Source organism: Amycolatopsis vastitatis (genome assembly GCF_002234595.1).
GTDB lineage: Bacteria > Actinomycetota > Actinomycetes > Mycobacteriales > Pseudonocardiaceae > Amycolatopsis > Amycolatopsis vastitatis.
On record NZ_NMUL01000004.1, the window covers coordinates 57,672 to 112,610 of the forward strand.

The following is a 54,939-nucleotide window of genomic DNA, read 5'->3' on the forward strand; positions in this document are numbered from 1 at the left end:
GACGCCGTGGCGCAGCATCTCGACCGAGCCGAGCAGCATGCCGGTGCGGACGTCCTCCGGCCGCAGCTTCGCCTCGGCCGGCCAGATGATCTCGTTGAGCCAGGGCAGCAGCGGCAGGTCGCCGCCCATGCCGCGCAGCAGCGTCATCGGGCTGTGCGCGTGCGTGTTGACCAGGCCGGGCAGCAGGATGCCGGTCAGGGTGGTGACCGGTGCGGCGGACCCGGGGGCGGTGGCCGCCGGTCCGCAGTACGAAATGCGCCCATCGGCGTCGACATCGACGACCGCGTCACGGAGGAGCGAACAGGACGGGTCGGCAGGGAGAACGACAGGGGCGTGGAAACGGCGTTGCATCTCTGGATACTACGCACACGGAATTACGAGACGACCCCGTTCCGCCACGCCCACGCCGCGGTCTCCACCCGGTTCCGCGCACCGATCTTCCCCTGCACCGACGCCAGGTGCGTCTTCACCGTCGACAACGACAGGAACAGCTCCGCGCCGATCTCGGTGTTCGTCAGCCCGCGCGCCACCGCCTTGACGACGTCCATCTCCCGCGGAGTCAGCGGCTCCGCGGGCGGCGCCGCCTGCGACCGCGCGGTACCGCCGTTGAAGTGCTTGAGCAGCCGGACGGTGATCTGCGGCGAGACGAGCGCGTCACCGCGGTCGGCCGCGCGCACGGCCTCGATCAGCAGCGCCGGGCCCGCATCCTTCAGCAGGAAGCCGGACGCGCCGTTGCGCAACGCCGTGTGGACGTACTCGTCGAGGTCGAACGTCGTGACCACGACCACCTTCAGCGGGTCGGCCACGTCCGGCCCGGCCAGCTGCCGGGTGACCTCCAGCCCGTCGAGGCCGGGCATGCGGATGTCGAGCAGGCAGACGTCCGGGCGCAGTTCGCGGGCCTTCGCGACCGCCGAGACGCCGTCCGGGACGTCGGCGACGACTTCGATGTCGTCGTGGGACTCCAGGATCATGCGGAAACCCATCCGCACCATCTCCTGGTCGTCGGCGATCAGTACCCGGATCACTCGTCCCCTTCCCCGGCGGCCAGCGGCAGCCACGCCTCGACCCGCCAGCCGCCGTCCGGGCCGCGCCCGGCCGACAGTCGTCCCTTGAGCAGCGCGACGCGTTCGCGCATCCCGATCAGACCGTAGCCGCCCGATCCGCCGGCCGGACGGCGTACCGTCTCGCGTCCGTTGTCCGTCACCCGCAGGTGCAGCTCGTCGCCCCCCACTTCGGCGACGACGAACGCCTCGGTCGCGCCGGAGGCGTGCTTGCCGACGTTCGTCAGCGACTCCTGCACCAGGCGCAGCGCCGAGCGGCCGACCTCGTGCGGGAGATCCGGCGGCAGGTCGAGGTGCATTGACGTCGGCACACCGTGGTTGGCGCTCTCGACGAGCTTTCGCAGGTCGGCGCCGAGATCGGTGGTGGCCTGCTCGCTGAACTCGCTCGACCCGGCCGGTGCGTCGCCGCGCATCGAGCGGACCAGCCGCCGCATCGCCGCGAGCGCTTCGACGCCCGCGTTCTCGATGCGGCCCATCGCCTCGACCGCCACCTGCGGGTTCCTCTCGGCCATCAGCCGCGCGGCCTGCGCCTGCACCACGATCCCGGTGACGTGGTGGGCGACGACGTCGTGCAGCTCGCGGGCCAGCGCCATCCGCTCGGCGGTCTGCGCGTCGCTCACCGCCGATTGCACGGCCTGGGTGCGCTGGGCGTCCCGTGACCGCAGCAGCAGGCCGACGGCGATCGAGATGCCCAGCATCAGCGCCGCGGCGAAGGCCAGGACCGACAGCGCCTCGGGGTCGGTCTGCAGGCGGCTGCGCCCGTCCGAGTTGAGGATCGCGCCGAGCGCGACGACGCTCGACAGCACCGCGACCCTCGGCCAGGACTGGCTCAGCCCCCGGGCGCGGGTCAGGGTCACCACCACGCCCATGCCGGCGATGATCTGCGTGGCCGGCACGCCGCCCAGCACCGGGTAGTCGGAAGAACGCAGGTTCAGGAACGGCATGACGAGGGCGGACAGCAGCATGATCCCGGCGAGGCCGAGGAGCGCGTCCGCGGGGCGCCGCGGGGAGAGCACCGCGATCACGGCCGCGACGATCGAGCAGAACAGGATCGGGGAGCCGCGGGCGGTGTTCGAGTACGTGTAGCCGAACTCGAAGAGCAGCGCGAAGGCGAGCAGCCCCATCAGCGGCCACTGCCCCATCGCCAGCTCGTTGATCCGGAGGAGCCGCCGGGTCCGCGGATCGGCGCGCGGGCTGCGGTCGCGCGCCGCGATGGCGGGCACGAGCGGGGCGACGAGCAGGAGCAGGCCGAACAGCAGCGCCTGGGTACCAGTGCCGCCGTCGATGTCGGCGACACTCCCGTACCGGCCGAAGACAGCGACGAGACCCGTGACGACCAGGAAACCGATCACGCAGAACGCCACGCCCGCCCGTGCCCGGCGGGCCACGAAGTAGACCATCAGCACCCCGGCCACGACCTCGGTGATGGTCACCTTCGGCAGCACGCTGGAGTACGGCGGGATGCGGGAGACGTGGATGAAGAGGGTGGAGACGATCAGCACCCCGCCGCCGGCCACCCCGGCGACCGCCGCCCGCTTCTGGGCCCAGAGCCCGCAGGCGGCCATCGCGAAGATGCCGGGGAGGAGCCCGAAGTCGACGAAGCGCGGGCCGGCGTCGTCGAGCGCCGCCTGCGTTGTGTAGATGAGGTCGAACAACAGCGCGGCGTACAGGACGGCCGAGGGCACGCCGACGCGCCGCACGAGTTCGGTGGCACGGGTGGAGAGCGTCTTCGACGAGGGCGCGGCGGGCACAACGTGACGTTACGTGATTCCCCGTTGCCCGCACCTTGGCCGTGTGGCCCGCGCTCCCTCGGCCGATCGGCCGATGCGGGCCGTGCCGTGACTGGCCTTCTGCCCGAAGTGGACATCCCCTGATCTCGGCGAAGCTCATCGGCACCAAGATCCGAACCGACAGGGAGAACCTCGTGGACCCGAACACTCCACAAGCGACGAACGGCTCGGTGCTGTCCGGCCGCGGGCTGGTGAAGCGCTACGGCGCGCAGTACGCCTTGGCCGGCATCGACATCGACATCCAGCCGCGGGACGCCGTCGCCATCGTCGGGCCGTCCGGCTCGGGCAAGACGTCGCTGCTGCACGTCCTGGCCGGCATCCTCCGTGCCGACGACGGGCAGATCTTCCTGGCCGGGCAGCGGATCGACCACCTCGGCGAGAAGAAGCGCAGCGAGCTGCGGCGCACCGAGTTCGGGTTCGTCTTCCAGTCGGGGATGCTCGTCGCGGAGCTCTCGGCCGAGGAGAACGTCGCGCTGCCGTCGCTGCTGGCCGGGTTGGGCCGCAAGGAGGCCATCGAGGCCGGCCGCGTCTGGCTTTCGCGCCTCGGCCTGGCCGGCAAGGAACGCCGCCGTCCCGGCGAGCTGTCCGGCGGCGAGGCCCAGCGCGTCGCGATCGCGCGGGCGCTGACCCACCGGCCGAAGGTGATCTTCGCCGACGAGCCGACCGGCGCGCTCGACACGCGCACCGGACGCGACACGATGGACGCCCTGCTCGGCGCCGCCCACGAAACCGGCGCCGCGGTGATCGTGGTGACCCACGACCGCGAGCTGGCCGAGTCGATGCCGAAGACCGTCGCCATCCGGGACGGCCTGATCGCGACGAGGCTGGCGGCGTGAACTCCCTCCAGATCGCCCTGCGGGTGCTGCGGGTCGACCGGCGGACCCGGACGTCGGCGATCCTCACCGCGATCGGCGTGGCCGTCGCGACCGGGCTGGTGCTGCTGCTGGCGACGCTGCCGTTCGCCACGCAGAACCGCGAGCAGCGCGCCCTCTGGCAGGGCGCGGACTTCTACAGCCGCGCCGACGGTCCGGCCAAGCTGGTCTATGCCAGCTCGAAGGACTTCTTCGACGGTCAGCAGATCATCCGGGTCGACGTCGCGCTGACGCCCGGCACGACGGCGGCCGGGATCGCGCTGCCCGCCGGTGTCCCGCAACTGCCGGGGCCGGGCGAGACCGTCGTGTCGCCCGCGCTGGGCCGGCTGCTGCAGGCCCACCCGGCCGGAGAGCTCGGCGACCGGTTCGGCAAGCCCGTCGGCGCCATCGCCGAGGACGGCCTGCGCTTCCCGGAGCAGCTCGTCGCGCTGACCGGGCACACGCCGGACGCCATGCCGGAGAACTCCTCCCAGGTGGCAGCCTTCCCGAGCGGGAAGGCGAGCCCGGACGGGCTGCTCATGCTGCTGTCCTGGGTCGGGATCATCGTGCTGCTGGTGCCGAGCCTGGTGCTGGTCGCGTCGTCGGCGCGGCTGACCGCGGCCCGGCGGGAACGGCGGCTCGCCGCGATCCGCCTGGCCGGGGCGACGCCGGGGCAGGTCACGAACATGGTGGGCGCCGAGACGACGTTGTCGGCCGGTATCGGTGCCCTCCTCGGCCTGCTGATCAGTCCGGCGCTGCACGGCCTGGCGTCGTTCGTGCCGTGGGCCGGCGGCACCTGGCTCGCGTCCGACTTCGCGCTGCCGACCGGCCTGACGGTGTTCATCGTCCTGGCCATCCCGGTGCTCGTGGTGCTGGCCGGGGTGCTCGGCCTGCGCCGCGTGCTCAAGAACCCGCTGTTCGCGACCGGCGGCCACACGAAGAAGCCGTTGCACTGGTGGCGGCTGCTGGCGTTGCCCGCGGCCGGGGTGTTCTTCCTCGTCGCGGTGACGACGGCGAAGGCGGCAGGCAGCATCGGAATGGTCATGGTGGGCCTGTGCCTGCTGGTCGGCTCGGCCGCGATCGTCGGGCCGTGGGTGACGTCGGCGGTCGGCGGCACGTTCGTCCGGATCTGGCGACGCCCGTCCGCGCTGCTCGCCGGCCGCCGCCTGCGTGACGACCCGAAGGGCGCCTACCGGGCGTCCGCCGGGATCGTGCTCGCGGTGTTCACCGGGTCGATGGCGCTGACGCTGCTGCCGACGTTCGAATCGATGGCCGGTGGCGGACGGTCCTTCGCCGACTCCGTGCTCTACGTCGACTCCGACGCACAGCACGCGACCACGATCGTCGACCAGGCCAACGCGGCCCTGCGGAAGTACGGCCAGTCCGAGAAGGCGGTCGCGGTCGGCGAGGTCTACCTGGTGCGGGGCACGGCCACCAACCGGTACGGCCAGCGCGCGCTGGTGATGACCTGCGCCGACGCGGTCAAGCTGACCCGCTTCGGGCTCACACCGGAGAACTGCACGGGCGGCCCGGCGGTCTTCGGCGACTCGGCAATCGACCTGGCGCAGTACAAGCTCGCCACCAACGGGCAGGGCGAGGCGGTGGCCGCGAAGTCGGGGACACGCGTGGAAGCCGTCCACTACCCCGACGCCGACCTGTCCGGCACGTTCATCATCGACCCGGCCGCCCTGCCGGACGGGTTCGCGCTGAAGGACATCACCGTCGTCGCGCCGACCACCGACGCGAACCGCGAGATCGTCCGGACGGCCTTGGCCGGACCGGCGGCGGGCGCGGAGGTCGGGAGCCGGGACCAGCACCTGGACGACCAGCAGGGCGAACTCGGCGACCTGCGCCGGGTCACGGTGATCGGGCTGATCGCGGCGGGGATCCTGGCCGGCTGCAGTGCCGCGGTCGCGACCGCCGGTTCGGTGATGGACCGCCGTCGCACCTTCGGGGCGCTGATGGCCGCGGGCACGCCGGTCCGGGTGCTGGCGAGGGCGTTGCGGATGGAGGCCGCGCTGCCCGCATTGGTCGCCACCATCGGGGCGGGAATTGTCGGGGTACTGGTCGGCGTTGGGCTCTACAGCTTGATCGACCCGCGGGGCATCGTGCTCAGCCCGTGGCTCCTCGCGCCGGTGGTGCTCGGGGTCGGGGTGGCCCTGCTCGGCGCGTCGGTCTGCACGCCCGCGCTCAAGCGGGTCCAGGCCGAACCACTGGCCGACGAATAGGCGTTCGCCCCTCTGGTCGGGGGAGGGGCGAACACCGGGGGTAGTGAGTTGAGGGGACTTTCTCCGCAGGGATCCGGAGGAAGTCCCCTCAGCGCTTCTCGAAGATCAGGTCGTGCGAGACGCGGCCTTCGACGTCCGCGCGCTGCTCGAACTTGGTCACCGGCCGCCACTTGGGCCGCGGCGCCCAGCCGTCGTACCGGTTGCGCAGGGCGGGCTCCGCGGAACAGACCTCGAGCATCTGCTCGGCGTAGTTCTCCCAGTCGGTCGCCAGGTGGAAGGTGCCGCCCGGCGCGAGCCGCGACGCCACCAGCGCCGCGAACGACGGCGACACGATCCGCCGCTTGTGGTGCTTCTTCTTCGGCCACGGGTCGGGGAAGAACAGGCGGACGCCGTGCAGCGAGTCCGGCTCGACGTGCTCGGTCAGCAGCACGACGGCGTCGCCGTGCAGCAGGCGCAGGTTCTCGACGCCCAGCTTTTCGGCGCGCAGCATCAGCTGGCCGAGGCCCGGGTCGTAGACCTCGACCGCGACGTAGTTCAGCTCCGGCGCCGCGGCGGCCAGCTGCGACGTCGTTTCGCCCATGCCGGAGCCGATCTCGACCATGACCGGTGCCTCGCGGCCGAACCACGCGGCGAAGTCGAGCGGCCCCTCGGGCAGCTCGCCCACCGTGCGGCCCAGCCGCGGCCAGTGTTCTTCCCACGCCCGCTGCTGCCCGACGGTCATCCGGCCACCGCGCTTGACGTAACTGACCACGCTGCGCAGCCGACGTCCGTCTTCGTTTTGCACCAGGGGAATGTAGCCGGGTGCGAAGCACCTCCGTTGAGGGTGGTGGCGGGGGCATGGATGGATCAACGAACGGCTTCGAACACCCCGAGACGAGATCGCAGCCCGGCCAGCCCGGCGACCGGGATGGGATCCGGCGTCGGCCCGGTGTGCGCGGGCAGGACGTCGATCCAGCCCGGGTGCCGGTCGGTGTTCATGACCGTCGTGGGAATCGCGTGCCCCGATTTCCCTCGTTCGGAAGGCATGAACTCCCAGTACCCGGATTCGCCGTCCGCGGCCCACGGGACGAATTCCCAGCCCGGGCGTCTGCCGAGCAGTTGCGCGATCCGGTCCTCGACGCGGAAACCCTGTTCCCGCGAATCGAGCTTGCCGTCCGCCATCGCGCGCAGCCACCACGGCGCGGGGATCGGTCCCGACATCCCGGCCGAAGCACGGAACAGGGCCAGGACGCTGTCTTGCGGCGCGCGGTGCACCCACGCCCGGCGGAGTTCGGCCGGCGTCGCCGCCGTCATGGCGGCCTGCGGGAGTTCGATCGCCCGCGACCACTCGAGGTCCAACATCGGTTCGAGCCGGGGGGCGTCGTCTTCGACGCGGGCTCGGGGAATCGTGCCACCCAATTCTTGCCCGGTGTCCACCGTCAAGGATCACCTCCAGGGGGAGTTCAGACGGTTCCGGTGCGCTCTCTTATGAATCTTGCCTGGTCATAGCAGTATGTCCGGCGGCTGTGAGGGAAGCCACAGGTGTTTCACCTTTTGTTAACACAGTTTCTTGGGGTATTGAGACGGCGGTCACGCTCAGGCGTCACGCCGTGCCGTGACGAGTACGCCGGCCACGAACAGGGCAACGCAGATGGCCGCGAAGTAACCGAGGTAGCCCCACGGCCCGAGCGGCGCCGGTGGCAGTCCCAGCGCGCCCGCGCCGAAGCCGGCCGCGCCGACGAACTGGTCCGCCGCGTGGAACGGCATCCACTGGTAGATGTGCTTGCCGATGCCCGGGATGAAGACCAGCACGCCTTCCAGCACCTGCGTCCACACCAGGACGATCGTCAGCGCGAAGGCGACGCTGCGCAGCAGGAGCGCGACGCCGACCCCGGCCACCGCGGTGAACAGGAACACCAGGCTCTGCCCGAGCACCGAGCGCCAAGCCTCGGCCGAGTGCAGCGCGAGGTCGGCGTCCGGCTGCACCAGCGACGCCAGGCCCCACGAGCCGAAGCCGACGACCAGGCCGAGCACGGTGCCGACCGCGCTGACGACCAGCACCTTCGCCACCAGCGCGGGCACCCGGCTCGGCACCGCCTGGAACGTCAGCCGCATGGTGCCCCAGTTGAACTCCGACGCGGTCGCGAGCACCGCGAGGACGAGCAGCACGGTCCGGCCGTTGCCGCTGGCGAGCTGGGTGTTGCCGACGGTCGGCGGGATCTCCGGCCCGGCCAGCACGAAGAACAGCGCGGTGAAGCCGAGCGGCGCGACGAGCGCGATGACCAGGCACCACCACGGTGCGCGGGTGCTGAACAGCTTGATGCGCTCCGCACGGAGGAGGTTGGTGATCATCGGGCAACCTCCGGGGAAGACGCGGTGGGGAACTCGACGGCGTCGCGCGTGAGATCGAGGTAGGCCTGCTCGAGCGAGCCGGTGATCGGGCTCAGCTCGTGCAGCGTCGCGCCGGCGTCGAAGGCGAGCTGCCCGATCCGGTCACTGTCCAATCCGGACACGATGAAGGCGCCGTCGGTTTCGCGGAACTCGGCCTGCCCGGTCAGCGCGGCACGCAGCTCGGCCGAGTGGGGCGTGCGCACGCGAACGCCGTGTTCGCTCGTCCGCGCGATGAATTCGTCCATCGTGCCCTGGTAGATCAGCCTGCCCCGGCCGATGACGACGAGGTCCTGCGCGGTCTGCGCCATCTCCGGCAGCAGGTGGCTGGAGACGAACACGGTCCGGCCCTCGGCGGCCAGCGTGTGCAGGAGCTGCCGGATCCAGGCCATGCCCTCGGGGTCGAGGCCGTTGACCGGTTCGTCGAACAGCAGCACGCGCGGGTCGCCCAGCATCGCCGCGGCGATCCCGAGCCGTTGCTGCATGCCGAGCGAGTACTGCAGGACGCGGTTCTTGGCGACGCTCGTCAGGCCGACCAGGGCCAGCACCTCTTCGACGCGCTTGTCCGGGATGCCGTTGGTCGCGGCCAGCCAGCGCAGGTGGTCGCGCCCGCTGCGGCCGGGGTGGCGCCAGGTGGCGTCCAGCATCGCGCCGACCGTCCTGAGTGGATCTTTCAGCTGCCGGTACGGGACGCCGTCGACGAGGACCGTGCCCGCGTCGGGCGTGTCGAGGCCGAGGATCAGCCGCATCGTCGTGGACTTGCCGGCGCCGTTCGGGCCGAGGAACCCGGTGACGCGCCCCGACCGCGCGGTGAACGTCAGCTCGTTGACCGCGGTCGTGGCGCCGTACCTCTTGGTCAGTGCGGTCGCTTCGATCATGGGGCTCCCCCGTCCGTCGAAGGGGAGCCTACTGCGAAACACCGAATCCGGGTCGCCCCCCGACAGCGCGACCCGGACTCGGTGTTTTCCCTATTTCCCCTGTTCCCCCTATTAGGCGTCCCGCTTCTTCGCCACCCCGAGTGCGACGAGCAGGAACACGATGGCGATGCCGGCGAAGTACGCCAGCGCCCAGCCCGGGCTCAGCGGCGAGTCCGACGGCGGCGGGCCGTCGACGACCGCCGAGCCGCGCAGGAACTTGTTCGCCACGTTGAACGGCAGCCACTCGTGGATGTGGTGCCCGATCTTCGGGATCAACTGCACCAGCTCCTCGACGGCCAAGTAGTAGATGAGCAGCAGGGCGATCGCGCCGGCGCTGTGCCGGATGAGGATCCCGAGCGCGACGGCGAGCACGGCGGCGATCGCGAACACCGGCCCGAGCCCGGCGACGTTCAGCCAGTCCTGCGTGGTGTGCAGGCCGAGGCCGTCGTTCGGCCGCATCAGCATGCCGAGGCCGAGTGCGCCGAACGCGGCGATCTCGCCGATGACCAGCCCCACCAGCGCGACGACGACCGCCTTGGCGATCAGGGCCGGCGAGCGGTGCGGCACGGCCTGGAAGGTCGTGCGGATGGTGTTGAAGCGGTATTCGGTGGTCACCGCGAGCGCGGCGAGCACCATGACGACGGCGATGCCGAACTGGGTGCCGCCGAACAGGGTGGCGGAGGTCGTGAGCTGGGAGCCGGCGTCCGTCGCGCCGGCGATGATGGCGGCGAAGCCGATGGCCAGTGCCAGGGTGATGAGCGCGCACCACCACGGCGAGCGGGTGCTGAACAGTTTGATGCGTTCGACCGCGAGCAGATTCATGATCTTGGTTTCCCCGGTTACTTGGCGGACTCGAGCACGTGCTGCGCCTCGGCGTCGAGGCCTGTGTGGTACTCGACGGAGTCGCCGGTGATCTGCATGAAGGCCTGCTCGAGCGAGCCGGTCTGCGGGCTCAGCTCGTGCAGCACGATCCGGTTGGCGGCGGCGATCTCGCCGATCTTGTCGCTGTCCATCCCGGACACCACGAGCGCGTTCGCCTCCTCGGTGACCCCGGCACTGGCGCGCTGCAGGGCGTCACGGAGCTCGGCCAGCTGCGGAGAACGCACCTTCACCGTGTTTTCGGCCGCGCGGGAGACGAAGTCTTCGGTGGACGACTGCGAAATCAGCTGTCCCCGGCCGATCACCACGAGGTTGCTCGCGGTCAGCGCCATCTCCGAAAGCAGGTGGCTCGACACGAAAACGGTGCGGCCTTCCTCGGCCAGCCGGTGCATGAACTTCCGGATCCAGAGGATGCCCTCGGGGTCGAGGCCGTTCACCGGCTCGTCGAACAGCAGCACTTCGGGGTCGCCGAGCAGGGCGGCGGCGATGCCGAGGCGCTGCGACATGCCGAGCGAGAACCCGCCGGCGCGCTTGTTCGCGACGCTGGTCAGGCCGACGACGTCGAGCACCTCGTCGACCCGGGCCGCCGGGATGCGGTTGGACTTCGCCATCCACTGCAGGTGGGCCCGCGCCGAGCGGTTCGGGTGCACCCACTTCGCGTCGAGCAGCGCGCCGACGGTGCGCAGCGGTTCCTTGAGGTCGTGGTACTTCTTGCCCCCGATGGTGACCTGGCCACCCGTCGGGTTGTCCAGGCCCAGGATCATGCGCATGGTGGTGGACTTGCCCGCCCCGTTCGGGCCGAGGAAGCCGGTGACCTGACCCGCGGCCACGGAGAACGACAGGTTGTTCACCGCCAGCGTTTTTCCGTACCGTTTGGTGAGGCCGGTTGCCTCGATCATGACTGCTCCTCTTCCGCCCCTCGCTTACGACGCGTTCATCGTCGCGGGTCGGAGGCGGTTCGCGCGTCACCCTGGAGGCCGAACCCTTCCCCCTACCTGAGTAGTACCTTGCTGGCTCTTCGGACGATGCGCGATCCGTGATGACCCTGAGTCGACCCTGATTCGACGTCATTAATGAACTGTGGTTCAATAACTGGGTGGCCCGGCCGAGGAGCATCACCGACGAACGGCTGCTGGGTGCGGCGGAAACCGTGATCGGCCGCTGCGGCCCCGGTTTCACGCTGGCGCAGGTGGCCTCGGAAGCGGGTGTCTCGGTCGGCACGGTGGCGCAGCGGTTCGGTTCGAAGAGCGGTCTGCTGCAGGCGATGAGCCGGCGGGCCACTCGGCGGGCGGTCGAGCAGATGCGGGAGTGCGCCGAGCGGGCGGACGACCCGGTCGACGGCCTGCGCGCCGCGGCGGTGTCGGTCTACGCGGTGCTCGGTGACGCCGAAGAGGCGGCGAACCACCTGGGCCAGTTCGGCGTGGACATCGGCGACCCGGTGCTGCGGGCGCTGCTGGGCGAGCACTTCACGGCGGTCGAGGAGGAACTGCGGCGGCTCGTGCGGGCCGCGGCGCCGTCGTTGCCGCACGCGCCGAGCGTGCCGCGGGCGGCCCGCGCGGTGCTCGCCGTGATCAACGGGGTGTCGATCGACTGGTCGATCCGGCCGCACGGGCGGCTGGCCGACCGGCTGGCGGAGGACGTCGACGCGGTGCTGGCCGCGTGGCGGGGACGGGAGGACGCATGAGTTTGAAGGGCAAGGTCGCGGTGGTCACCGGTGCGACCCGGGGCTGCGGGCGGGCGATCGCGGTGGAGCTGGGCCGCGCGGGCGCGACGGTGTACGTCACCGGCCGCACGACGCGCGAGACGGTGTCGCCGATGAAGCGCCCGGAGACGATCGAAGAGACGGGCGAGCTGGTCGAGGCGGCGGGCGGCAAGGCTGTCGTCGTCCGCTGCGACTTCACCTCGGTGTCCGATGTGGACACTCTGAAGGCGCGCGTCGAGTCCGAAGTGGACGGAATCGACATCCTGGTCGACGACGTCTGGGGCGGCGACATGTACTTCCACTTCGACGCGCCCTTCTGGGAGACGCCGCTGGAAGACGCGCTCACCCTGACGCACAACGCGCTCGACACGCACCTCATCGCGCTGCACAAGCTCCTGCCGCTCGTGGTCGCCCGTCGCGGGCTCGTCCTGGAGGTCACTGACGGCGACAACGACGACTACGTCGGCGCGGGCCTCCCCTATTACCTGGCGAAGTGCGGTATCCGCGCGCTCGGCCGTGCCCTCGGCGTCGAGCTGAAGAAGAACGACTGCGTCGGCCTCGCCGTCACGCCGGGGTTCCTGCGCTCGGAGTCGATGCTGGACCACTTCGAGGTCACCGAGGACAACTGGCGCGACGCGGTCGGCAAGCTCGCCCCGGTCGACTTCAAGATCTCCGAGACGCCGTACCTGCTGGCCCGCGGCGTCGCGGCGCTGGCGCAGGACCCGGAGGTCGCGCGCTTCGCCGGGCGGACGCTGGCGTCGTGGACGCTGATGAAGGAGTACGGCTACACCGACGTCGACGGCGACCGCCCGGACTTCGGCCGCTGGCTCACCGAAGTCCGGAACGCGGGCAAGGACCCGGCGACGACCCCGCCGGACGGCTTCCGCTGATTCAGGAGATGCCGGGGCGGGCGAGACCGGTTTCGTAGGCCAGCACCACGGCCTGCACCCGGTCTCGCAGCTCCAGCTTCGCCAGGATCCGCCCGACGTGCGTCTTCACCGTCGCTTCGGACAGGAACAGCGCCTCCGCGATCTCCAGGTTCGACATGCCCTTGGCGATCAGCACGAGCACCTCGCGCTCGCGATCGGTGAGCACGTCCAGCTCGGCGGTGTCCCGCATCGGTGAGCCGCCGGTGCCGACGAACCGGTCGAGGAGCCGCCGGGTGACCGACGGCGACACGACCGCGTCGCCCGAGGCGACCGCGCGCAGCGCCGACACCAGGTGGTCGGGCTGGGTGTCCTTGAGCAGGAACCCGCTGGCCCCGCCCTGCAGCGCCGCGTAGACGTACTCGTCGAGGTCGAACGTCGTCATCACGAGCACGCGCGCGGTGCCGTCGGCGACGATCCGCTTGGTCGCCTCCACGCCGTCGAGCACCGGCATCCGGACGTCCATCAGCACGACGTCGGGGCGCAGCTCCCCGGCCAGCTTGATCGCCTGCGCACCGTCGCCCGCTTCGCCGACGACATCGATGTCGGCTTGGGCGCCCAGCACCATCCGGAAGCCGACGCGCATCAGTTCCTGGTCGTCGACGACCACCACACGGATCACTTGTCCAACCTAACCGGCAGGGCCGCGCGGACCTGCCATCCACCACCGGGAGCCGGGCCCACGTCGAGGGTCCCGCCGTACACGTGCGCGCGTTCGCGCATGCCGATCAGGCCGTTCCCGCCCGGCACCGAGAGCCGCGGGTCACGCCGTCCGCCGGCCGGGGTCAGCTGCGGGACGCGGCCGGCGCCGTCGTCGGACACCAGCACCTCCACCAGGTCGCCGGTGCGGTGCACCCGCACCGCCGCGGTCGCGCCGCGCCCGGCGTGCTTGAGCGTGTTGGTCAGCGACTCCTGCACGATCCGGTACACGCCGAGGGAGACACCGGCGGGCAGTTCGCCGAGGTCGCCGATCTCCAGCTCCACCGGCACCCCGGCCGTGCGCATCCGGTCGGCCAGCTCGGCGAGGGCGTGCGCGTCCGGCTGCGGGACGCGGGGCTCGCCGTCGGCGTCGTCGCTGCGGAGCACGTCCAGCAGTCGCCGGAGTTCGCCGAGCGCGCCCCGGCCGGTCTCGGAAATCGTTTGCAGGGCCCGCTGAGCGAGTTCGGGGTTGCTCTGCATCGCGTACGACGCGCCGTCGGCCTGCACGACCATGACGCTCACCGCGTGCGCGACGACGTCGTGCAGCTCGCGCGCGATCCGCCCGCGCTCCTCGGCCACGGCGATCCGCGTGGCCTGGTCCCGTTCGGTTTCGAGCAGGTGCAACCTGGCCTCCACTTCCACGTCGTAGGCGCGCCGGGCCCCGACGAACTCGCCGAGCGTCCAGCACAGGGCGATGCCGAACGCGAGGAACAGCGCCGAGATGACGACCTCGTTCGCCGGGCCCAGCGCCAGCTGCACGGCGGACCCGATGGCGACGGCACCGACGTACACCAGCCCCTGCCGCCGCCCGGCGTAGACGACGACCGAGTAGATGCTCATCGCCAGGCCGGCGACGCTGGAGATGCCGAGCTGGAGCGTCCCGTGCACGACGCTGATCACCAGCACGACGTACGCCGACCACAGCGGCGACTTCCGCCGGAACACCAGCGGCACCACCATCACGATGTCCAAGGGCACGGCGATGTACCAGGGCGGCATTTCGGCGATTTCGTCGAAGCCGTCGGCGGTGAACAGCAGGAGGTCGATCAGGCCGAGCAGGACGGCCAGCACCGTGTCGCCCGCCATGGGGTGGGCACGCATCCAGAGGCTCAGCCGTCGCACCACACAACACTAGGTCGCGCCGCGAATCCCGCGCGTCGGTCGGCGGTACCACCTTCGGTGCGACCTGGGGATGAGCCGCATGGCACGATTCAGGGGTTGTCCGTACGACGGGGAGGGCTGGGGGCCGTGACGTCACCGGAGCAGGGCCGGCTCGCGGGTCCGCTGTCGATGTCGGTGGCCAACCTGTGTCACCGCCTGCAGCCGCAGGTCTCCGCGCGCACCGCCGCCGGTTTCGCGGAGGTGCTGCGCCGGCTCGGCGCGCCGCTGCAGGTGGCCGTCGCCGGCCGGATCAAGTCGGGCAAGTCCACCCTGGTCAACGCGCTGATCGGACGCCGGGTCGCGCCGACCGACATCGGCGAGTGCACCCGGCTGGTGACCCGGTTCCAGTACGGCACGGTCGACCGCGTCGAGATCGTCTTCACCGACGGCCGCAAGCAGGTGCTCCCCTTCGCCTCCGACGGCATGATCCCCGCCGAGCTGGGTGTCGACATCGAAAAGGTGTCGCACATCGAGGCGTACCTGACCAACGCCGTCCTCCAGGGCATGACGGTGATCGACACCCCGGGCCTCGGCTCGCTCGACGCCGCGTCGGTGTCCCGCACGGAGCAGCTGCTGGGCGCGGCGAAACACCGCAAAGAAGAGGACGACGAAGAGGGCTCGGACGAGCTCGACGACACCTCGCGCAACGCCGTCGCCGGCGCCGAAGCCGTCCTGTACGTCGTCACGCAGGGCGTCCGCGCAGACGACCAGCAGGCCCTCGCCGCCTTCACCGCGGCCACGGCGAGCCGCGAGGCGGGCCCGGTCAACGCGATCGCCGTGCTGAACAAGGCCGACACCATCGCGCCCGAGTCCGTCGAAGGCTCCGGCGGTGACGTCTGGAAAGCCGCGACCCTGCTCGCCGAGAAGCAGGCCTCGACGTTGAAGCCGCGCGTCGCCGACGTGCTGCCGGTGATCGGGCTGATCGCCGAGTCCGCCGAGTCCGGCGGGTTCACCTCCGCCGACGCCGAGGCCCTGCGGCAGCTCGCCGAGCTCGACGACGACGTCCTGCAGATGATGCTCATGTCGGCCGACATGTTCACGAGCTGGGAGTGCGACGTCCCGGCGGGCACGCGGCTGCGGCTGCTGGAGAAGCTCGACCTGTTCGGCATTTCCCACGCCGTCGAGGTCGTCCGCAAGGAGCCGGAGATCACCGCGGGCGCGCTGCGGCGTTCGCTGCTCGACGCGTCCGGCCTGGAAGCGGTCCGGCAGCGGTTGGCGGTGGTGTTCGCCGCCCGCGCTGACGGCATCAAGGCGGCCGCCGCCCTCGCCTCCGTCACCGCGCTCGCGCACGCCTCGGCCGACCCGGGCGAGCGCCAGCGCGTCCACGACGCCATCGAGGTCCTGCTCGCCAAGCCCGAGGCCCACCAGCTGCGGCTGCTCGAAGCACTGACGCTGGTCGCCTCCGGCGCGGTCGACATGCCGGAGGACCTCACCGAAGAGGTCCTGCGGGTGGGCAGCAACGCCGACATCGGCGCCCAGCTCGGCAAGCCCGGCGCCCCGCGTCAGGAGCTGGCCGCGCACGCGCTCGAACGCGCGGGCTGGTGGCGGTCCTTCGCGTCCTTCGGCGCGACGCCGGCGCAGAGCCGCGTCGCGCACGTCGTCCACCGGGCGTACTTCCTGCTCTGGCAACAGGTCCGCGACCCGCAGGGCTGAGGTTGTCGTTCCGTGCCGACTTTCCCTGGTCGCCGCGTCTTCCCGCGTACTGTGGAAACGTGCAACGGGAATACACGACATCCTGGCGAGCGGGTTGGGGCAGCGAGACCGAGGTCGACGTCGCGCTGTACATCCGTGACGCGCTGGCCCTGTCCGTTTCCGAGGGTCAGGTGCTGCCGCCGGTCGAGCCGCAGGTCCCGGTGCACATCCCGCCCGCCGTCGACCGCGCGGCCGTCCAGGAGCAGTGGGCCGACTGGTGGGTCGATCTGCTGGCCTTCCTCCGCAACCGCGAGGACCCGGACCCGCGCAGCCCGCGCACCCGCTACGGCAGGCCGGCGCTCGCCCAGGACTCGGCGATGCGGAACGCGATCGACTTCTTCGGGCCCGCGGCGGCCCGCCACTTCGCCAACGCCCGCGGGCCCGCCCTGCGCGGCGCGGGCGAGCCGTCGAGCGGCACCCCGTGGGCGCCCGGTTTCTACCGGCGCCAGATCGTGGCCGGCGAGCGGCTCAGGCAGCTGGTCCGCGAGGCCGAGGTCCGGCAGGGCCGCCACGCCTACCCGTTCCGCCTGAACATCATCGAGATCTCGGTCGCCGGCTCGATCTGGCTGCGCACGGCCGAGGACCAGCTGCTCGTCTCGTCCCGGCTCGCCGAGGACGGCCCCGGCCTGGAAGCGGTCCTCCGCAAGGTGATCGACCAGCTGGTCTGACCCTGACCGCCCGAATCCGCCAGACTGTGCTCATGGGCTGGTTTCGCAAGGACGGAACCGACGGCGGATCCGGCGCGTCGGACACCGATGTGCACCCCTTGCAGCAGGTCACCGACCTTGAGCGTGCTCTAGCGGACCGACAAGCGCTGATCCAGATGTGCCTCTACGCGCTGGACCGCGCCCGCAGCGGCGGCGTCGTCGAACGCCTGGAAGAGGGGCTCGCCGCGATCGGCGTTCAGGCCCTGCGGCCCGACGGCGAGCGGTTCGACCCGGCTCAGCACGAAGCGGGCGGCGCCGTTCCGACCGACGACCCGGCGCTAGACGGCATCGTCGCGGAAACCGAGGTCACCGGCTTCGCCGACCACGACCGGCTGCTGCGTGCCCCCATAGTCACCGTCTACGCGAAGAAGAACCCGTGAGCGCACCGACCGCGCCGAGCCTGCCCGTGCAGGTCGCCGCGACGCGAGACCAGCTGCTGACCCTCGTCCGCGACGCCGATCCGGACGCCGCCAGGTGGGTCGAAGACATCCGGAAGGCGCGGCCGAAGAAGCCGGCCGTCGTGGTCGTCGGCGAGACGAACCGCGGGAAGAGTTCGCTGGTCAACGCGCTGCTCGCACGGCCAGGGCTGTCCCCGGTGGACGCCGACGTCGCCACCGCCACCTACCTCGTGTTCGACCACGCCGACGCGTGGGGCGCGCAGGCCTGCTACCCCGGCCAGCTCGCCCCGGTGCCGATCGACCTGGGCCAGCTGATCCACTGGGTGTCCGCCGCGCACGAGCTGCCACCTGGCCAGATCCCGCCGCGGTACGTCGAGGTCACCGGTCCGGTGCCGCTGCTGGAACGGCTTTCGCTGGTGGACACGCCGGGTGTCGGCGGGCTCGACTCGATGCACGGCGAGCTCGCCAAGGAAGCCGCCGCGGGGGCGACCGCGCTGCTGTTCGTCGTCGACGCCTCGGCACCGTTCACCTCGACCGAGCTGCAGTTCCTGCGTGACGTCGGCGAGCGCGTCGAGACCGTCGTCTTCGCGCTGACCAAGGTCGACATGTTCCGCGGCTGGCGCGAGGTCATGGAGGCCGACCGGCAGCTGCTGCGCGAGCACGCGCCACGCTTCGCCGACGCGGTGTTCCACCCCGTGTCGGCGCGGATGTTCGAGACGGCGGCGAAGGCGCCCAACGAGCAGATGGCCGCGATGCTGCGGGAGAAGTCCGGCATCGCGGCGGTGCAGACCGCGCTGCAGGAGCTGCTCGTGGGCCGGTCTGCCATGCTCGGCGAGGCGAACACCCTGCGTGCGCTATCCAGCGCGCTGGGTGAGCTGAAGGCGAAGCTGCAAGCCGAGAGCCGCGCGCTGTCGGCGGGCGAGGCCGAGGCCGAGCAGCTGCGCGAACGCCGTGACCAGCTGCAGGCCGAACGCCGGACGTCGACCCGCGGCTGGCAGCTGAAGCTGCGCGGCGAGGTGCAGCGCACCCGCGTCGAGGTCGGGCACGAGAGCAGCAGGCAGATGCGGGACGCGCAGACCCACTTCCGCCAGCTGATCGACGCGGCCAAGCGCGACGAGCTGGCCGCGCTGCCGCAGCAGGTCGACATCGCGCTGCAGACGACGTCGCAGCGGATTTCGATGCTGCTTTCCCAGCGCCTGAACCAGGTCACCAACGTCTCGCTGTCGGAGCTGTTCTCGCCCGAAGAGCTGGACGTCATCCGCGCTCAGTTCGCCAGGGCGGGCGGCCCGCCGGTGGTGCTGCGGCCGCCGGACAAGAAGCCGCCGACGGCCGAGGACAAGCTGCTCGTCTTCATGGGCATCTCGGGCGGTGTCGGGGCGGGCAAGGTGGCCGCGTTGCCACTGGCCGGCGTCGCGATCCTGAACCCGGTCGTGCTGCCGGCGACGATCATCATCGGTCTCGGCGCCGGCTGGTGGATGGCCCGCACGCGCAAGCACGCGGCCGACAAGCAGCACATGAAGCAGTGGCTGGTCGAGGCCATCGCGGACGCCCGTTCGACGCTCGACCAGCTCGTCGCCGAGCAGCTCATCGAGGCCGAGCAGCAGCTGTCGATGGCCCTCGACGAAGCACTGGGCCGTCGCATCGACGCGATCGAGGGCGAGCTGAAGGAAGTCGACAAGACGATCAAGATGGGGGCGCAGGAACGCGCGAAGAAGATCGCGATCGTGTCGAAGCGGCTCAAGGACGTCAGCGACGGCCGCGAGCGCGCCGAAGCCTTCCTGACCCGGATCCGGGCACTGCGGGACAAGACGGCCTGACCGCGCGCCCGGTTGTGGAGCGGAACCGAACGGGCCTACGGTGAGTCATACCCTCCGACAGCAGGTCAGAGACTGTTACCCGGTTCAAAGGGGGAAGTTCCCATGTGGGTCGACGAGAGTGGCGGCAGCGACACCGACGCCTCCAGCCCGGACGCGATGACCGTCCACGTCGACGGCCAGGAGTACCAGGCCGAGGTGAACTACGACGTGAACGACGACGGCGTCAACGACACCGCGATCATCGAACACGACGACGGGACGTCCCAGGCCTTCATCGACACGAACCACGACGGTGAGGCCGACCAGTACGCCGTGCTGGACGACACCGGGAAGGTCGTCGACCAGGCCGTCTACGACGAGGCCAGCGGGCAGTGGGTGGAATCGCACGGCGGGGGCCACGACGACTCGGGCACGGCGGGCCGGGACGCCGGCTCCGGCGGCCACATCCACGCGGACATGCCGGACGGCGACGTGGACGCGGGGGCGGCGACCATCGACACCGACCACGACGGGCACAACGACACCGCCATCGTCGAGACGAAGAGCGGCGGCACCATCGCCTTCACCGACAAGGACGGCGACGGCGAAGCGGACATCGCGGTGCAGACCGAAGCCGACGGCACGACCACGACGTTCGAGCACGCCGGCCCCGGCCAGTGGACCGAAGTCTCCAATGGACTGATGGACTCGGGGACCGACAGCGACCCGGCCGCCGACGCCGCCTGGGGCGAGGCCGGCACGCAGGTCCTGGAAGGTGTCGCCCGCATCGACTCCGGCACCGGGCAGTGGATTTCGCCGAACTGAAGTGACCCAGGTCATAGTTTGAAAGCCCGAGGCCGCGGCCTCGGGCTTTCTTCATGTCTTCAATGAAAACGAGCAGGTCACGGCTGTGTCCCAAGCCACCGGAAGATTTTCAGCGAATACACCGATCAAGTGACGTCTGAATCGATTCCCTTATCGTTCTTGTGAGAGAACCTACACGTCAGCTCTCGGTTACTTGCCGGTCATGCGGCTACTCTCAAGGAATCCCAAATCGCGCACACCGGTTCGCCAGCCGGTGCGCGAAGCCATTCGGTCGCCGGCAAAGACGCCCGCACCGGGACAGCGTCGTTCCGGTGTGGGCTTCTTTTGTCGTCGGAAGTCAGGAGTAGAGATGACCGCAGTCGCCATCCCCGGACTGGACACCGCGCCGACGACGCACAGTGGCGTGCTGTCCTTCGTCCGGGAGGTCGCCGAGCTGACCACCCCGGACCGCGTGGTGTGGGTCGACGGGTCCGACGAAGAAGCCGCCCGGATCAACCAGGAGCTGGTCGAGGCCGGCACGTTCGTGCAGCTCAAGTCGAAGCCGAACTCCTTCTGGGCCACTTCCGACCCGAACGACGTCGCCCGCGTCGAGGACCGCACCTTCATCTGTTCGGAGCGTCCCGAGGACGCCGGCCCGACCAACAACTGGATGGACCCGGCCGAGATGAAGGCCACCATGACCGAGCTCTTCCGCGGCTCGATGCGTGGCCGGACGATGTACGTCATCCCGTTCTGCATGGGCCCGCTCGGCGACGAGAATCCCAAGCTGGGTATCGAAATCACCGATTTCGCGTACGTCGTCGCTTCGATGCGCGTGATGACCCGCGCCGGCAAGGCGGCACTCGAGAAGTTCGTCGCGCCCGACGGATCCGAGCGTGAATTCGTGCCCGCGCTGCACTCCGTGGGCAAGCCGCTCGAGCCGGGCGAGAAGGACGTTTCCTGGCCCTGCAACGAAACGAAGTACATTTCGCACTTCCCCGAGGAACGCGCGATCTGGAGCTACGGCTCGGGCTACGGCGGCAACTCCTTGCTGGGCAAGAAGTGCTACTCGCTGCGCATCGCGTCGGTGATGGCCCGCGACGAGGGCTGGCTGGCCGAGCACATGCTGATCCTCAAGCTGATCTCGCCCGAGGACAAGGTCCACTACGTCGCGGCCGCGTTCCCGAGCGCCTGCGGCAAGACCAACCTCGCCATGCTGCAGCCGACCATCCCGGGCTGGCGCGCCGAGACCCTGGGCGACGACATCGCCTGGATGCGCTTCGGCGAGGACGGCCGCCTGTACGCGGTCAACCCCGAATTCGGCTTCTTCGGCGTCGCGCCGGGCACCGACTGGCACACCAACCCCAACGCGATGCGCACGATCGAGAAGGGCAACACGGTCTTCACGAACGTCGCCCTGACCGACGACGGCGACATCTGGTGGGAGGGCATGGAGAACAAGCCCGCCCACGCGACGTCGTGGAAGCACCAGGACTGGACACCGGACTCCGACGAGAAGGCCGCGCACCCTAACTCGCGCTACTGCACGCCGATGTCGCAGTGCCCGATCCTCGCGCCGGAGTGGGACGACCCCAAGGGCGTGCCGATCTCGGCCATCCTGTTCGGCGGCCGCCGCAAGACGACCGTGCCGCTGGTGAACGAGGCCCGCGACTGGCAGCACGGCGTGTTCATGGGCGCCACCATGTCGTCGGAAACCACCGCCGCGGCCGCCGGCGCGGTCGGCAACGTGCGCCGCGACCCGATGGCGATGCTGCCGTTCCTCGGCTACCACGCCGGTGACTACTTCAAGCACTGGCTGAACCTCGGCAAGAACGCCGACGCGAACAAGCTGCCGAAGATCTTCTACGTCAACTGGTTCCGCCGCGGCGACGACGGCCGCTTCCTGTGGCCGGGCTTCGGCGAGAACTCGCGCATCCTCAAGTGGGTCGTCGAGCGCGTCGAGGGTCGCGGCAACGCCGTCGAGACGCCGGTCGGGTTCGTGCCGCGCGCCGAGGACCTCGACACCGAGGGCCTCACCGAGCCGATCGAGGACATCCAGGCCGCCCTCGACGTCAAGCCCGAGGAGTGGCGCGAAGAACTGCCGCTGATCGAGGAGTGGTTCGACAAGATCGGCGACCGGGTCCCGACGTCGCTGCGTGACGAGCTCGACGCGCTGGCCCAGCGTCTGGCCTAGCTTTCCCGGCAGAAGGGGACGTCCCGCGGGACGTCCCCTTCTGCCTGTAGTTTCGCGATCATGAGACCGTTCCGCTTCGGGGTGGCGTTGTACGTGCCCGGCTCACGGGCCGAGTGGGTGGCGAAATGCCGCACGGCCGAGGACCTCGGCTACGACGTCGTCGGGGTGGTCGACCACCTCGGGCGGGTCGCGCCGGTGCCCGCGCTGCTCCTCGCCGCCGAGGCCACCGAACGGATCCGGCTGAACACCTACGTTCTCAACGCGAGCTTCCACAACCCGGTGCTCCTGACCCGCGACCTCGCCGCGCTCGACGAGTTCACCGGCGGCCGGCTGGAGATCGGGATCGGCGCCGGGTACGCCCGCGCGGAGTTCGAAGCCGCCGGGATCGACTGGGGCACGCCCGGCCGCCGGTTCACGCGGCTCGTCGACGCGGTCACCGAAATCGAGCGCGCGTTCACCGGCCGCCCGCGGCCGCCGCTGCTGCTCGGCGGCCGCGGTGACCGGGTGCTGACCTTCGCCGCCGCGCACGCCGACACCATCGCCCTCACCGGCACGGCGCCCGGCGCGCCCGAGGGGCGGCTGGCCCTCGCCGATTCCGCCGCGCTGGCCGAGCGCGCCGGCTTCCTCAAGCGGGTGCTCGACGGCCGGGACGCCGAACTCAACCTGATGGTCCACTTCGTCCGGATCACCGATGACCGGCGGGCGGCCCTGGAGACGGCACACCAGCTCGTGCCGCATCTCGGCGTCGAGGAGCTCGGCGAGTTGGCGACGGTCCTCGCCGGCTCGGCGGAAGCGGTGGCCGAGCAACTGCTGCGCGCCCGCGAGACCCTCGGCGTCAGCTACTTCACGGTGCTCGAAGACGACCTGACCAGGCTCGCCCCGGTGATCGAGAAGCTCCGCTGAGTACCTTGTCGGTATGACTGGGGAGAAACCGTTCCGCTTCGGGATCAACATGGTCGTGCCGGGCTCGCGTGCCGAGTGGGTCGAGAAGTGCCGCAAGGTCGAGGGCCTGGGCTACGACGTCCTTTCCGCGGCCGACCACCTCGGCATGGCGCCGCCGTTTCCCGCCCTCGTGCTCGCCGGCGAGGTCACTTCGCGCGTCAAGCTGAACACCTTCGTGCTCAACGCGCCCTTCTACAACCCGGTGCTGCTGGCCCGGGACGTCACGGGCACCGACCAGTTCACCGACGGACGCTTGGAGCTGGGGCTCGGCGCCGGGTACGTCAAGGAGGAGTTCGAGGCCGCCGGGATGCCGTTCCCGTCCGCCCGCGAGCGCGTCGACCACCTCGAGCGGACGATCACCGAGCTCAAGCGGCGGTACGCCGATCCCGAGCACAAGCCCGCGCCCGTCCGCTCCGAAGGACCGCCGCTGCTGCTCGGTGGCCGCGGCGACCGCATGCTGGGCCTGGCGGCCGAGCACGCCGACATCATCGGGTTCATGGGCACGACGAAGACTCCGGACGGGGCGCCCCTCGTCGCGGCCGCACCCGAGGAGGTCGACGAGCGCGTGGCGTTCGTCCGGGCGAAGCTCGGCGACCGCGAGGCGCGAGTGGAGTTCAACCTGCTCTGCCAGTTCGTGAAGGTCACGAACGACCGCGCGGGCGGCCTGGCCGAACTCGAGCAGCGCTTCGGCGATCAAGCGCCCGCCGAAGCGATCGGCGAGCTGCCGGTCGCCCTGGTCGGCACGGCGGCGCAGATCGCCGACCAGCTCCGCGCCCACCGGGAGCGCTTCGGGTTCAGCTACTTCACCATCCTCGAACCGTTCCTCGACGAGTTCGCGCCGGTCCTCGAGCACCTCCGATGATCGACGCGAAGGCGCTCGGCGTCCGGGCCGGCGAGCAGTGGCTGTTCGACGACCTGGACTTCTCCGTCGACCCCGGCGAGTGCGCGGCGATCGTCGGGCCGAACGGAACCGGCAAGTCGACTTTGCTGCGGTGCTTCTACGGCATGCAGAAGCCGCAGCGGGGCCGCGTGCTCGTGGACGGCGAGGTGCCGGACGAGGGGGACGTCGAATTCCGGCGCAAGGTGTCGGTGCTGTTCGACGACTCCGACTTCTTCGCCGAGCTGACGCCGGTGCAGCACCTGGAACTCCTGGCCGGCTCGTTCGGCGCCGACCTCGGCGACCACGAGGAGCTGCTGCGCGACGCGGGCCTCGGCGAACGCATGCGGGTGACATCGGGGCACTTCTCCGCGGGCCAGCGCCGACGGCTGCTCCTGCTCGGCGTCACCGCGCGACCGCACCGGCTGCTGCTGCTCGACGAGCCGGAGCGCGCGCTGGACACCGCGGGCAAGGAGTGGCTGGTCGAGGTGATCGCCCGGTCGACGGCGGCCGGCGCGGCGGTCGTGGTGGCCACCCACCACCCGCCGCTGCTGGAGGCCGCGGACAGCGTGCTCGAGCTGTGGTGACGCTGGCACCACGCCGGATGCGGATCCCCGGACGGAAGCGGTTCGGCGGGATCTTCAGCGGCGACCTGGCGGGGTTCGTCTTCCTGTTCGGTTTCGGGTTCCTGTTCACGGCGTTCTTCCACGTCGACGGCTGGCGCCGGGCCCTGTACGGCTCGTCGCGGGTCGACTTCCCGGCCGTGCTCGGGCTGCTCACGCTCTGCTGCGCGGTCGGCTGGCGCGGCCTGCTGCGCCGCGGCTTCGTCTGGGTCGAACCGGCGGAGCTGACCTGGCTCGACTTCGCCCCGGTCGACCGCGGCCGCGTCGTCACGCTGCGGCTGCTCGGCGCCTGGACCGGCGTGGTCGCGGTGACCGCTTACCTGGCGGCGCTGCTGCTCGCCGCCGGCGGCGCGGGGCTCGACCAGTGGCGCGCGGCGTTCGCGCTCGTCGCCGCGACCGGTGTCGTGGCTTTCGTCTCGGCGAGGAGGACGGCGCTCTGGTTCGACGCGCTCGGCTCGCTGCTGCTCGCCGTGCTCGGGCTGGCGATCGCCGCGTTCGGCCTCGGGCCGGTGACCGTCCAGTTCGTCGCGGCCGGCGTGCTGGCCGCGGCGCTGCCGCTGGCGTTCGGCGGCGAGCCGGTCGTGCGCGCGGGCCGGGCGACGCTGCTCGCCGGGTGGGACGGCCGGGTGCTGCGCTCGGTCGCCGTCACCTTCCTCGACCCGATGATGCTGCTCCCGCCGTCCGCGCCGGCCGGGCGGTTTTCGCTGCGCCGTCCGACGCCGCTGCGGCTGGCCTGGGCGGGCACGCTCGGCCGGTCGCGGTACGCGGGTGCGGCGGTCTTGGTCGGCTTCGCGGTCGTCGTCGCGCACATCGCGATGCCGACGGTGCCGGGTGCGGTCCTGGTCGGCGTCGGCGCGTACGTAGCGCTGACGCCGTTCGGCGCCGGGCTCGGCGAGCTGTGGCGCAACCCGGGCCGTCGCCGGTGGCTGGGGACGGCGAACCGCGGCCTGGTCCTGACCCACGGCGTGGTGCTGGCCGGCGTCGGATCGCTCTGGGCGGCGCTGCTCGCCGTGGTCACCCTCGCGGGTGGGACGTCGTTCCCCGCGACGGCGTGGCTCGCCGTGCCGCTCGCGGTGCTTTCGATCCTGCGCACGGTGACCCGGACCGGCGTCGACTACGCGAATCCGGGGTTCACCGACACCCCGATGGGCCCGATGCCCGCCAACCTCGTCCGCCAGCTCTTCCGCGGTCTCGACCTGCTGGCCGTCGGCATCGTGCTGCTCGCCGCCGCCATTTGACCTACGCTCGGCCCGACGAAGGGAGCAGCCAGTGGGCGGCGGCCACGCACCGGGTGTCGGACGCAGGGCGACCAGCGAGTTCCCACCCGGCTGGACCGACGAGCACATCATCTCGGTGGTCAAGGACGTCGCGAACGATCCCAGCGAAGCCCGGCGGCGGCAGCAGAACGGCCGCTGGCGGTGTGCCGGCGAGCGGTTCAACGTGCACTTGATCGTTCTGGTCGAGGCGGACGGGCGCGTGTACACCGCGTACCCGGTGGCGGGCCCCGGCGTCGTCCGCAACCCCGACACCGCGCGCGACCCGGCGAACCCGACCGTCGCCGACCTCAGGGAAAACCGCATCAGCTTCTTCGCCGACAGCGTGCTGACCACGGTCGGCGGCCGGCTCTCGCCGGAGGACTACACGCACTACCGCACGCTGCTGTGGGCCGGCGAGTGGGAGGAGCTGGCCGACGTGCTGGCCGCGCACGCCGTCAAGGTGGGCCTGAACTTGTCGCCGGACGAGTTCTCCGACTTCGAAAAGCTGCTCAACAGCTACGACCTGCCGGTGCCCGGCTGCGCGTTCCTCAACGACCGCGAGCACATCCTCAGGCAGCTGCGCCCGGTCTAACTCGCCTGGGAAAGCGGAGGCGACGCGGCGGGCGCGACGGCCGCGCGGAGCTCCTCCAGCGACAGGCCGACGGCGTCGGCGATGGCCGCGACCGTGAAGAAGGCCGGCGTGGGGATGCGGCCGGTCTCGATCTTCCGGAGCGTCTCGACCGAGATCCCCGCCTCGGTCGCGACGTCGACCATGCTCCGGCCGGCCCGTGCCGCCCGCAGCGCCTGGCCGAGACGTTCGCCTCGTTCGCGCTCTTCATCCGTTAGCGGTACACGCACCATAAGCGTGATTTTAATACCACTGCGGCGCGAAGCGCCTCCGTTGAGGGCGGTGGTGGGGGCATGGATGGAATACCAGTGAGTTGTCCACTGCCTGTGGACAACTCTGTGCACAGGTGTGGAAAAGCCCCGCCGAACGTCCGTTCGGCGGGGCCTCCACTACCGCTTGTGGTGTCAGGCGCCCGCGGGCACCGGCAGTGGCATGCCGGGCAGGCTCTGGTCGTTCGGCACGACGCCGTCGATCAGGTAGGCCTCCACGACCTTGTCCACACCCGCGTTGCCGCCGGCGTAGATGCCGTGGTCACCCTCACCGGTGATGGTCAGCATCCGCGAGCCCGCGAACGCCTTGTGCGCGCGCCGCGCGCCCTCGATCGGCGTCGCCGGGTCGTGCTCCGACTCGACGATCAGCACCGGCGGGACACCCCGGCCGTCCAGCACCGGCAGCGGGGCCGGCGGCTTCTTCCAGAACAGGCACGGCTGGATGAACCAGCCCGCGCCGAGCAGGGGCAGCTGCTGGTCGATCAGCTTCTGCGACTGCTTGATGGCGCTGCCGGTGCTGCCGGTCCACGGACCCTCGTTGCACGGGATGGTCCAGAAGCTGGCGTCGTAGGCGTCGCCGTCGGTCGGCACCATCAGCGGCTGCGCGCCGGAGGTCTCGGTGCTCTTGTCGGCGGCCTTGAGCTTCTGCGCGGCCGACGACTTCGCCTGCGCCGAGGCGGTGCCCTGGGTCAGGGTCCGGACGCTGACCAGGTAGTCGGCCAGGCCGGGGAAGGACCGCTTCGAGTAGATGCTCGACGCGATGAACGAGTCCAGTCCGTTGGCCGACACGGTCGAGCCGTCGGGCAGGGTGACCGCGCCCTGGGTCAGGGCGTAGCGGACCTGCTCGTAGGTCTGGCGGGCCGCCTCGCCGGTGGTGCCGAAGTGGTAGAGCTTGTCGTACTTCGCCATCCACGGGAGGAAGTCCTGCCGCCAGCGGCGCTCGAAGCCGAGCGGCTGCCAGTCGAACGACTTCTGCCAGGTCGTGGTGAACTCCGTCGACGAGTCGAGCACGAACCGGCCGGTGTGCGTGGGGTAGGCCTGCGCGTAGTGCGCGCCCATCCAGGTGCCCGCCGAGTAGCCGACCCAGTTGATCTTGTCGCGGCCGAGCAGCACGCGCAGCAGGTCGATGTCCTTGACCGTCTGGTCGGTGTTGATCAGCGGGCCCAGCTCGCCGGACTTCTGCTGGCAGGACAGCGCCGCGTACTTCGTCGCCTGGAGGATCAGGTTCAGGTTGTCGCGGCTGCGGTCGCGCGGGTCGAGGTCCGAGCCGGTGCCGATGGCCCCGCCGCAGGTGATGTTGGTGCTCTTGCCGGTGCCGCGCGGGTCGAACCCGACGATCTCCTGGTGCTCGCGCAGCTTGGTCTGGTTGCGCAGGCGGGCCGGGAAGTTGCGCCCGGGCGCGCCCGGGCCACCGGGGTTGGTGACGACGCTGGCGGTCGCGCCCTTGGTCGCCTTGAGCCGGCTGACCGCGATGGTCAGGTCGATCTGGGCGTTCGGCTGGTACCAGTTGCGCGGCGTCTTGTAGGTCGCGCACTCCATGTCCTCGGCGCCCGCGGGCGGAGCCGTGGGCAGCTCGGAGGGGACAGCGCACTTGTGCCAGTCCAGCTTCTGGTTCGCGTACTGCGCCGGGAGGGAGTTCAGCGGCTGGTTACCGGCCGCGACCTCCTGACCTGCGAACGCCGGAGTGAACCCGGCTAGCAGGGTGCCGGCGACAGCCGGGATCACCACCGCGTAGCGGAGTCGAGTCATACGGTTGCCCCTTTTGGGTATCGCGTGTGGAGTCGGGCTATTGATATAGGGCCCGCCGGAAAGCGGCAACCGACGTTGGTCGGCATCGGCGTCGGCGATCAAATCGATATCGGACAGACGTGACTCCCTGTCACCCAGGTCTTAAGGTCAGGCGGTCGGTTACGGGAGTGTTAGGTGAGGTCCGATGTCGACTGCGAAGCACGACGGGAAGGTGCGCGGGCTGCAGTTCAACCCGTGGAACCTGCTCCTGATCGTCCCGCTGCTGGTCCTGGTCACGCCGCTGTTCAACATGGACGGTCCACGGCTGTTCGGGATGCCGTTCTTCTACTGGTTCCAGTTCCTCATGGTCGCGGTCGGGGTGCTCAGCACCTGGATCGTCTACATGATGACGCGGGACAAGCCGACCGCTGACGCGCCGGACCACCTGAGCGTCGACGACCTGGACGAGGGGGACGCCCGATGAGCAACCTGCAGTGGCCCGAGCTGATCATCTTCACGATCCTGTTCGCGCTGGTCACCGTGCTCGGGTTCATGGCGTCGCGCTGGCAGCGGGGCAGCACCCTCGACCACCTGGACGAGTGGGGTCTCGGCGGCCGCAAGTTCGGCTCGTGGATCACCTGGTTCCTGCTCGGCGGCGACCTCTACACGGCGTACACGTTCGTCGCGGTGCCCGCGCTGGTGTTCAGCGCCGGTGCGCTCGGCCTGTACGCGCTGCCGTACACGATCGTCGTCTATCCGATCGTGCTGCTTCCGGCGTTGCGGATGTGGTCGGTCTCGCGGGTGCGCGGCTACGTCACCCCGGCCGACTTCGTGCGCGGCCGCTTCGGCTCGCCGATCCTCGCGCTGCTGGTCGCGATCACCGGCATCGTCGCGACCATGCCGTACATCGCGCTGCAGCTGGTCGGCCTCGAAGCCGTGCTGCGGACGATGGGCATCAACGGCTCCGGCATCGTCGGGCACCTGCCGCTGCTGGTCGCCTTCGTCATCCTGGCCTTCTACACCTACCAGTCGGGCCTGCGGGCGCCCGCGCTGATCGCGTTCGTCAAGGACATCCTGATCTACATCGTGATCCTGGTGGCGATCATCTACCTGCCCTCGAAGCTCGGCGGCTGGTCGCACATCTTCGACGCCGCGGCGAAGAAGCTCGGCACGCCCAGCCCGGCCACCGGCAAGCCGGCCGGCTCGATCCTGCTCACGGCCAACAACCAGCTGCAGTACGCGACGCTGGCGCTGGGTTCGGCCTTGGCGCTGTTCCTCTACCCGCACTCGCTGACCAGCGTCCTGGCCTCGCGCGGGCGCAACGTCATCAAGCGGAACATGGTCGCGCTGCCGGCGTACTCGCTGGTGCTGGGCCTGCTCGCGCTGCTCGGGTACGTGGCGATCACGGCGGGCATCAAGCCGCTGACGAACGCGGCGACCGGCAAGCCGGACGGCAACACGATCGTCCCCGTGCTGTTCGACAGCCAGTTCTCGTCGTGGTTCGCCGGCATCGCGTTCGCCGCGATCGGCATCGGTGCCCTGGTGCCGGCCGCGATCATGTCGATCGCCGCGGCCAACCTGTGGACGCGCAACATCTACAAGGAGTACATCCGCAAGAACGCGACGCCACAGGAAGAAGCGAAGCAGGCGAAGCTCGCTTCGCTGGTCGTGAAGCTCGGCGCGGTCGCCGTGATCATCCTGATCGACCCGCAGTTCTCGATCGACCTGCAGCTCATCGGCGGCGTGCTGATCCTGCAGACCCTGCCGGCGGTCGCGCTCGCGCTGTACACGCGCTGGTTCCACCGCTGGGGCCTGATCGCCGGCTGGATCGTCGGCATCGGCTGGGGCCTGATCATGCTGTACGGCATCCCCAACCCGGCCAACGGCAAGCAGCACTTCGGCGGTTCGGCGCTCGCGCTGGGCAACATGTCGATCTTCGGCTGGCACCCGTTCTCGGGCTCGCTGGTCCAGATCTACGTCGGGTTCGTCGCCCTGATCGCCAACCTGGTGGTCGCGGTGATCGGCACGGTGATCGCGCGGCAGATGAAGGTGTTCAACGGCACCGACGACACCAACCCTGAGGACTACCACGCCGACGAGCACGACAAGGACCTGCGCCCGGTCGGCGTCCACTAAGGACCAGCAGGCGGCGAAGCCTCCTCGTCGGACTCCTCCGGCGAGGAGGCTTTCTTCTTGGCCACGAGTTTCCGCATGCGTCTCCACGCTGCAACGCCCAGCCAGGTACCACCACCGGACATCAGGCCGATCAACGGCGTATGCGCCATTGTCATCGCGATGCTCAGCAAGATGACGGCCACCGGCCAGAGGACGACGGAGATCAGCTGCTCCGCATGCTTGGTCCGGGTTTCGCTGTCGAGGACTTCCAAGACGGCTGCGACTGCCGAGTTGCGATCCGGTGCGGTTCCGGATCTGCGGGTGACCTTGGTCATCGCGCGACCAGGTCTGCCAGCCGGCTCTTGAGAGCCTCACGCTGGTCGGCCGGAAGCCGCCATGCCGCCGCGAACGCCTGCTCAGCGGGCGTCAGGTCACGCCTTCCTTTCACCAACCACGCCAGAACTCGAACGCGATCTCGTTCTGGCAAGGCTTCGATCGCACGCCAAACCTGTTCCGGCTGGAGGTCCCTCCGCATCGGACTCAGCTGGCTGCACCGCACGCACTCCGTGACAAGATTCGATTCGGTGTCACCCCCACCGTCTCTGCGAGCGACGAGGTGGTTGACGACAAGACGTGCGGGCGCGGCGTGCGGGTCTTCTGGGTAAAGCTCGCCTGCTCCTACCCCGCAACGCACGCAACGGTAACCATCCCGCTCGAGCACGTGGTTGCGCGTTGCGCTGGTCAGGAGGCGTAGACCGGCCGAGCGGAACGTCTTGTCCCAAACGGGGTCGCCGCGGCGTACGAATCTGAGTTCCTGGGGCGCCAGGGCGGAGTCGTCGCGCGACGACGTGAGAACCCAGCCGGCGCCACGGAGGTCGCGAAGGCGACGAGCGGGCTCGGAAATTTCCGGCATCGCGTCCCGCAGGTCCGCGAGGGAGAAGGTGTTCCCTTCACCGACTTCCGCCGCGAGCCACAACGCGATACGGACTCGGCTCCCGAGGTGGGGACTGCGCCATTCGGGCAGCTCTTGTGCCGGGTCGGCATCTGTCGAGTGGCCAGGCAACTGTCTCTCCTCGTGTTCGAGGTTCCGGAGAGTACCTACCTTACTTGCCGAATCGGCGGTCCGGCAAGTAGCGGCAAGCTAAGCGACTGTGGCGCGTTCGTCGTGACGCGTGATCAGGGCGCGCGAAACGAGGAAGAGCACCAGGCCGTTGAGCAGGTGCCAGAGGAAGTGCGTGCCGACCGGGACGTAGTCGCAGACGTCCCGGTCGAGCGTGCGCAGGGAAAGGGAAAGCGCGAATACCGCACCCGCGATGGCGTAGTGGGTCCAGTAGGCGTCGCGGGCGAAGCCGAGTATCGCGGCGAAGGCGAACAGCCCGATCAGCGCGGAGAGGTAGAGCCCGCCGCCCAGCAGTGCGGTGACCACGGTCAGCGCGAGGAACGCCGGTGCGGCGAGCCACGCGTGCCGCCAACCGAAGAACACGCGCGGGAACAGCACGGCGTACACGAGTGCGAACACGAGAATGGCCACCGAATCCGCGACGGCGGCCCAGCGGGTCGCGAGCAGGTGGAACGCCGTGCCGGCGACGAAAACCAGGCCGATCGACGCGGCGAGCAACCGCCCGGCCCGGTCGCCCTCGGCGAGTCGCCAGACCAGCACGGCGGCCACGAGGAACGCGAGGTTGCTCAGGCTGTTGACCGGCTCACCCCAGAGCCCGGGCCCGACACGTTCGCAGTACCCGTCGACGTAGTCCGTCACGCTGCCACCCAACCACGGCTAGCGTGAAACCCATGAGCGACGCGGTGAGCCGGTTCCCGGTCACGGAACTCGAAGACCTACCCGACGACCTGCGCGAGCGCGTCGGCGTGATCGCGGAGAAGTCCGGGTTCGTGCCGAACATCTTCCGCGCGCTCGGTCACCGCCCCGCCGAGCTGCGCGCCTTCCTCGACTACCACGACGCTCTGATGGAACGCACCGGCGGACTCAGCAAGGCCGAGCGCGAACTGGTCGTCGTCGCCACCTCCGGGGCCAACCACTGCACCTACTGCGTCGTCGCGCACGGGGCCATCCTGCGCATCCGCGCCAAGGACCCCGAGCTCGCCGATCGCGTGTCGAGCAACCCGTGGCAGGTCGAACTCGACGAACGCGGCCGGGCGATCGTCGACCTCGCGCTGGCCCTCGCCCAGGACTCCGCGCTCTTCGGCGAAGGCGACATCGAAGCCGCGCGCAACGTCGGCCTCACCGACGACGAGATTTGGGACGTCGGCGCGATCACGGCGTTGTTCGCGCTGTCGAACCGGCTCGCGCACCTGACCGCGCTGCGCCCGAACCCGGAGTTCTTCCTGCTCGGCCGCCGCTAGAACGCCAGGCGCCAGAACTGGCGGGTCAGCGCCGGCCCGAAGCCGTCGTCCGGTTCTTCCGCGACGAGTTCGAACCCCCTCGTGCGGTAGAGAGCGTGCGCGGCGGTGAGCACTGACATCGTCCACAGCTCCATCGCCCGGTAGCCGTGTGCCCTGGCGAACTCGACGCACTCCGCCACCAGCCGCTTGCCCACGCCGTGGCCGCGGGCCGACGGCTCGAGCAGCAGCAGCCGCAGCTGGGCCGTGTGCTCGCCGGAACCCCGGCCGCAGCCGATGCTGCCGACGCGTTCGCCGTCGAGTTCGGCGATCCAGAACGCCTGCCGCGGATCGTCGTGGCTCTCCGCGAAGCCGGCGACGGCGCGGGCGACCAGAGCTTCGAACCGCGCGTCGAAGCCGTACTCGCGGGCGTACAGCGCACCGTGACGTTCCACCACCCATCCGAAGTCACCCGGTCGTGGCGGTCGGAGGACGAGGGCAGGATCGCGACGGCGGTCGCCGACCAGGTCGCCGATCGTGCGCATCGCGGTCAGCAGGCGCTGCTGGTCTTCGTCGGCGAAGCGGCGCAACAGCCCGGCGATCTGCTCAGTGGACCGCCGGTTGAGCACGGCGAACGCGTCCCGGCCCGCCGCGGTCGGGCGCACGAGCTGACGGCGGGCGTCCTCATCGGACCGTTCGCGCACGATCAGCCCGCGTGCTTCGAGACGCGTGAGCAGCCTGCTGGCGTACCCCGCGTCGAGGTCGAGGCGCTTGCGCAGATCGGTCACCGGCAGGGGGTCCTGGTGGGCGAGCTCGAAGAGTACGCGTGCTTCCGGGAGCGAGTACTCCGCGTCCGCCGGTCCTTCGTCGAGTACGCCGATCACTCCGGTGTAGAGCCGGTTGAAGGCGCGGACCGCGGAAACGCGGTCGGCCAGCTGTACCTCGTTCATTGACCACCTCAACAAACTCGTTGACGAAGTCAAAGATTACTGCGGAATCCGGCGGTGGCAAGGTCCGGATATGGGAAACCCCGCGATGCTGCCAGGTCGGGGGTCCGCCAGCATCACGGGGTCGTACGGGGTATCGACGCCACCTTGCGTGGCGTTACATCGTGAGCATCATGTGGTCTAGGTCACTCGAATGGGCGACCACCACGGGGTGAGAGATCAGCGCATGTAGGCCGAGCGAGCCTGCGCGATCGCGATGAGTTCCTGACGGACCGTCGCGGTGGCGGCGGTGTCGATCGCCCGGTTCAGCGCCCGGCGAGTGCGAACCTCGGCGCGACGGGCACGGAGCTTGGCGGCGATGTTGTTCATCGGTTTCTGCATCCCCTTCGAGGGTCTTGGTGGCTTGTAGGTCTAGTATGCGCCTTTTTTCACAAGGATGCCAATGAATATCCGGTGATGTGGCGCACTCGCCGATGAATCATCGGCAAACATGGGTATGGGCCGGAGAGATCGGGGGTGGCGGTGGTCACGGCGAAGCAACCCGCTACTTTCGTCTAACGATCTCTAGTAAATAAGCTAGAAAAGGCTATTTACGCCGATAAGCCGCGAGAGAGCCGGAAAAGCGCAGGTCAGTCGCGACCGAGCAGGTAGTGGCCGAAGTGCGGGACGGTGAAGGCGATCTGTCCCCTCTCGGCGGAGTAGACGAGGCCCTTCTTCATCAGGCTGTCGCGCGCTGGCGACAGGGACGACGGCTTCCGCCCGAGGAAGACGGCGACGTCGGCGGTACCCGCGGGCTCGTCGCGGCCCTGGGTCAGCGACGCCATCGCCTGCAGGTACTCGCGCTCGGCCGGCGTCGCGCGCTCGTAGCGCGAACCGAAGAAGCCGACAGCCAGCTCCGACTCCGCTTCGGGCGCGGCTACCTGGACGTCCTTGACCGTGATCGGATCGGACGGCGCCGCGTCCCAGGCCGCCTTGCTGTAGGCCTGGATGAAGTAGGGGTAGCCGCCGGAGGCGTCGAAGAGCGCGTCGAGGGCTTCCGGCTCGATGCCGGCGTCCTCGCGCTCGATCGGCGCCATCACGGCGAAGTCGGCGTCCTCGCGGTTGAGCCGGTCGATGCGCGCGTACCGGAAGAGCCGCTCGGAGTAGGACTTCGACGCCGACAGCACGGCGGGCAGGTGCGGCAACCCGGCGCCGACGACGACGAGCGGCGCCCCGGACTGGGACAGCTCGTGGCAGGCCGCGCACAACGCCGAGACGTCGTCCGGCTGCAGGTCCTGCATTTCGTCGATGAGCAGCGCGACGCCGGTACCGACGTCCGCGGCCAGCTCGGCGACGTCGGTGAAGAGCTCGACGAGGTCGATCTCGATGTCCCCGGAGTCGGCCCGCCCCTGCGCGGCGGGCACGTCGATGCCCGGCTGCCAGCGGTCCCGCAGCTTGGCGTCGGCCTTGTTGGCCCGCAGCGCGAACGCCTTGAGCACCCCGAGCACCTCTTCGACCCGGTCCGGCGCCCGATGCCGCACGGCAAGGTCCCGGATGGCCCGGTGCAACGCGGCCGACAGCGGCCGCCGCAGCTCGGCGTCCGGCCGGGCCTCGATCTTCCCGGCGCCCCACTTGTGCCGCACGGCCATCGCCCGCAGCTCCCCGAGGAGCACGGTCTTGCCGACGCCGCGGAGCCCGGTGAGGACGAGACTGCGTTCGGGTCTCCCCCGCGCCACCCGCTCCAGCACCACTTCGAAGGCCTTGAGCTCACGCTCGCGCCCGGCCAGCTCGGGCGGCCGCTGCCCGGCGCCCGGCGCGAAGGGGTTGCGGATGGGGTCCACTCTGCCAAGTTATCGGCGTATCTAGCGCGAGCCCGATATTCCGCCATAGACGGCTAGCGCGTGTCGCCGAGGTTCGACCGGATGGCCGTACATAGAGACGAACAGGTCTGCAGCCCTGCTCGTCCCTACCCCCAGTGCGCTCTTACGACGCGTCACTGGTCGGTCAGGTTCCGTCCGCGTAGATCTTCATCGCGTCCCGGATGAATTCCGCGGTCCCGGCGCCGTGTGTCTCGTCGTACTTCCCGTAGCGCGGGTCGTCGACGTACAGCTGTCCCAGGCCTGCGAAGTAGCTCTTCGAGACCGTCGAGACCGGGCCGAGCAGCCACTCGTGCAGCCGTCGCGTGATCGCCTGGACCTCGTCGGAATCGACGGGGTGCCCCGCCGCGCGGGCCGTGCCGAACGCCGCCGCGATGTCCCGCTGCTCCTGCTGATGGGCCTCCTTCTCCGAGGCCGACAGCGAGCGCCACCACTGGTCACCGCGCTGGTACGCCGAAGCGCCCCAGCGCTCGGTGACCTCCTTCTCGTACTTCGTGTGGTCGAAGCCGTCGAAGACTTCTTGTGCCATCAGTCGTTCACCTCCCTTCAGTTTCCGGAGCGTCGTGCGGACCGACTCGATCTGCCGCCCGATCCGCCGCTGCTCCCCTTCGAGCAGCTCCAGGTGGGTCTCGAGTGCGGCGACGCTGTCGCGCTGCCCCTCGAGCACCTCGGCGATGGCCGGCAGCCCGAGGCCGAGCTCGCGCAGCAGCAGGATCCGCTGCAGCCGGACGAGTGCCTGCTCGTCGTAGTAGCGGTAGCCGTTGCTGCCGATCCGGCTGGGCTCGAGCAGGCCGACCGCGCCGTAGTGGCGCAGCGTCCGGCTCGTGGTCCCCGCCGAGCGGGCGATGTCCTGGATCGACCACTCCATGGCTTCGACGATAGAAGTTGACGCAACGTCAAGGTCAACCGCTAACACTTTCTAGCCTTCTCTAGTGTTCAGCCGATATTCGCGCAGAAACACCGATGAGGATTCGAGCCCGGGCCGAGCGGGCATCCACGGAGTAGGTTCGACCAGGCAGCGGCCCGTACGAGGAAGGCTATGACCGTGATACTCCGTCGAGTGGCACGTCCCCTGCTCGCCACGATCTTCGTGACCGGCGGGATCAATGCGCTGAGGCAGGCCGAGGGGCACGCGAAGGCGGCGGAACCGTTCCTCAACGGCGCGTTCGAGAAGTTCGGCGACGTCGTGCCGGAGCAGGTTCCGCGTGACCCGGTGACGCTCGTCCGGATCGACGCCGCCGTGAAGATCGGCGCCGGTCTCGCGCTCGCGTCCGGAAAGGCGCCGCGGCTGGCGGCGGGGCTGCTGCTCGGCAGCCTGGTGCCGACCACGCTCGCGACGCACAGCTTCTGGACCCTGCAGGACCCGGGTGAGCGTCAGCAGCAGCAGGTCCAGTTCTTCAAGAACGCGAGCCTGGCCGGTGGCCTGCTGCTCGCCGTCGCCGACACGCACGGGAAGCCGTCGGCGGCTTGGCGGGCGCGGAACGCGGCGAAGGACGTCGGCCACACCGCCGAGAAGCTGGGCCGCAAGGCCGAGAAGCGCGCAAGGAAGCGCGCGAAGAAGCTCGCGAAGCGGGCCAACAAGGCGCTGCCCAACTGAGGACGCGAAACAGGGCCGCCCCGCGGGGCGGCCCTTTTCGTGCGCTACTTCTCCAGGATCGCGGTGACGCCCTGGCCGCCGGCCGCGCAGATGGAGATCAGGCCCCGGCCGGACCCCTTCTCGTGCAGCAGCTTCGCCAGCGTCGCGACGATCCGGCCGCCGGTCGCGGCGAACGGGTGCCCGGCCGCCAGCGACGAGCCGTTGACGTTGAGCTTCGCCCGGTCGATCGTGCCGAGCGGCTCGTCCAGGTCCAGCTTCTCCTTGGCGAACGCCGGGTCCTCCCACGCCTTGAGCGTGGCCAGCACCTGCGACGCGAAAGCCTCGTGGATCTCGTAGAAGTCGAAGTCCTGCAAGGAAAGCCCGGCCCGCGCCAGCATCCGCGGCACGGCGTAGGCGGGCGCCATCAGGAGTCCTTCGTCCCCGTGGACGTAGTCGACGGCCGCGGTCTGCGAGAACGTCAGGTACGCCAGCACCGGCAGCTTGTGCGCCTTCGCCCACTCGTCGGTGGCCAGCAGGACCGTCGACGCGCCGTCGGTCAGCGGCGTCGAGTTGCCCGCGGTCATCGTGCCGTTCGGGCCGCCGAAGGCCGGCTTGAGCTTGGCGAGCTTCTCCGCCGTCGAGTCCGGGCGGAGGTTCTGGTCGCGGGCGAGCTTGAGGAACGGCGTCACGAGGTCGTCGAAGAACCCGCGCTCGTAGGCGGCGGCGAGCTTCTGGTGACTGCTCGCGGCCAGTTCGTCCTGTGCCTCCCGGGTGATCTCCCAGGCCTTCGCGGTCAGCGCGGCGTGCTCGCCCATCGACAGGCCGGTGCGCGGCTCGGAGTTGCGCGGGATCGCCGGCACGATGTGGCCGGGCCGGATCTTCGCGACGAGCTTGAGCCGGTCGCCGAGCGTCTTCGCGGCGTTGAGCCCGATCAGGATCTGGCGCAGGTCCTCGTTCACGGCCAGCGGCGCGTCGCTCGTGGTGTCGACGCCGCCGGCGATGGCCGAGTCGATCTGGCCGAGCGCGATCTTGTTGGCGACATTGACGATGGCCTGCAGCCCGGTGCCGCACGCCATCTGGACGTCGGACGCCGGTGTCGCGGGCGAGAGCTTGCTGCCCAGCACGCTCTCGCGGGCCAGGTTGAAGTCCTTCGAGTGCTTGAGCACCGCGCCGGCGGCGACCTCGCCGATCACCTCGCCCTGCAGCGAGAAGCGGCTGACCAGGCCGTCGAGCGCGGCGGTGAACATGTCCTGGTTGGACGCCTTCGCGTACGGCCCGTTGGACCGCGCGAACGGGATCCGGTTGCCGCCGATGATCGCGACTTTGCGGACCGCTGGGGTTTTCTTCGGCGGCATGACTTCACCTCTCTGGTCGTGTCCCTCACACTTTAACCTACTCGGGAGTAGGTTAGACTGCGAAGTGACGCAGACTGCACGGGAGGCAACCGATGGCTGACAGGTACCAGCAGTTCACGAAAACCCCGTTGGGGAAGTTCGTGGTGCCGAAGCTCGGCCTGCCCAGCCCCGCCACGCTGCGCCGGTACCAGCCCGGACAGCCCGCCCTCGAGGGTCCCGCACTTCTCGGCGCCGCGCCCGGCGGGCGGCTGGAGAAGACCCTCCGCGACCAACTCGCCGACGCGGGCATCGAGGTGATCTCCGCCGCGGCCGACCGGCACGCGGCACTGGTCTTCGACGCCACCGGCGTCAACGACCCGGCCCGCCTGCGCGAGGTCTATGACTTCTTCCACCCGGTGATCCGCAGCGTCGGCCCGTCCGGCCGGGTCGTCGTGCTGGGCACCCCGCCGGAGCAGGTCGAGGGCCGCGAGCGGATCGCGCAGCGCGCACTCGAAGGTTTCATCCGTTCGGTGGGCAAGGAGCTGAAGCGCGGCGCGACCGCCCAGCTCGTGTACGTCGCCGATGGCGCCGAAGAGGCGACGGAGTCGACCCTGCGCTTCCTGCTCTCGGCCAAGTCGGCGTTCGTCGACGCGCAGGTCATCCGGATCGGCACCGAAGGCAAGACGGCCGCCGCGCCGGCCAGCTGGGAAAAGCCCCTCGAGGGCAAGGTCGCGCTGGTCACCGGCGCGTCCCGCGGCATCGGCGCGGCGATCGCCGAGGTGCTGGCCCGCGACGGCGCGCACGTCGTCGCGCTCGACATCCCCGCCCAGGGCGCGGACCTGTCGAAGGTCGCCAACAAGGTCGGCGGGTCGGCGTTGCAGCTCGACATCACTTCGCCGAGCGCGCCCGCGAAGCTCGCGGAGTACCTGAAGGAGCGTCACGGCGGCGTCGACGTCGTCGTGCACAACGCGGGCATCACGCGGGACAAGACGCTGGGTAACATGAGCGAGAGCGCCTGGGACTCGGTGATCGCCGTCAACCTGGCTTCGCAGCTCGCGGTGAACGACAAGCTGCTCGCCGATCGCGTGCTGAACGAGAACGGCCGCATCGTCGGCGTCTCGTCGATCGCGGGCATCGCCGGCAACGTCGGCCAGACGAACTACGCGACGTCGAAGGCGGGCGTCATCGGCATGGTGAACGTCGGCGCACCGCAGCTCGCGGAGTACGGCGGCACGATCAACGCCGTCGCGCCCGGGTTCATCGAGACCAAGATGACGGCCGCGGTCCCGCTGTTCATCCGCGAAGCCGGGCGGCGGCTGTCCAGCCTCGGCCAGGGCGGGCTGCCGGTCGACGTCGCCGAGACGATCGCCTGGTACGCGAACCCGGCGTCGGCCGCGGTGAACGGCAACGTGGTCCGCGTCTGCGGCCAGGCCCTGCTGGGGGCGTGACGTGGCGATCCGCGAACTCGACAGCACACCGAGCCTGGCCACGCTCTACCCGAAGGCGCTGCTCGGCGGCGTCCTGCACAAGCCGTCGGGCGGCGAACTGCCGGACACGGAGCTGGTGCGCACGGGCGTCGTCGTCGATCCGGCCCACCTGGCCGCGTACAACACGGTGTGCGGCTTCCGGCTGAGCGACGAGCTGCCCGCGACGTACCCGCACATGCTGGCGTTCCCGCTGCAGATGGCGCTGATGACCGAGCCGGGTTTCCCGTTCCCGCTGCTCGGCATGGTGCACGTGGCGAACCGGATCACCCAGCACCGCGCGTTGCGGCTGGCCGAGCCGCTGACCGTGCGCGTGCGGGCGGAGAACCTGCGCCCGCACGAGAAGGGCCGTCAGTTCGACGTCGTCAGCGAAGCTTGGACCGGCGACGACCTGGTGTGGACCGACGTCAGCACGTACCTGCGTCGCGGCTCGGGGTCCGGATCTCCTTCGCGGCGTGAGCAGCTGGCGCCGCCGACACCGGACGCGATCTGGCGGGTCCCGGGCGACATCGGCCGGCGCTACGCGGAGGTCTCGGGCGACCGCAACCCGATCCACCTGTACGCGCTGACGGCGCGCCTCTTCGGCTTCCCGCGCGCGATCGCGCACGGGATGTGGACGAAGGCGCACGCGCTGGCGGCGTTCGAGGGCCGGCTGCCGGAGGCGTTCACGGTGGACGTGCGCTTCAAGCAGCCGGTGCTGCTGCCGGCCAAGGCGGGCTTCACGTCGTGGGCCACTCCGGACGGGTGGGCGTTCGAGCTGTGGAGCAAGTCGAAGCCGCACCTGGAGGGGACGATCAGCTCACTCTGACGGCTTCCAGACCGCGCCTTCGATGAGGTCGTTGAAGCCGAGCCAGACGAGGTTCATCAGCCACGAAGCCAGGACGCCGTCGGAGATGTCGGGGTGGTCGAGGGCCCAGTCGGCCAGCGACTCGGCCGCCCCGACCAGGGACGCCGCCAGGCCTTCGCCGGAGAACTCGGCCTGCTCGCCGACGCCCTTGCGGGTGCCGGCGGAGACGACGAGCGCCGCGACCAGCTGAATCGCGCGCGCCCGCATGTCGGTGATCTCCGCGGCGAACGCACCGCCGACGGTCAGGGCCTGGCGGTGCAGGACCGTCCACGACTCGCGGTACTCGGCGACGAAGCGGTAGAAGGACCGCAGGCCGTGCCAGAGCTGCATGTCGGGCGGCAGGTCGGGCTGCACGCCGGCCTGGATGGCCTCGAGCAGTCGCGTCGCCTCGCGGCGGATGCACGCGCCGAAGAGGTCCTCCTTCGAGCCGAGGTAGGTGTAGATCATCGGCTTCGAGACCCCGGCGACGTCGGAGATCTCGTCCATCGACGCGGCGTGGTAGCCGTGACGCGAGAAGACCTGGACGGCCGCGTCCAGGATCTGCCGCTCACGCACCGCGCGCGGCAGCCGCCTGGCCCGTTCGGGCGGACGCTGATCTTCCTCTGACACGCTGGACCTCCTCGTTGCTGCCCGGAGACGGTACCGGCAGCGGACCCGTCTGAGTGATTTCGGCACGCTTGCCCGCCTACCTACTCGTGGGTAGTATTACTCTCGGGTAACTGGAGAGGGGTGACCATGGCCGAAAACGCCGGGATGACCAGCGCCGATCGGATGGCGGACCTCCGTGGCGCGGCCCTGCTCGACGCGCTGGAGCGACTCGACCCGCTGGGGCCGGAGGCCCACTCCCTCGACGTCAACGCCCTCGCCGAAGCCCTCGACCCCGGCGAGCTCCGCAAGGACGACTTCAGCCGTTTCTTGAAGGCCCTGCTCACGCTGGCTACGCGTGCTCCGGCGTTCGACTTGAGCAAGGTCGAGCCGGCCCGCTTCGCGTCCCTGGTGGCCTCGGCGTCGCGCGCGCAGCTGGAGAGCGTCGTCGCGGACCGGCAGCTGCGGGAGCGCATGCTGGACGAGATCTTCGCTCGCATGGGCGCGCACCTCAGGCCGGACCGAGCCCGCGACCTGCAAGCGGTGGTCCACTGGCGCCTCTCGGGCGGAGCAGGTGAAGGCGGCTACGACCGCTACGAGACGGCGATTTCCCACGGTGCGTGCACGGTGAGCCGCGAGATGCGCTCTTCTGCGCGAGTCACCATCACCATCGCGCCGGCTGACTTCTTCCGGCTCATCACCCACCAGGCAACGCCGGCCGTGTTGTTCGTCACGGGAAGAATCAAAGTCAAAGGTGACTTGGCCTTCGCGGCCGGCTTGATCGGATTCTTCGACCTGCCCCACCCCGTATAGTTCGTCCTCGTGCCTCGAAACGCAAAATGGCGCCTCCACCGCCCCCGCCGTGTCCACGGCGGACACGCGGTGAACGCGTTCGCGGAGAAGCTGGTCCTCGGGAGTTTGTCGCCCGCCCAGTTCATCCAGGTCCTGGAAACCCTGCACATGCTGGGAGAAGCGGGCGCGGGCATCGAGCTGAGCTCGTTGTCGACGGACGTCCTGGTCGACGTGGTCCGGCGCGCATCCCGTGAGCAGCTGAAGGCGATCGCCGAACACCCGGAGCTGCGCGCGGTTTTCCTGGACGAGATATTCCGGCGAATGTCAGAGCATTTCCTGCCGGACCGAGCCCGCCACGTGGATTTCGTGGTTTCCTGGCGCTTTTCCGAAGGAGCAGGCGAAGACGGCTACGACCGTTTCCAGACGGTAATCGAGGACGGCGTGTGCGTCTCTTCGACAGACTTGTCCCGCACCCCGGACACGACGATCACGCTGTCGGTGGAGGACTTCATCCGCATGGCCACGGGCAACGCGGCGGTAGCAGCGATGTTCGTGACGGGCCGGGTGAAGGTGAGGGGCGAGTACGCGCCGGCGGTGCGGTTCTCGAGCTACTTCGACCTCCCCAAACCGACCGGGGACTAGCTGTCGCAGCTGGGTGACACCAAACTGTCGGTGTCCCACCTTAGAGTGGTCTTCATGAGCCTCGCTGACGTGGACCAGGAGCATGTCCTCAAAGCTCTCGCTGAGTTCGATGATCTCGGCCGTGAAGCGTTCCTCGACAAGTACGGCTTCGGTCAGGCGCGGCGGTATGTCGTGCTCTACGGCGGCCAGCAATACGACTCGAAGGCGCTCTTGGGCGCGTCTCACGGATATGCGACAGGCCAGGCTCTAACCGCGGCAGAGTTCAGTGGCGGATTGCAGACCGTGGTAGCGCGGTTGACCGACTTGGGCTTCGACGTCCGAGATCGCAACGTCATGCCGGCTGCGGGCGCTGCGCCAGGCTTTGGCGATATCCCCGGTTACCCGGAAGGTTCGGTGTTTGCCAGCCGGGCTGAGGTGGCGGCCAGCGGAGTCCATCGTGCGCTCCAGTCAGGCATCGTCGGCACCGGCAAAACGGGTGCTGAGTCCATCGTGTCGTCCGGTGGTTACGAGGATGATGACGATCACGGAGATGAGTTGCTCTACACCGGACACGGAGGTCGAGACAGCCGCGGCCGGCAGGTGGCAGATCAGACGTTCGACGCCCCGGGAAACGCTGCTTTGCGAACAAGCTGGTTGACCAACGCGCCGGTTCGGGTGGTGCGTGGCGCGGATCCAAAGTCGCCGTACGCGCCTGACACGGGCTACCGTTACGACGGCTTGTTTCGAGTTGACGACGCCGTCATGGTGTCGGGCCAGGGCGGACATCAGATCTGTCGGTTCCGCATGGTGAAGATGAGCGTGGGAGTGGACGTAACCTTCGGCAGGCAAGACGTCTTGTTGCCGGCTGAACAGCAGCACCCTGAAGCTCCGCTGGGCAACGCGCAACCAGAACGCAAGCAGGTCAGGACACAGCGAACCGTCCGTTCGACCGATGTTGTGGAGTACGTGAAGAAGATGTACGACCACACCTGTCAGATCTGCGGTGTCCGTCTGTCAGTGGGCGATGGCAAAGGATATTCAGAAGGTGCGCACATCCAAGCTCTCGGGGGCCTCCACCGCGGGCCCGACCTGCCGCCCAACGTGCTCTGCCTTTGTCCCAACTGCCACGTGCAGTTCGACCGCGGGGCGATTGTCGTCGATCCTGATCTGACGGTTGTTCGCCACGGCCGACCTGCGGGGATGTTGACCGTGCAGGAATCACACAACCTCGGGAGTCAGTTCCTCGAGTACCACCGCAAGGTGCACTCGTGATCAGCCCTCGATGACGCGACCCTCGATCACCGTCGGCTGGTCGCGTCGGCGTGGCTCCTCGCTGACGACCTCGCTGTCCACCACCATCACCGGCCCTCGCCGGCGGTTGGCGAACCGCACCGCCCTCTTCTCCATCCGCCGCAGCCACAACCGGCGGGCCACCGCGCGCGACGGCGGGAGGATCAGCAGCAGCCCGAGCACGTCACTCACGAAACCCGGGATCAGGATCAACACCCCACCGAGCCCGACGAGCATTCCGTCGGTGAGTTCCTTCTCCGCCGGTTGCCCAGCCCTGGCGGCCGAAACGAACGCCCTCATCGCCTTGCCGCCCTCGCGGCGGGCGAGCCACGAGCCCAGGAACGCTCCGGCCAGCAGGAGGCCCAGCGTGCCGAGCACGCCGACGGCCGAACCCACCGCCCAGATCGCGGCGATCTCGGCGAAAACGTAGAGCAAGAACGCGACAGCCATACCCGTACAACGCACAACCTGTCCGATTTGCTCCCGGCCCGGTCAGCGCAGCAAGGTGGCGACCATCGATCGCAGCCCCGCGGCCAGGCGGTCTGTCTCGCCCGTCCTCAAGAACCGCAGCATCAGGTCGCTGTGCAACGAGCCCAGCAGCAGGTGCGCGACCAGGTCGGCGTCGAGCGAAGATGCCGCCGACGCGATCAGTCCTGACACGTGCGCGTGCCACGACAGGTAGATCGGGCTGCTCAGGCGGTCCGTCGACGCCTGCTCGAACGCCGCCATCACCTTGACGTTCTTCGAAGCCAGTTCGATCACCGCGTCGAAGAACGCTGCCAGACGGTCGGCTGGGGGTGCGCCGGGGCCCAGCGGGGGCGGGCCCGACTCCAAAGCGGACGACAGCGCCTGGACTCGTGACTCCACCAGCGCGCGCATCAGGCCTTCGCGGTTGCCGAAGCGATGGAACACCGTCCCCTTGCCCACGCCGGCCGCGGCCGCGACGCGGTCCATCGACACCTGGGCGAGGTCGTGCGTCGACAACAACTCCTCTGTCGCGCGCAGGATCGCGCGGCGGTTGCGGGCCGCGTCGGCGCGCTCCATGGCTACTCCTCGACAACTTGACTGGTGGTCCATATAGTAGGCGACCGTAAGTTGACTGACAGTCCAGTTAAGGGGTGGCGATGCGAGCAGTGGTGCAGCACGGCACGGGCGGGCCCGATGTCCTCGAGGTCGAGGAGCGGCCCGAGCCGCAGCGGCAACGCGGGGAAGTGCTGGTCCGGACCGAGGCGATCGCCGTGCCTTTCTACGAGACCCAGATGCGGGCCGGGCTGATCCCGGCCGGGGCGGAGCCGGCGATCTTCGGGCACGAGGCCGCCGGGATCGTCCTCGAGGCCGACGACGAAACCCTGCGCGGACGCCGGGTCGTCACCATGTCCTTCACCGGGGGTGCGTACGCCGAAGTCGTCGCCGCCGGCCACTACACGCTCGTGCCCGATGGCATCACGCCCGAGCGGGCCGTCGCCGCTGCCGTTCCGGCCTCCGTGGCACTCGCCTTGATGCACACCGCGAACGTCAAAGCAGGTGAAACCGTGCTGGTCGAGGCCGCCTCCGGGGCGATCGGTGGCTATCTGGCCACGCTGGCCACACAGAGAGGCGCCACGGTCGTCGCGACCGCCGGCAAGGGGAAGGCCGACATCGACCACGACGATCCGGACTGGCGGCAGAAGGTGCCGACGGCATCGACGTCGTCTTCGAGTCGATCGGTGGCCCACGCGCCGCCGAGCTCACCGCGAAACTCGCCCCGTTCGGCCGGATCCTCGCCTACGGCATGCTCAGCGGCGAGTTACCGACCTTCCCCGTCGCCGGTCTCATCCCGCGCGGACTCACCCTGATCGGGTTCGGTGGGCCGGACGCCTACGCGAAGCAGGTCGCTGCCGTCCGCGCCGAGGCACTCGGCCTCGTCGCGGACGGCACGCTCACCCCCGTCATCGACCGGATCTACCCCCTCGCCGACGTCGCCGCCGCGCACGCGCGCGTCGAGAGCCGCGAAGGCGTCGGCAAGGTGGTGCTCGTTCCCTAGCTCGGCACCTCGTCCAGGTACGCCTGCGCCTGGAGCGTGAACAGGTCGGCGTACCCGGCCTTCGCCGCCATCAGCTCCTCGTGCGTGCCGTACTCGGCGACCTTTCCGTGGTCCAGCAACAGGATCCGCTCCGCCTGCCGCACCGTCGAGAACCGGTGCGAGATGTACAGCGTCGTCCGGCCTTCGGACAGCGAACGCAGACGCGAGAACAGGTCGTGCTCGGCCTGGGCGTCCAACGCCGACGTCGGCTCGTCGAGGATCAGCAGCGGCGCTTCCCGCTGGAACGCCCTGGCCAGCGCGATCTTCTGCCACTCGCCGCCAGAGAGGCTCACGCCCTGGTCGAACCAGCGCCCGAGCGGGCTGTCGTAGCCCTGCGGCAGCCGCTCGATGCGCTCGTCCGCGCCCGCGCGGCGCGCCGAGTCCTCGATGTGCGGCCGGTCCTCGAGGCGGGTCAGGTCGCCGAGGCCGATGTTTTCCGCCGCCGTTCCTTGATACGTCACGTAGTCCTGGAACATCGCGCTGATCCTCGTGCGCAGCTCGTCCGGGTCGTACTCGCGGATGTCGACGCCGTCGAGCAGGATGCGGCCGTCCGTCGGGTCGTACAGCCGGCAGAGGAGCTTGAACAGCGTCGACTTGCCCGCGCCGTTGCGGCCCACCACCGCCACCGTCTCGCCCGGGCGGATCTCGAAGCTCACGTCCTCCAGCGCCGGCTCTTCCGAACCGGGGTACGCGAAGGTCACCGAGTCGAACTCGATGTGTCCCTCCACAGTGGACGGCATCGGACGTGGCGAAACAGGTGCCGTGATCTCCGGTTTCGTGTCCAGGAACCGGTACAGCGTGTCCAGGTACAAATTGTTCTCGTACATCCCCGAAAACGCCGTGAACAGCCCGGACACCGACGTCTGCACCGACGCCGCCGCGGCCGTGTACAGCGCCAGGTCCCCCAGCGTGAGCCGCCCGCCGACCGCTTGCAGGGCGATGTACAGCGCGATCGCCGAGCCCGCCAATGTGCTCAGCAGCCCCCAGGACGTCGAGCTGATGTTGCGGTTGATCGTGAGCTTCCGCTGCCGCTCGTAGGAAACCGTGCCGAGCCGGCGGAACCGGTCGACGAAGTACGGGCCGAGCCCGAACAGCTTCGTCTCCTTGGCGTAGGTGTCCGTGGTGACCAGCGACGACAGGTAGTCCATCCGCCGCTTGATCGGCGACATCAGGAACGTCAGCCAGAACGCGCGCGAGCCGTACTTCGACTGCGAGATGAACGCCGGGATCGGCGCCACCAGCGCGACCAGGGCCAGCAGCGGGCTGACCGCGACGAGCAGCGCGATCATGCTGCCGAACGTGATCAGCGTCCGCACGAGCCCCAGCGCGGAGTTCATCATCGACAGCGGCCGCGTCGGCGCCTCCTGCGCGGCCTGGCGCAGCATGTCGTACGACGTCGAGCCCTCGAAGTACGCCAGGTGCAGCTCGCTGGCGTGCGCCATCACCTGGTGGCGGATGGTCAGCGTCATGCGTTCCTGCAGCAGCGACTGCGCGATCGACGTCAGCGCGCTGCTGATCGCCGTCGCGGCGAGCACGGCGAACTGGAACAACGCGACGTTCACGATGTCGCTCGTGGTCCCCTTACCCTGGATCGCCGCGACGACGGAGTCGAGCAGCAGCTTCGCGATGTACGCGGTCACGGTCGGCAGCAGCCCCGACAGCAGCGTGATCAGCGCCAGCATGATGGTCAGGATCGGGCTGGCCTGCCACGTCAGCTTCACGACCTTCGGCAGGCCACGGACCGTGCCCGCCAGGGACGTCTTCGCGCGCTTCAGCCGGGAGCGCAGGTCTTTCGGCTGGTCCTCCGGCTTCGGCTCGGGAATGTCGACGGGCCCGGTGAGCCCGCTCTCCGGCACCGTCACGGCGTGCCGCCGCCTCCCTCTCCGGGCCAGCATGAACTCCATGCCGCCCCCACCGCCCGGGATCACTGGGCCTCCACGGCGCCGTGCAGGAAGACGTCGACCACCTGGCGCGTGGTGGCGGCGTGCTCGTCCGCGAAGATGCGGCGGCCGCCGAACAGCAGGGTCAGGAACAGCGAGGCCAGCTGCTCGGGCGGCAGCCGCAGCCGGTCCTTCTCGGGTTCGAACAGTTCGGTGATCGCACCGCGCATCGCGTTCATCGACTCGCGGCGGCCGCCTTTCCAGGTCTTGTGGTCGTCGTGCGGCTGCTCGGGGTCGCGGCGGCGGAGCCTGCCGGACGCGTGCAGGGCGCCCATCAGCGCGCCCATCCGCTCGAGGTGCGCGCCGAGTGCTTCCGCGGCTTCGACGAGCCGGTCTTCCAGCGGCTGGTCAACGGGGATTTCGGCGATCGCGTCGAGCACGTGGTCGGGCCGCAGCGCCTCCGCGGTGCAGGCGTCGAAGAGCTCGTCCTTGTCCTTGAACGCGCGGAAGATGGTGCCCTCGCCGATGCCGGCGGCGCGGGCGATCTGGCTGGTCGTGACGTTGGCGCCGTGCTCCATCAGCAGAGGCAGCACCGCGTGCACGATCATGGCGCGCCGGGCCTCGACGCTCATGCCCGGCGCTCTTCGCCGGGTTTCGGATGCTGGTGTCATGGCATCAGTGTGCGGAGTGAGTGCTCACTCCGTCAAGCGAGTATGCCGAGGGCGAAACCGGAGAGGGCCGCCCCGGCGCACCGGGACGGCCCTCTACCTGTGTGAACTCAGTACGTCATGGCCATCGCCGGGTCCGCCAGGAGCGCCCCGACGTCGGCCAGGAACTCCGAGCCCTGCTGGCCGTCGACCACGCGGTGGTCGAAGCTCAGCGACAGCTGGAGCACCTTGCGGACCTTGATCTCGCCGTCCACCACCCACGGCTGGTCCTTGATCGCGCCGAGGCACAGGATCGCGGACTCGCCCGGGTTGATGATCGGCGTTCCGGTGTCGACGCCGAACACGCCCACGTTCGTGATCGTGATCGTGCCGTTCGCCATGTCTGCTGGTGACGTCTTGCCTTCGCGGGCCGTGTCCGTCAGCGCCGTCAGGGCCTGCGCCAGCTCCTTGAGCGACATCGAGTCGGCGTCACGGACCTTCGGCACGATCAGGCCGCGCGGCGTCGCCGCCGCGATGCCGAGGTGCACGTAGTCCTTGTAGACGATCTCCTGTGCCTGCTCGTCCCAGACCGCGTTGACGTCCGGGGTGCGCTTCGCCGCCAGGCACACGGCCTTCGCGGCGAACGTCAGCGGCGTGACCTTGACCCCGGCGAACTCCCGCGACTTCTTCAGCTTCTCGCGGAACTCCATCATCGGCGTGACGTCGATGGTCAGGAACTCCGTGACGTGCGGAGCGGTGAACGCGCTCTGCACCATCGCCGCCGCGGTCATCTTCCGGACGCCCTTGATCGGCACGCGCCGCTCGCGGGATCCGCTGTCCACAACGGACGTTACGACCGGAGCCCCGTTCGCGGCGCGCTCGACATCTTCACGCGTGATGACGCCGCCGTCCGCGGTTCCGGTCAGCGTGTGCAGATCGACGCCGAGATCCTTCGCGAGCTTCCGTACCGGTGGCTTCGCGAGCGGGACATACCCACCGCGCGGAGTGGCCGGAGCTGGTGTCGTCGCGACAACGGCCGGAGCGGGCTCGGGAGCCGCGCCTTTTCGGGCCCGCCGCTGCGTGACGACCGTCTTGGAGCCGTAGCCGACCAGCGGCTTCATCTCCTCTTCTTCGACGGGCGCGGCGGCAACAGGGGCCGCGGCCGGAGCGGAAGCGCCACCCGGGTCGACGTCGATGGTGAGGATCGGCGTGCCGACCTCCACCGTCTGGCCCGGCTCGACGTGCAGCTCGGTGACGACCCCGGCCCACGGGATCGGCAGCTCGACGGCGGCCTTCGCGGTCTCGATCTCGACCACGATCTGGTTGACCGTCACCGTGTCGCCCGGCTTCACGTGCCAGTTGAGGATGTCGGCTTCGGTCAGCCCCTCGGCCGTGTCGGCGAGGGGGAACTGTTTGTACGTAGGCATTGCGCGGAGATCCCCCTTACCAGGCGAGCGAGCGGTCGACGGCGTGCAGCACCCGGTCCAGGTCGGGGAGGTAGTGCTCCTCGAGCTTGGCCGGCGGGTACGGCGTGTCGAACCCGGTCACCCGGAGGACGGGCGCTTCCAGCGAGTAGAAGCACTCCTGCTGGACGCGCGCGGCGAGCTCCGACGTCAGCGACGACTCCGACGGCGCCTCCGACAGCGCGATCAGCCGGCCGGTCTTGCGCACCGACTCGAACACCGGGCCGAGGTCCAGCGGCGAGAGCGTGCGCAGGTCGATGACCTCCAGGGATTTGCCGTCGTCCTCGGCCGCGGCGGCCGCGTCGAGGGCGACCTTCACCGAGGGGCCGTACGCGACGACCGTCGCCGTCGTGCCTTCGCGCACCACCTGCGAGGAAAAGCACGAGACCGGCGTCCCGGTGACGTCGATTTCGGCCCGCAGCGCACCCGAGTGGTACAGCCGCTTCGGCTCGAAGAACAGCACCGGGTCGTCCGACTTGATCGCCTGCTGGATGCCCCAGTAGGCGTCGACGGCGTTCGAAATGGACACGACCTTGAGGCCGGGGATGTGCGCGAACAGCGACTCCGGCGACTCCGAGTGGTGCTCGACCGCGCCGATCCCGCCGCCGAACGGCACCCGGATCACGACCGGCATCTTGATCTTGCCCTGCGTCCGGTAGTGCAGCTTCGCCAGCTGCGAGGAGATCTGGTCGAAGCCCGGGAAGATGAAGCCCTCGAACTGGATCTCGCACACCGGCCGGAAGCCGCGCACGGCCAGGCCGACCGCGGTGCCGATGATGCCCGACTCGGCGAGCGGCGTGTCCAGCACGCGCTGCTCGCCGAAGTCCTTCTGCAGGCCGTCGGTGATCCGGAAGACGCCGCCGAGCTTGCCGACGTCCTCGCCCATGATCAGGACCTTGGGGTCCTCTTCCATCGCGCGGCGCAGGCCGAGGTTGAGCGCCTTGCCGATGGTGAGTTTCTGGATGTCGCTCATCAGTGCTCACCCGCCGATACGAAGCCGTCGAGGTAGGACAGGAACTCTTCGCGCTGCGCGTCCAGCACCGGGTTGCCCTCGGCGTAGACGTTGCTGAAGATCCTCTCCGGCGGCGGTTCCGGCATGTTGAACGTGTAGTCGCGCAGGTCGGCGGCGAAACTGTCGGCGTCGGCCTGGACGCTGTCGAAGAACGCCTGGTCGGCGTAGCCGCCGCGGGCCAGGTACGCGCGGACGCGCTCGATCGGGTCCTTGAGCTTCCACTCCTCCAGCTCGTCGGAGAGCCGGTAGCGGGTGGGGTCGTCGGTCGTCGTGTGCGCGTCCATCCGGTAGGTGAACGCCTCGATCAGCACCGGGCCGTTGCCGTGCCGGCACTCGTCGAGCGCCCAGCGCGACACCGCGAGGCAGGCCAGGACGTCGTTGCCGTCGACGCGGATGCCGGGGAAGCCGTAGCCGCGGGCGCGCTGGTACAGCGGCAGGCGCGACTGGCGCTCGGTCGGCTCGGAGATCGCCCACTGGTTGTTCTGGCAGAAGAAGACGAGCGGCGCGTCGTAGACGGCGGCCCAGACGAAGCCTTCGTGGACGTCACCCTGCGAAGTGGCGCCGTCGCCGAAGTAGCAGATCGTGGCTTCGCCGTCGTCGTCGCCGACCTTGCCCTCGAACTTCTGGCCCATCGCGTAGCCGGCGGCGTTGAGCACCTGGTTGCCGATGACGATGGTGTACGGGTGGAAGCCGTGGCCCTGGTAGTCCCAGCCGCTGTGGTCGGTGCACCGGAAGATGCCCAGCAGGTCCTTCATGTCGACGCCGCGCGCGTACGCGACGCCGTGTTCGCGGTAGCTGGGGAACGCCATGTCGTTCTTTTTCAGCGCGCGGCCGGAGCCGATCTGCGCGGCTTCCTGGCCGAGCAGCGGGACCCAGATACCCAGCTGGCCCTGGCGCTGCATGGCGTTCGCTTCGCGGTCGGCCCGCCGCACGAGCACCATGTCGCGGTACAGGCCGCGCAGGGCTTCGGCGTCGACGTCCTCGACGTACTTGTCGAACTGGGGCGAGGGCACCCGTTCGCCTTCGGGGGTGAGCAGCTGAGTCAGCTCAGCGCCACCTTCGCTGGTTGCTCGCAATCCGGCGATCACCTGTTCGGGGGAAGGCTGGGCCGCGACCGCGGCCGGGCCGTCTCCAGGCTCCGGGTGCGTCCACTGTTCGGACGGCATGCGCAGTACTCCTCGGTGTCGGTGCCTCTGGCGGCCGCTTGTGGCGACCACAGCGACTGCACCGGCGGGGACCAGCGCATCGGGTCCGAAGCGCTCGGTCACCGTCGGCGTTGACGGTTCTCGCCGACATCCTGGCACGAAGGTCCACGCTTTGGTGAGTCACGGATGCTGATTTGTTGCTGAGAAAGGGCCTCTGAACAGGGAAAACGTTAGGAAGCCCTAGCATTGGACCTACGAGAGTATGGCGACGGAGCGCGTGCTCACCAGGCGTGTCCGCACGGGCACGCGGGCGTGCGGACACACGGTCACCCGCCCGGGCTACGCCTCTGTGATGTGCCGCACGTTGTCACCTGCGTGGCACGATGGCGTCGTGGAGCAGAAATCCGTCCGTGAATCCGTCGTGTCCGCTTGGACCAGCGATGTCATCCCCAGTCTTTCCGGGCTGGTGGCCATCCCCGCCCTGTCGCCGGCCTTCGACGCCGGCTGGGCGGACAGCGGTCACCTCGCCGCCGCCGTCGACCACGTCCGCGAGTGGATCGCCGGGCGCGACCTGCCCGGCGCGACGCTGGAGGTCGTCCAGCTCGAAGACCGGACCCCCGTGCTGCTCGTCGACGTCCCGGCGACCCCGGGCGCGGCGGACAAGGGCACCGTCCTGATGTACGGCCACCTCGACAAGCAGCCCCCGGTCGGGGGCTGGTCCGAAGGCCTCGGCCCGTGGACCCCGGTGATCCGCGACGGCCGGCTGTACGGCCGCGGGTCCGTCGACGACGGCTACTCCGGCTACGCGGCGACGACGGCGATCGAGGCCGTGCACGCGGCCGGCGGCGAGCACGCCCGGATCGTGGTGCTGCTGGAGACCGGCGAGGAGTCCGGCAGTCCCGACCTGCCCGCCTACGTCGAGCACCTGGCCGACCGCATCGGCGACGTCTCGCTGGTGGTCTGCCTCGACGCCGGCGGCAGCGACTACGAGCGGTTGTGGCTGGTCACGAGCCTGCGCGGGATGCTGCACCTCGACGTCACGGTGCAGCTGCTGGGCTCGGCGCAGCACTCCGGCGTCGCTTCGGGGGTGGTCGCGAGCTCGTTCCGGATCCTGCGCCACCTGATCGAACGGCTCGAGGACAGCGCGACCGGCGAGCTGCTGCTCGACGAGCTCAAGGTCGACGTCCCGGCGGACCGGCTCTCGGAGCTCAAGGCCGTCGCGCAGGACTTCCCCGAGGCGCTGACGAAGGCGTTCCCGCTGGTCGAAGGCGGGCGCGTGATCACAGAGGACGCGCTGGAGCTGATGCTCAACAACGCGTGGCGCCCGACGCTGTCGGTGATCGGCGCCGACGGCTTCCCGAAGCCCGCCGACGCCGGCAACGTCCTGCGCGAGAGCACGACGTTGACGCTGAGCTTCCGCCTCCCGCCGACGGCCGACGCCGAGAAGGCGCTCGAAGCCGTGAAGCGCGTCCTGACCACGGACGTCCCGTACGGCGCGAAGGTGACGCTCGGCTCGCCCCAGGCGGAGAGCGGCTGGAACGCGCCGACCGAGGCGCCGTGGCTGACGACCGCCCTGCGCACGGTCAGCGACGAGGTCTTCGGCCGCCCGCACCGCGCGACCGGCATGGGCGGGTCGATCCCGTTCATGGGCCTGCTCTCGCGGAAGTACCCGGACGCGCAGTTCCTGGTCACCGGCGCCTGCGGGGCCGACTCGAACATCCACGTGCCGGACGAGTGGCTGCACCTGGACTACGCGCAGCAGGTCACCGAGGCCGTCGCGCACATCCTGGACGCGCACGCCCGCGGCTGACCCGCTTGAGAAGCCAGGGCACGCGAACTTGAGCAAGCCCGGCGTGCTGCCTGAGTGACGGGATTGCCTCGATCGAGGAAGCGTATTACGATGTAATACGTTCCTGGAGTGGAAGGCGAAATCTACGACGGGATTCCGCTCGAGCGCTTGCCGTTGGAGGAGGTGCACGTTCCGGATCCGCAGCACCTTCGGCGCTCACTGCGCTACCCCGGCGCGCTCGACATCGAGTCGGAGCACGCTGTTGAGGCCGTGTTCGATCCTCGGAGGCTGGTCGGCCGGGATCCTTCGTCTCGCACGGGCGAGTCGATCCGGGTGCTCGGCCATTCGCCGGGGATGGGGCGTCTGCTGGTGGTGGTGCTCGTGCCGGATCGGCATCCGCCGAACGGAATCTGGCACGTGGCCACGGCCTGGCCGGCGGACAGGCGGGCGCGGCAGGTGTACCGAGGACTTCGGGAGGTGCGGTGATGACGGACAAGGAACTCCTGGCTCGGGTCGCGGAGGCGGCCGAAGCCGATCCGGAGGCCGAGATCGGCTGGATTCCGCATCGTGAGCCTGCCAAGAGTCCGAATGCGGTGTACAGCGTGCGCATCCCGGTCGACCGGATCGAGGAACTGCGTGGTCTCGCCGCCGAGCGCGGCCTG

General features: G+C 69.8%; 57 protein-coding genes and 1 pseudogene (2 of these 58 running past the window's edge). 29 read left to right on the plus strand and 29 right to left on the minus strand.

From position 1 onward, the window contains the following. The 3 genes in view from CF165_RS03030 to CF165_RS03040 are tightly spaced (at most 23 nt apart) and all read right to left on the minus strand, a layout consistent with a single transcriptional unit that may run on beyond the window. A protein-coding gene (locus CF165_RS03030) for an amidohydrolase family protein (protein WP_093945865.1) crosses the window boundary here: on the minus strand, nucleotides 1-351 show its beginning. The gene continues 957 nt to the left of window position 1, outside the view; 351 of the gene's 1,308 nt are visible here — the first part of the coding sequence; its start codon is at nucleotides 349-351; its stop codon lies off the left edge, out of view. 23 nt (nucleotides 352-374) lie between these two features. Further along, entirely contained in the window at nucleotides 375-1,025 is a 651-nt protein-coding gene (locus tag CF165_RS03035) for a response regulator (protein ID WP_093945866.1), read from the minus strand. Further along, nucleotides 1,022-2,812 carry a sensor histidine kinase gene (locus tag CF165_RS03040; protein ID WP_093945867.1) on the minus strand — a complete coding sequence of 597 codons (1,791 nt, stop codon included), beginning with the start codon at nucleotides 2,810-2,812 and terminating at the stop codon, nucleotides 1,022-1,024. The genes CF165_RS03035 and CF165_RS03040 overlap by 4 nt, the downstream gene beginning before the upstream one ends. Nucleotides 2,813-2,985: 173 nt before the next feature. On the opposite strand from CF165_RS03040, the gene CF165_RS03045 reads away from it, so the two are divergent. After that, nucleotides 2,986-3,687 carry an ABC transporter ATP-binding protein gene (locus CF165_RS03045; protein ID WP_093945868.1) on the plus strand — a complete coding sequence of 234 codons (702 nt, stop codon included), beginning with the start codon at nucleotides 2,986-2,988 and terminating at the stop codon, nucleotides 3,685-3,687. After that, complete coding sequence (locus tag CF165_RS03050) at nucleotides 3,684-5,930, plus strand: FtsX-like permease family protein (protein ID WP_093945869.1); 2,247 nt, start codon at nucleotides 3,684-3,686, stop codon at nucleotides 5,928-5,930. The genes CF165_RS03045 and CF165_RS03050 overlap by 4 nt, the downstream gene beginning before the upstream one ends. A gap of 88 nt (nucleotides 5,931-6,018) precedes the next feature. Here CF165_RS03050 and trmB read toward each other — a convergent pair whose 3' ends face one another. The 6 genes from trmB to CF165_RS03080 all read right to left on the minus strand — a co-directional run bounded on the left by trmB (nucleotide 6,019) and on the right by CF165_RS03080 (nucleotide 10,992). Beyond that, a complete protein-coding gene (trmB, locus tag CF165_RS03055) occupies nucleotides 6,019-6,651 on the minus strand; it encodes a tRNA (guanosine(46)-N7)-methyltransferase TrmB (protein WP_439098487.1) in 633 nt (210 codons plus the stop codon). 125 nt (nucleotides 6,652-6,776) lie between these two features. Beyond that, nucleotides 6,777-7,346, minus strand: coding sequence for a hypothetical protein (locus CF165_RS03060; protein WP_093945951.1), 570 nt, complete (start codon nucleotides 7,344-7,346; stop codon nucleotides 6,777-6,779). A gap of 159 nt (nucleotides 7,347-7,505) precedes the next feature. After that, nucleotides 7,506-8,261 (minus strand): hypothetical protein, encoded by a 756-nt coding sequence (locus CF165_RS03065; RefSeq protein WP_093945871.1) that lies wholly within the window; start codon nucleotides 8,259-8,261, stop codon nucleotides 7,506-7,508. Continuing rightward, nucleotides 8,258-9,175 (minus strand): ABC transporter ATP-binding protein, encoded by a 918-nt coding sequence (locus CF165_RS03070; protein WP_093945872.1) that lies wholly within the window; start codon nucleotides 9,173-9,175, stop codon nucleotides 8,258-8,260. Before CF165_RS03070 ends, CF165_RS03065 begins: the two co-directional genes overlap by 4 nt. Nucleotides 9,176-9,286: 111 nt before the next feature. Beyond that, nucleotides 9,287-10,036, minus strand: a complete 750-nt coding sequence (locus tag CF165_RS03075; protein WP_093945873.1) for an ABC transporter permease — start codon at nucleotides 10,034-10,036, stop codon at nucleotides 9,287-9,289. A gap of 17 nt (nucleotides 10,037-10,053) precedes the next feature. Then, nucleotides 10,054-10,992, minus strand: coding sequence for an ABC transporter ATP-binding protein (locus CF165_RS03080; protein ID WP_093945874.1), 939 nt, complete (start codon nucleotides 10,990-10,992; stop codon nucleotides 10,054-10,056). Between the two features lie 197 nt (nucleotides 10,993-11,189). Between CF165_RS03080 and CF165_RS03085 the strand changes: the two genes are divergently transcribed. Beyond that, nucleotides 11,190-11,777, plus strand: coding sequence for a TetR/AcrR family transcriptional regulator (locus CF165_RS03085; protein WP_093945875.1), 588 nt, complete (start codon nucleotides 11,190-11,192; stop codon nucleotides 11,775-11,777). Next, entirely contained in the window at nucleotides 11,774-12,685 is a 912-nt protein-coding gene (locus tag CF165_RS03090) for an SDR family NAD(P)-dependent oxidoreductase (RefSeq protein WP_093945876.1), read from the plus strand. The genes CF165_RS03085 and CF165_RS03090 overlap by 4 nt, the downstream gene beginning before the upstream one ends. A 1-nt stretch (nucleotide 12,686) precedes the next feature. On the opposite strand, the gene CF165_RS03095 is transcribed toward CF165_RS03090, so the two are convergent. Together CF165_RS03095 and CF165_RS03100 are read right to left on the minus strand one after the other, a co-directional pair. Next, nucleotides 12,687-13,343 carry a response regulator gene (locus CF165_RS03095; protein ID WP_093945877.1) on the minus strand — a complete coding sequence of 219 codons (657 nt, stop codon included), beginning with the start codon at nucleotides 13,341-13,343 and terminating at the stop codon, nucleotides 12,687-12,689. Next, nucleotides 13,340-14,521: a sensor histidine kinase gene (locus CF165_RS03100; protein ID WP_439098488.1), complete on the minus strand. Its 1,182-nt coding sequence runs from the start codon at nucleotides 14,519-14,521 to the stop codon at nucleotides 13,340-13,342. The genes CF165_RS03095 and CF165_RS03100 overlap by 4 nt, the downstream gene beginning before the upstream one ends. A gap of 189 nt (nucleotides 14,522-14,710) precedes the next feature. On the opposite strand from CF165_RS03100, the gene CF165_RS03105 reads away from it, so the two are divergent. From CF165_RS03105 to CF165_RS03155, 11 genes are all read left to right on the plus strand, one after another. Then, nucleotides 14,711-16,234, plus strand: a complete 1,524-nt coding sequence (locus tag CF165_RS03105) for a dynamin family protein (protein WP_205660754.1) — start codon at nucleotides 14,711-14,713, stop codon at nucleotides 16,232-16,234. Between the two features lie 59 nt (nucleotides 16,235-16,293). Then, entirely contained in the window at nucleotides 16,294-16,941 is a 648-nt protein-coding gene (locus CF165_RS03110) for a hypothetical protein (RefSeq protein WP_093945880.1), read from the plus strand. A 32-nt stretch (nucleotides 16,942-16,973) separates the two neighbouring features. Next, on the plus strand, nucleotides 16,974-17,360 hold the full coding sequence (locus CF165_RS03115) for a nucleotide exchange factor GrpE (protein ID WP_167441334.1): 387 nt from the start codon (nucleotides 16,974-16,976) through the stop codon (nucleotides 17,358-17,360). After that, complete coding sequence (locus CF165_RS03120; protein WP_093945882.1) at nucleotides 17,357-19,195, plus strand: dynamin family protein; 1,839 nt, start codon at nucleotides 17,357-17,359, stop codon at nucleotides 19,193-19,195. The genes CF165_RS03115 and CF165_RS03120 overlap by 4 nt, the downstream gene beginning before the upstream one ends. A 102-nt stretch (nucleotides 19,196-19,297) precedes the next feature. After that, nucleotides 19,298-19,999 (plus strand): hypothetical protein, encoded by a 702-nt coding sequence (locus CF165_RS03125; protein WP_093945883.1) that lies wholly within the window; start codon nucleotides 19,298-19,300, stop codon nucleotides 19,997-19,999. Nucleotides 20,000-20,348: 349 nt separating this feature from the next. Further along, the gene (locus tag CF165_RS03130) at nucleotides 20,349-22,172 is read left to right on the plus strand and encodes a phosphoenolpyruvate carboxykinase (GTP) (RefSeq protein WP_093945884.1); all 1,824 of its coding nucleotides are present in this window, start codon (nucleotides 20,349-20,351) and stop codon (nucleotides 22,170-22,172) included. A gap of 60 nt (nucleotides 22,173-22,232) precedes the next feature. Further along, the gene (locus CF165_RS03135; protein WP_093945885.1) at nucleotides 22,233-23,075 is read left to right on the plus strand and encodes a TIGR03621 family F420-dependent LLM class oxidoreductase; all 843 of its coding nucleotides are present in this window, start codon (nucleotides 22,233-22,235) and stop codon (nucleotides 23,073-23,075) included. A 13-nt stretch (nucleotides 23,076-23,088) separates the two neighbouring features. Continuing rightward, the gene (locus CF165_RS03140; RefSeq protein WP_093945886.1) at nucleotides 23,089-23,976 is read left to right on the plus strand and encodes an LLM class F420-dependent oxidoreductase; all 888 of its coding nucleotides are present in this window, start codon (nucleotides 23,089-23,091) and stop codon (nucleotides 23,974-23,976) included. Continuing rightward, nucleotides 23,973-24,578, plus strand: a complete 606-nt coding sequence (locus tag CF165_RS03145) for an ABC transporter ATP-binding protein (RefSeq protein WP_093945887.1) — start codon at nucleotides 23,973-23,975, stop codon at nucleotides 24,576-24,578. Before CF165_RS03140 ends, CF165_RS03145 begins: the two co-directional genes overlap by 4 nt. Continuing rightward, nucleotides 24,572-25,852: a hypothetical protein gene (locus CF165_RS03150; RefSeq protein ID WP_093945888.1), complete on the plus strand. Its 1,281-nt coding sequence runs from the start codon at nucleotides 24,572-24,574 to the stop codon at nucleotides 25,850-25,852. The genes CF165_RS03145 and CF165_RS03150 overlap by 7 nt, the downstream gene beginning before the upstream one ends. A 31-nt stretch (nucleotides 25,853-25,883) precedes the next feature. Then, nucleotides 25,884-26,462, plus strand: a complete 579-nt coding sequence (locus CF165_RS03155; RefSeq protein WP_093945889.1) for an EndoU domain-containing protein — start codon at nucleotides 25,884-25,886, stop codon at nucleotides 26,460-26,462. Here the strand turns inward: CF165_RS03155 and CF165_RS03160 are convergent. Next, nucleotides 26,459-26,731 carry a helix-turn-helix domain-containing protein gene (locus tag CF165_RS03160; protein ID WP_093945890.1) on the minus strand — a complete coding sequence of 91 codons (273 nt, stop codon included), beginning with the start codon at nucleotides 26,729-26,731 and terminating at the stop codon, nucleotides 26,459-26,461. The two genes, CF165_RS03155 and CF165_RS03160, sit on opposite strands and share 4 nt — an antisense overlap. Nucleotides 26,732-26,902: 171 nt before the next feature. Then, nucleotides 26,903-28,516: an alpha/beta hydrolase gene (locus CF165_RS03165; RefSeq protein WP_093945891.1), complete on the minus strand. Its 1,614-nt coding sequence runs from the start codon at nucleotides 28,514-28,516 to the stop codon at nucleotides 26,903-26,905. A gap of 184 nt (nucleotides 28,517-28,700) precedes the next feature. Between CF165_RS03165 and CF165_RS03170 the strand changes: the two genes are divergently transcribed. Both CF165_RS03170 and mctP read left to right on the plus strand, forming a co-directional pair. Then, on the plus strand, nucleotides 28,701-28,979 hold the full coding sequence (locus CF165_RS03170; protein WP_093945892.1) for a DUF3311 domain-containing protein: 279 nt from the start codon (nucleotides 28,701-28,703) through the stop codon (nucleotides 28,977-28,979). Next, the gene (gene mctP / locus CF165_RS03175) at nucleotides 28,976-30,631 is read left to right on the plus strand and encodes a monocarboxylate uptake permease MctP (RefSeq protein WP_093945893.1); all 1,656 of its coding nucleotides are present in this window, start codon (nucleotides 28,976-28,978) and stop codon (nucleotides 30,629-30,631) included. Before CF165_RS03170 ends, mctP begins: the two co-directional genes overlap by 4 nt. Here mctP and CF165_RS03180 read toward each other — a convergent pair. The 3 genes from CF165_RS03180 to CF165_RS03185 all read right to left on the minus strand — a co-directional run bounded on the left by CF165_RS03180 (nucleotide 30,628) and on the right by CF165_RS03185 (nucleotide 32,369). Then, on the minus strand, nucleotides 30,628-30,945 hold the full coding sequence (locus CF165_RS03180) for a hypothetical protein (protein ID WP_143268426.1): 318 nt from the start codon (nucleotides 30,943-30,945) through the stop codon (nucleotides 30,628-30,630). The two genes, mctP and CF165_RS03180, sit on opposite strands and share 4 nt — an antisense overlap. Next, on the minus strand, nucleotides 30,942-31,673 hold the full coding sequence (locus CF165_RS49910) for an HNH endonuclease (RefSeq protein WP_143268428.1): 732 nt from the start codon (nucleotides 31,671-31,673) through the stop codon (nucleotides 30,942-30,944). The genes CF165_RS03180 and CF165_RS49910 overlap by 4 nt, the downstream gene beginning before the upstream one ends. A gap of 78 nt (nucleotides 31,674-31,751) precedes the next feature. Continuing rightward, entirely contained in the window at nucleotides 31,752-32,369 is a 618-nt protein-coding gene (locus CF165_RS03185; RefSeq protein ID WP_093945895.1) for a hypothetical protein, read from the minus strand. Between the two features lie 32 nt (nucleotides 32,370-32,401). Here CF165_RS03185 and CF165_RS03190 point away from each other — a divergent pair, with 32 nt between their 5' ends. Next, entirely contained in the window at nucleotides 32,402-32,971 is a 570-nt protein-coding gene (locus CF165_RS03190) for a peroxidase-related enzyme (RefSeq protein ID WP_093945896.1), read from the plus strand. Here the strand turns inward: CF165_RS03190 and CF165_RS03195 are convergent. The 4 genes from CF165_RS03195 to CF165_RS03205 all read right to left on the minus strand — a co-directional run bounded on the left by CF165_RS03195 (nucleotide 32,968) and on the right by CF165_RS03205 (nucleotide 36,618). After that, nucleotides 32,968-33,897, minus strand: a complete 930-nt coding sequence (locus CF165_RS03195) for a bifunctional helix-turn-helix transcriptional regulator/GNAT family N-acetyltransferase (protein WP_093945897.1) — start codon at nucleotides 33,895-33,897, stop codon at nucleotides 32,968-32,970. The genes CF165_RS03190 and CF165_RS03195 overlap by 4 nt on opposite strands. A gap of 216 nt (nucleotides 33,898-34,113) precedes the next feature. Beyond that, the gene (locus tag CF165_RS51690; protein WP_167441331.1) at nucleotides 34,114-34,263 is read right to left on the minus strand and encodes a hypothetical protein; all 150 of its coding nucleotides are present in this window, start codon (nucleotides 34,261-34,263) and stop codon (nucleotides 34,114-34,116) included. 260 nt (nucleotides 34,264-34,523) lie between these two features. After that, a complete protein-coding gene (locus CF165_RS03200; protein WP_093945898.1) occupies nucleotides 34,524-35,714 on the minus strand; it encodes an ATP-binding protein in 1,191 nt (396 codons plus the stop codon). Nucleotides 35,715-35,877: 163 nt separating this feature from the next. Then, nucleotides 35,878-36,618, minus strand: coding sequence for a MerR family transcriptional regulator (locus tag CF165_RS03205; RefSeq protein ID WP_093945899.1), 741 nt, complete (start codon nucleotides 36,616-36,618; stop codon nucleotides 35,878-35,880). Nucleotides 36,619-36,789: 171 nt separating this feature from the next. On the opposite strand from CF165_RS03205, the gene CF165_RS03210 reads away from it, so the two are divergent. Further along, a complete protein-coding gene (locus tag CF165_RS03210) occupies nucleotides 36,790-37,347 on the plus strand; it encodes a DoxX family protein (protein WP_093945900.1) in 558 nt (185 codons plus the stop codon). A 44-nt stretch (nucleotides 37,348-37,391) separates the two neighbouring features. Here the strand turns inward: CF165_RS03210 and CF165_RS03215 are convergent, their stop codons facing one another. Continuing rightward, the gene (locus CF165_RS03215) at nucleotides 37,392-38,681 is read right to left on the minus strand and encodes an acetyl-CoA C-acetyltransferase (protein ID WP_093945901.1); all 1,290 of its coding nucleotides are present in this window, start codon (nucleotides 38,679-38,681) and stop codon (nucleotides 37,392-37,394) included. 92 nt (nucleotides 38,682-38,773) lie between these two features. Here CF165_RS03215 and CF165_RS03220 point away from each other — a divergent pair, with 92 nt between their 5' ends. Both CF165_RS03220 and CF165_RS03225 read left to right on the plus strand, forming a co-directional pair. Beyond that, nucleotides 38,774-40,108, plus strand: a complete 1,335-nt coding sequence (locus CF165_RS03220; protein WP_093945902.1) for a 3-oxoacyl-ACP reductase — start codon at nucleotides 38,774-38,776, stop codon at nucleotides 40,106-40,108. Between the two features lies 1 nt (nucleotide 40,109). Continuing rightward, on the plus strand, nucleotides 40,110-40,952 hold the full coding sequence (locus CF165_RS03225; protein WP_093945903.1) for a MaoC/PaaZ C-terminal domain-containing protein: 843 nt from the start codon (nucleotides 40,110-40,112) through the stop codon (nucleotides 40,950-40,952). Here CF165_RS03225 and CF165_RS03230 read toward each other — a convergent pair. After that, nucleotides 40,944-41,600, minus strand: a complete 657-nt coding sequence (locus CF165_RS03230) for a TetR/AcrR family transcriptional regulator (protein WP_093945904.1) — start codon at nucleotides 41,598-41,600, stop codon at nucleotides 40,944-40,946. The genes CF165_RS03225 and CF165_RS03230 overlap by 9 nt on opposite strands. Nucleotides 41,601-41,726: 126 nt before the next feature. Between CF165_RS03230 and CF165_RS03235 the strand changes: the two genes are divergently transcribed. The 3 genes from CF165_RS03235 (at nucleotide 41,727) to CF165_RS03250 (ending at nucleotide 44,261) form a co-directional block, all read left to right on the plus strand. Further along, on the plus strand, nucleotides 41,727-42,389 hold the full coding sequence (locus CF165_RS03235; protein WP_205660751.1) for an SCP2 sterol-binding domain-containing protein: 663 nt from the start codon (nucleotides 41,727-41,729) through the stop codon (nucleotides 42,387-42,389). Nucleotides 42,390-42,458: 69 nt separating this feature from the next. Beyond that, a complete protein-coding gene (locus CF165_RS03240) occupies nucleotides 42,459-43,010 on the plus strand; it encodes an SCP2 sterol-binding domain-containing protein (RefSeq protein WP_093945906.1) in 552 nt (183 codons plus the stop codon). Between the two features lie 54 nt (nucleotides 43,011-43,064). Continuing rightward, entirely contained in the window at nucleotides 43,065-44,261 is a 1,197-nt protein-coding gene (locus CF165_RS03250; protein ID WP_205660752.1) for a YDG/SRA domain-containing protein, read from the plus strand. On the opposite strand, the gene CF165_RS03255 is transcribed toward CF165_RS03250, so the two are convergent. Both CF165_RS03255 and CF165_RS03260 read right to left on the minus strand, forming a co-directional pair. After that, nucleotides 44,262-44,729, minus strand: coding sequence for an FxsA family protein (locus CF165_RS03255; protein WP_093945907.1), 468 nt, complete (start codon nucleotides 44,727-44,729; stop codon nucleotides 44,262-44,264). It abuts the gene before it with no gap. A gap of 42 nt (nucleotides 44,730-44,771) precedes the next feature. Further along, nucleotides 44,772-45,323, minus strand: a complete 552-nt coding sequence (locus CF165_RS03260; RefSeq protein ID WP_093945908.1) for a TetR/AcrR family transcriptional regulator — start codon at nucleotides 45,321-45,323, stop codon at nucleotides 44,772-44,774. A 215-nt stretch (nucleotides 45,324-45,538) separates the two neighbouring features. Here CF165_RS03260 and CF165_RS52425 point away from each other — a divergent pair. Both CF165_RS52425 and CF165_RS52430 read left to right on the plus strand, forming a co-directional pair. Further along, nucleotides 45,539-45,652, plus strand: a pseudogene (locus CF165_RS52425) (hypothetical protein); the annotation flags it as partial. 329 nt (nucleotides 45,653-45,981) lie between these two features. Beyond that, complete coding sequence (locus CF165_RS52430; RefSeq protein ID WP_240521437.1) at nucleotides 45,982-46,302, plus strand: zinc-binding dehydrogenase; 321 nt, start codon at nucleotides 45,982-45,984, stop codon at nucleotides 46,300-46,302. On the opposite strand, the gene CF165_RS03270 is transcribed toward CF165_RS52430, so the two are convergent. From CF165_RS03270 to pdhA, 5 genes are all read right to left on the minus strand, one after another. Then, nucleotides 46,299-48,245 carry an ABC transporter ATP-binding protein gene (locus CF165_RS03270; RefSeq protein ID WP_093945909.1) on the minus strand — a complete coding sequence of 649 codons (1,947 nt, stop codon included), beginning with the start codon at nucleotides 48,243-48,245 and terminating at the stop codon, nucleotides 46,299-46,301. The two genes, CF165_RS52430 and CF165_RS03270, sit on opposite strands and share 4 nt — an antisense overlap. A gap of 20 nt (nucleotides 48,246-48,265) precedes the next feature. Then, nucleotides 48,266-48,853 (minus strand): TetR/AcrR family transcriptional regulator, encoded by a 588-nt coding sequence (locus tag CF165_RS03275; protein ID WP_093945910.1) that lies wholly within the window; start codon nucleotides 48,851-48,853, stop codon nucleotides 48,266-48,268. A 146-nt stretch (nucleotides 48,854-48,999) separates the two neighbouring features. Further along, nucleotides 49,000-50,295, minus strand: a complete 1,296-nt coding sequence (locus CF165_RS03280) for a dihydrolipoamide acetyltransferase family protein (RefSeq protein ID WP_093945911.1) — start codon at nucleotides 50,293-50,295, stop codon at nucleotides 49,000-49,002. Between the two features lie 16 nt (nucleotides 50,296-50,311). Further along, on the minus strand, nucleotides 50,312-51,304 hold the full coding sequence (locus CF165_RS03285; protein WP_093945912.1) for an alpha-ketoacid dehydrogenase subunit beta: 993 nt from the start codon (nucleotides 51,302-51,304) through the stop codon (nucleotides 50,312-50,314). Further along, on the minus strand, nucleotides 51,304-52,509 hold the full coding sequence (gene pdhA, locus CF165_RS03290) for a pyruvate dehydrogenase (acetyl-transferring) E1 component subunit alpha (RefSeq protein WP_093945913.1): 1,206 nt from the start codon (nucleotides 52,507-52,509) through the stop codon (nucleotides 51,304-51,306). Before pdhA ends, CF165_RS03285 begins: the two co-directional genes overlap by 1 nt. A 370-nt stretch (nucleotides 52,510-52,879) precedes the next feature. On the opposite strand from pdhA, the gene CF165_RS03295 reads away from it, so the two are divergent. The 3 genes from CF165_RS03295 to CF165_RS03305 form a co-directional block, all read left to right on the plus strand. Beyond that, on the plus strand, nucleotides 52,880-54,298 hold the full coding sequence (locus CF165_RS03295) for a M20/M25/M40 family metallo-hydrolase (protein ID WP_167441335.1): 1,419 nt from the start codon (nucleotides 52,880-52,882) through the stop codon (nucleotides 54,296-54,298). A gap of 108 nt (nucleotides 54,299-54,406) precedes the next feature. Further along, nucleotides 54,407-54,763, plus strand: a complete 357-nt coding sequence (locus CF165_RS03300) for a hypothetical protein (RefSeq protein WP_093945914.1) — start codon at nucleotides 54,407-54,409, stop codon at nucleotides 54,761-54,763. Next, nucleotides 54,763-54,939, plus strand: partial view of a hypothetical protein gene (locus CF165_RS03305; RefSeq protein WP_093945915.1) — the 5' portion only. It continues 147 nt past the right edge of the window; only the first 177 of its 324 coding nucleotides appear in the window; it begins with the start codon at nucleotides 54,763-54,765; the stop codon falls past the right edge of the window. The genes CF165_RS03300 and CF165_RS03305 overlap by 1 nt, the downstream gene beginning before the upstream one ends.

What these genes read in the sequence shown, in the direction of transcription:
- CF165_RS03235 (WP_205660751.1), top strand. Translation starts at nt 41,727, where the DNA reads ATGGCCGAAAACGCCGGGATGACCAGCGCCGATCGGATGGCGGACCTC.
- CF165_RS03275 (WP_093945910.1), bottom strand. Translation starts at nt 48,853, where the DNA reads ATGAGCGTCGAGGCCCGGCGCGCCATGATCGTGCACGCGGTGCTGCCT.
- CF165_RS51690 (WP_167441331.1), bottom strand. Translation starts at nt 34,263, where the DNA reads ATGAACAACATCGCCGCCAAGCTCCGTGCCCGTCGCGCCGAGGTTCGC.
- CF165_RS03160 (WP_093945890.1), bottom strand. Translation starts at nt 26,731, where the DNA reads ATGGTGCGTGTACCGCTAACGGATGAAGAGCGCGAACGAGGCGAACGT.
- CF165_RS03190 (WP_093945896.1), top strand. Translation starts at nt 32,402, where the DNA reads ATGAGCGACGCGGTGAGCCGGTTCCCGGTCACGGAACTCGAAGACCTA.
- CF165_RS03130 (WP_093945884.1), top strand. Translation starts at nt 20,349, where the DNA reads ATGACCGCAGTCGCCATCCCCGGACTGGACACCGCGCCGACGACGCAC.
- CF165_RS03090 (WP_093945876.1), top strand. Translation starts at nt 11,774, where the DNA reads ATGAGTTTGAAGGGCAAGGTCGCGGTGGTCACCGGTGCGACCCGGGGC.
- CF165_RS03180 (WP_143268426.1), bottom strand. Translation starts at nt 30,945, where the DNA reads ATGACCAAGGTCACCCGCAGATCCGGAACCGCACCGGATCGCAACTCG.
- CF165_RS03255 (WP_093945907.1), bottom strand. Translation starts at nt 44,729, where the DNA reads ATGGCTGTCGCGTTCTTGCTCTACGTTTTCGCCGAGATCGCCGCGATC.
- CF165_RS03135 (WP_093945885.1), top strand. Translation starts at nt 22,233, where the DNA reads ATGAGACCGTTCCGCTTCGGGGTGGCGTTGTACGTGCCCGGCTCACGG.
- CF165_RS03210 (WP_093945900.1), top strand. Translation starts at nt 36,790, where the DNA reads ATGACCGTGATACTCCGTCGAGTGGCACGTCCCCTGCTCGCCACGATC.
- CF165_RS03220 (WP_093945902.1), top strand. Translation starts at nt 38,774, where the DNA reads ATGGCTGACAGGTACCAGCAGTTCACGAAAACCCCGTTGGGGAAGTTC.
- pdhA (WP_093945913.1), bottom strand. Translation starts at nt 52,509, where the DNA reads ATGCCGTCCGAACAGTGGACGCACCCGGAGCCTGGAGACGGCCCGGCC.
- CF165_RS03170 (WP_093945892.1), top strand. Translation starts at nt 28,701, where the DNA reads ATGTCGACTGCGAAGCACGACGGGAAGGTGCGCGGGCTGCAGTTCAAC.
- CF165_RS03215 (WP_093945901.1), bottom strand. Translation starts at nt 38,681, where the DNA reads ATGCCGCCGAAGAAAACCCCAGCGGTCCGCAAAGTCGCGATCATCGGC.
- CF165_RS03145 (WP_093945887.1), top strand. Translation starts at nt 23,973, where the DNA reads ATGATCGACGCGAAGGCGCTCGGCGTCCGGGCCGGCGAGCAGTGGCTG.
- CF165_RS03280 (WP_093945911.1), bottom strand. Translation starts at nt 50,295, where the DNA reads ATGCCTACGTACAAACAGTTCCCCCTCGCCGACACGGCCGAGGGGCTG.
- CF165_RS03270 (WP_093945909.1), bottom strand. Translation starts at nt 48,245, where the DNA reads ATGGAGTTCATGCTGGCCCGGAGAGGGAGGCGGCGGCACGCCGTGACG.
- CF165_RS03125 (WP_093945883.1), top strand. Translation starts at nt 19,298, where the DNA reads ATGTGGGTCGACGAGAGTGGCGGCAGCGACACCGACGCCTCCAGCCCG.
- CF165_RS03165 (WP_093945891.1), bottom strand. Translation starts at nt 28,516, where the DNA reads ATGACTCGACTCCGCTACGCGGTGGTGATCCCGGCTGTCGCCGGCACC.
- CF165_RS03260 (WP_093945908.1), bottom strand. Translation starts at nt 45,323, where the DNA reads ATGGAGCGCGCCGACGCGGCCCGCAACCGCCGCGCGATCCTGCGCGCG.
- CF165_RS03115 (WP_167441334.1), top strand. Translation starts at nt 16,974, where the DNA reads ATGGGCTGGTTTCGCAAGGACGGAACCGACGGCGGATCCGGCGCGTCG.
- CF165_RS03205 (WP_093945899.1), bottom strand. Translation starts at nt 36,618, where the DNA reads ATGGAGTGGTCGATCCAGGACATCGCCCGCTCGGCGGGGACCACGAGC.
- CF165_RS03105 (WP_205660754.1), top strand. Translation starts at nt 14,711, where the DNA reads ATGTCGGTGGCCAACCTGTGTCACCGCCTGCAGCCGCAGGTCTCCGCG.
- CF165_RS03070 (WP_093945872.1), bottom strand. Translation starts at nt 9,175, where the DNA reads ATGATCGAAGCGACCGCACTGACCAAGAGGTACGGCGCCACGACCGCG.
- trmB (WP_439098487.1), bottom strand. Translation starts at nt 6,651, where the DNA reads ATGACCGTCGGGCAGCAGCGGGCGTGGGAAGAACACTGGCCGCGGCTG.
- CF165_RS03250 (WP_205660752.1), top strand. Translation starts at nt 43,065, where the DNA reads ATGAGCCTCGCTGACGTGGACCAGGAGCATGTCCTCAAAGCTCTCGCT.
- CF165_RS03080 (WP_093945874.1), bottom strand. Translation starts at nt 10,992, where the DNA reads ATGATCGAGGCAACCGGCCTCACCAAACGGTACGGAAAAACGCTGGCG.
- CF165_RS03075 (WP_093945873.1), bottom strand. Translation starts at nt 10,036, where the DNA reads ATGAATCTGCTCGCGGTCGAACGCATCAAACTGTTCAGCACCCGCTCG.
- CF165_RS03195 (WP_093945897.1), bottom strand. Translation starts at nt 33,897, where the DNA reads ATGAACGAGGTACAGCTGGCCGACCGCGTTTCCGCGGTCCGCGCCTTC.
- CF165_RS03285 (WP_093945912.1), bottom strand. Translation starts at nt 51,304, where the DNA reads ATGAGCGACATCCAGAAACTCACCATCGGCAAGGCGCTCAACCTCGGC.
- CF165_RS03065 (WP_093945871.1), bottom strand. Translation starts at nt 8,261, where the DNA reads ATGATCACCAACCTCCTCCGTGCGGAGCGCATCAAGCTGTTCAGCACC.
- CF165_RS03100 (WP_439098488.1), bottom strand. Translation starts at nt 14,521, where the DNA reads ATGCGTGCCCACCCCATGGCGGGCGACACGGTGCTGGCCGTCCTGCTC.
- mctP (WP_093945893.1), top strand. Translation starts at nt 28,976, where the DNA reads ATGAGCAACCTGCAGTGGCCCGAGCTGATCATCTTCACGATCCTGTTC.
- CF165_RS03140 (WP_093945886.1), top strand. Translation starts at nt 23,089, where the DNA reads ATGACTGGGGAGAAACCGTTCCGCTTCGGGATCAACATGGTCGTGCCG.